Origin of the sequence: Amycolatopsis mediterranei (genome assembly GCF_026017845.1) — a bacterium.
Classification (GTDB): Bacteria; Actinomycetota; Actinomycetes; order Mycobacteriales; family Pseudonocardiaceae; genus Amycolatopsis; species Amycolatopsis mediterranei.
In genome coordinates this window covers 2,806,792-2,848,873 of sequence record NZ_CP100416.1, presented here as the reverse complement: position 1 = coordinate 2,848,873, position 42,082 = coordinate 2,806,792, and the positions used below count along the sequence as shown (strand labels likewise).

The window sequence follows — 42,082 nt, the reverse complement described above, 5'->3', positions numbered from 1 at the left end:
CGCCGATAAAATCTGTGCCCGGGCCTCTTCACCTCCTGAAGGGTCCCCTCCCGGTTGCGGTTTGCCCGGGGGCGGGCCGGGGGCCGCCGCGCGCGGGGGGGGGGCGCGCCCCGCCCCGGCTGTTCATGGGGTACTGCGCCGTTCGGTACCGATCCGACCACAGCCACGGCCGAATCGACCCGTAGCAACGGTTACGTTCCGCTCGGGCGGCGGCCTACTTTTGGCCGGATCGGTACCCGGGGGGCTCAGGAGATGCCGAGCGAGGTGCACTTGGCGGCGAGGTCGCCACCGCAGATCTCGGCCGCCTTCACGTAGCCCTGGGTCACGACGGTCTTGATGTCCTTCGCCAGGATCGTCGTCGGCGTGAGCAGCACCGACTTGATGTCGCGGTTGCCCTTCGGGTCGTGCAGCGTGCCCTTGGCGATGGCGTCGGCGCCGGCCTTGTCGCCCTTGGCCAGCGCGGCGGCCAGCTTCGCGGTCGCCTCGGCCTCTTCCTTGATCGGCTTGAACACGGTCATGTACTGGTCGCCGCGCATGACCGCCATCAGGCCGTCGGCGGTGGCGTCCTGGCCGGTGACCGGGACCTTGCCGTTGAGGCCGTTCTTCTTGAGGATGGTGATGACCGCGCCGGCCAGGCCGTCGTTCGCCGCGACGACGCCGTCGACCTTGCCGCCGTTGGCGGTGAAGATCTGCTCGAACGTCGTGCCGCCGAGCTGGTTGTCCCAGTCGTTGATCGGCTGCTTCTGGATCCGCTTCAGCGTGCCCGCCGAGAACAGCGGCTCGAGGACCGAGTCCTGGCCCTTGGTGAACAGCGTGGCGTTGTTGTCGGTCGGGGCGCCCTCGATCTGGACGACACCCGCTCCGGCCTTGTCCTTCAGCGCGTCGGCCATGGCCTGACCCTGGAGCTGGCCGACCTTCTCGTTGTCGAACGAGACGTAGTACTCGGCGCTGCCGCCGAGGCTCGGGCGGTCGTAGTCGATGACCGGGATGCCCGCGGCCTTCGCCTTGGACTCGACCGCGGCACCGACGGCCGGGTCGGACGGGGCGATGATCAGGGCCTTGACGCCGGAGCTGATGAAGCCGTCGGCCAGCGTGGTGAACTTCTGGGCGTCGCCCTGGGCGTTCTGGACGTCGGCGTCGAAGCCCTGCGCCGCGAGGGCGGCCTGCAGCATCGGCTTGTCGAAGGCCTCCCAGCGAGCCGAGCTGGCGGTCTCCGGCAGGATGACGCCGACCTTGCCGTTGGCGCCACCACCGGCGGCCGGGGCGGACGAGGAAGCGGAGTTGCTCCCCGTGCCCCCGCTGTTCGAACTGTTGGTGCCACAGGCGGTCAGCGCCAGGCCGGCGCTCACCGTCGCGGCGAGGAGGGTAAGGGTTCTGCTGCGCATCCTCGTTCCTTCCGGATCCAAGCATTGGTGACGAGTGGCCGTCGGCGTGTGCTTCGGGCCCGCGGGACGGTGATCCGGGGAGGCCCGGCGCACCATCGCGCATATGTTGTGGGCGACAACATATGCCGCTGAGCGGCTGCGGGGAAGATAGCTGGATCGATTAAATGACACCAATTGGACACGGTTCGGCAACACGGGCTGAACCTCGCCCGGAAAGAGTAGATCCGCTGACGATGTGATCGCCAGCACTCACGGTAAGTTACATCGATGTTTCATGAGGGCGCCGGGTTGCTCCGGTCGTGTGCACCGAGCGCAAGCCGTGGCCGATCCACCGCTCGCCGGCGCGATTGGTCGCCGACTTGCGAAATCGGGGCGATGAGGTGCCCGGGAGGCCCATCCGGCGGGGGACCGAGGGGCAGCCCGCTCGTGACAGCGGGATACACAGCGTCACAGTCCTGGCCGTGGAGTGATCCCGCCCCGCCGGAGACGGACGGTGATCACCGGAACTTCAGCCTGCCGGGCGACAGGGCACCGGAACCGGCCGACCTCACCAGGACCGCAGCGTGACGATCCGCTCTTCGAGCTGCTCGACGGTCGCCATGGCGGTCACCGGGCCGCCGCAGACCCGCCGCAGCTCGTTGTGGATCGCGCCGTGCGGCTTCTTCGTCCGGTGGTGGTACATCCCCACCAGCGCGTTCAGCTCCTTGCGCAACGCACCGAGCCGCTCGCTGACCGACTGCGGGCGGGCCGTCGGCGGCGGGGCTTCCTCCTTGGCCGGCTTGCGGCGCTTCTCGTCGGCGATCTGCTCTTCCTGCCGCTTCCGCAGCAGCGCCCGCACCTGGTCCGGCTCCAGCAGTCCCGGCAAGCCCAGGTACTCCTGCTCTTCGTCCGAGCCGGAGAACACCGCCGTGCCGAACGAGTTGCCGTCGTAGATGACCTGGTCGAGCTCGGCCGAGGCGCCCAGCGAGGTGAACGCCTTCTCCTCCTCGCCCGGCTCGTCCTCGGTGCGGTTGGCCTGGGCCAGGAGCTCGTCCTCCCAGCCTTCCTTCTCCCGGTGCGGCTTGCCGAGCACGTGGTCGCGCTGGGCCTCCAGCTCGCTGGCCAGCTCCAGCAGCACCGGCACCGACGGCAGGAACACGCTCGCCGTCTCGCCCTTCTTGCGCGCCCGCACGTACCGGCCGATCGCCTGGGCGAAGAACAACGGGGTCGACGCGCTCGTCGCGTACACGCCCACCGCCAGCCGCGGGACGTCGACGCCTTCGGAGACCATCCGGACCGCCACGATCCAGCGCTCGTTCGTCTCCGAGAACTCCTTGATCCGCCCCGAGGCCTTCGGGTCGTCCGACAGGACCAGCGTCGGCATCTCCCCGGAGAGGCGTTCCAGGATCTTCGCGTACGCCCGCGCCGACTCCTGGTCGGTCGCGATCACCAGGCCACCGGCGTCCGGGACGCTCTGGCGGACCTGCGACAGCCGCGTGTCGGCGGCCTGCAGCACCGCCGGGATCCACTCGCCCGCCGGGTCGAGCGCCGTGCGCCAGGCCCGGGCGTTCTGCTCCGCGGTCAGCGGCTCGCCGAGCCGGGCGGTGAACTCCTCCCCCGCGCTCGTGCGCCAGGAGGCCTCGCCCGAATACGCCAGGAAGACGACCGGCCGGACCACGCCGTCGGCCAGCGCGTCCGCGTAGCCGTACGAATGGTCGGCCTTGCTGCGCTGGAAGCCGCCCGCGTCCGGCTCGTACGTCACGAACGGGATGGCCGAGTCGTCGGACCGGAACGGGGTGCCGGTCAGCGACAGCCGCCGCACGGCCGGGGTGAACGCCTCGCGGATCGCGTCGCCCCAGGACTTCGCGTCGCCGCCGTGGTGGATCTCGTCGAGGATGACCAGCGTCTTGCGGTTCTCCGTGCGCACCCGGTGCAGCGTCGGGTGCGCCGCGACCTGCGCGTACGTCAGCGCGACGCCGTTGTAGTCGGACGAGGTGACGCCGGTGGTGTTGCGGAAGTTCGAGTCGATGGCGATGCCGGCCGCCGCGGCCGAGGCCGCCCACTGGTGCTTGAGGTGCTCGGTCGGGGTGACGATGGTGACCGCTTCGATCGTGCGGTCGCTGAGCAGCTCCGCGGCGATCCGCAGGCCGAACACCGTCTTGCCGGCCCCCGGCGTCGCCACCGCGAGGAAGTCCTTGGGCTTGCGCGTCAGGTACTTGGTGAGCGCCCGCCGCTGCCACGCCCGCAGCGGGCGCGCGGTCGAGTCCTTCTCCGCGGGAGGCGCCCCGAGCTGCGTCTCCGTCATCGCCGGTCCTCCCCCTCGCTCAACTGCCTCGACTGCCTCAAGTGCTGTGACGTGCGAAAACCCTCACTGTGGTACCGACTTCTGCGGCATTGACCGGTCGGCGACTGCGGTGAGGGCACTGGGGCGAGTCTACCGGCCGGGTCCGACAGTTCCCGGCACCGGCACGGGTGACGTTCGCCGACACGCCCGGCCGCAGGGGGTGTGACGAGCCAAATCAGCACGGATGGACCATGCTGGACACGTCATGGGTGAGGTGCAGCCGTCCGCAGCGACGAAGGTGGCCCGCAAGGGGCCGTGGCGGCTCGTCACGCGCACGTTCGCCAAGGCCTGGGAAGGCAACATCTTCTCCGAGGCCGCCGAGGCGGCCTTCTGGCAGACGCTGTCGCTGCCGCCGCTGCTGCTCGGCCTGCTGGGCAGCCTGGGCTTCGTCGGCGAGTGGTTCGGGCAGGACGTGGTCGCCGCGGTGCACGACCGGATCATCGGCTTCTGCCGGACGGTCTTCAGCGCCAACGCCGTGCACGACATCATCGAACCGACCGTGAACAGCATCCTCACCGTCGGCAAGGGCGAGATCGTGTCGGTCGGTTTCCTCATCTCGCTCTGGGCGGGTTCGTCGGCGATGTCGTCGTTCGTGGACGCGATCACCGTCGCCCACGACCAGTACGGCGTCCGCAACGACGTCTGGCAGCGGATCTTCGCGCTCCTGCTCTACCTGTGCGGCCTGGTGATCCTGGTGGTCGGGCTGCCGCTGCTGGCGATCGGCCCGGACCTGCTGCCGGAGTTCTTCCCGACCGCGTGGCGCCCGACCGTGACGTCGTGGGTGAGCGCGCTGTACTTCCCGGCCCTCGGGGCGATGATCACCCTCGCGCTGACCACGTTGTACAAGCTCGCGCTGCCGCGGAAGCTGCCGTGGCACCGCGGGCTGCCGGGCGCGGTGCTCGCCATGGTCGTGTTCCTGCTCTCCTCGGTCGGCCTGCGCGTCTACCTGAACTGGATCACCAAGACCGGCTACACCTACGGCGCGCTGGCCGCGCCGATCGCGTTCCTGCTGCTGATGTTCTTCATCGGGCTGGCCGTGGTCGGCGGCGCGTACTTCAACAGCGCGATCCAGGAACTGTGGCCGGCCAAGGCGACGCGGCGGCAGCGGCGCAAGTGGCGGCGGCTCGAGATGGAACGCGCCTCCGAGCGGCTGCGCACGGAGGAGGGCCGCAAGCTGTGGGACCGCTCGACCACGCCGCTGCGGCGCCCGCACGCCGAAGACGTCACCGACAACGGTCACGAGGCGTCCGAGGCGTCCGAAGAGGACGGCTCGTCACCGAGCGCGCCGGAACCGGCACCCAGCGCAGCTCGGGGTCGCGGGTCCACCGAAGGGACGACCCGGAATCCACCCTCAGACTGAGTCGTTCTCAGCAACGACGTGAAAGGCTCAGCGCGCCGTTGACGCCGGCGGGGGCCACTGTGCCTTCTACGTCATTCTCTAGGGGGTTTTCACGTCATGTCCGTGCTGGCCAGACTGAGCCTGCGCAACCGGAGCCTGATCGGCCTGCTCGCGCTGGTCATCGTCGGCTTCGGTGCCTTCGCGCTGCCGCAGCTCAAACAACAGCTGTTCCCGTCCCTGCAGTTCCCGCAGGCGCAGATCGTCACCGCGTACCCGGGGGCGTCGCCGGACGCGGTCGACCGGCAGGTCTCCGAGCCGCTGGAAGGCGGGCTCCAGGGGCTGAAGGGCCTCGAGCAGGTCACTTCGACGTCGTCGGACGGGGTTTCGCGGGTCGTCGCGCAGTTCGAGTTCGGCACGGACATCGACGCCGCCGTCTCGCAGATCCAGCAGGTGGTGAACCAGGTCCGGGCGCGGCTGCCGCAGAACAGCGAGCCCGCCGTGTCCGCGGGCAGCACCGACGACCTGCCGGTGGCGCTGGTCGCCGCGGGCACCACCGGGGACCCGCAGGCGCTCGCGCCCGCGCTGACCGACCAGGTCGCACCGGAGCTGCGGAAGATCGAGGGCGTCCGCACCGTCACCGTCACCGGCGTGCGCCAGCCGCGCGTCACCATCACGCTCGACTACGCGAAGCTCGCCGCGGCGGGTGTCGACCCGTCGTCGATCGCGACCACGCTGCAGACGGCGGGGGCCGCGGTACCGGCGGGGACGCTGACCGAAAACGGCAAGACGCTGTCGGTGCAGGTCGGCGGCGGCCAGACCACTGTGGACAGTCTGCGCAACCTCTACCTGACCCCGAGTGCCACCGCGCGGGCGGGCGCCCCGGCCCGGGGTCCGGTGAAGCTGGGTGACGTCGCCGACGTCCAGGCCGGGTTCGCGCCGCCGACGTCGATCACGCGCACCAACGGCAAGCCGAGCCTCGGCCTCTCGATCACCATGGTGGAGAACGGGAACGCCGTCGCGATCTCCCAGGCGGTCCGGGACAAGCTGCCGGATCTGGCGAAGAAGACCGGCGCCGAGATGAGCGTCGTGTTCGACCAGGGCACCCCGGTGAAGGACGCGATCAGCGGCCTGACCACCGAAGGCCTGCTGGGGCTGGCGTTCGCCGTGCTCGTCATCCTGCTGTTCCTGCTGTCGGTGCGCTCGACGCTGGTGACCGCGGTGTCGATCCCGCTGTCGGTGGTCGTCGCGCTGCTGGCGCTGTGGACCGGCGACCTGTCGCTCAACCTGCTCACCCTCGGCGCGCTGACCATCGCGATCGGCCGGGTGGTCGACGACTCGATCGTCGTGCTGGAGAACATCAAACGACATCTCGCTTACGGCGAGGAGAAGCAGCGCGCGGTGCTCGACGGCGTCCGCGAGGTGGCCGGCGCGGTCACTTCGTCCACGCTGACGACCGTCGCGGTGTTCCTGCCGATCGCGTTCGTCGGCGGGTTCGTCGGCGAGCTGTTCTCGCCCTTCGCGATCACCGTGACGGTGGCGCTGCTGGCCTCGCTGCTCGTGTCGCTGACCGTGGTTCCCGTACTCGCGTTCTGGTTCCTGAAGCCACCGGCCGTCCCGGCGGACGCCGTCGAGGCCGAGCGGGCGCGCGAAGCCGCCGTCGAGAAGGAGCGCCGCAGCCTCCTGCAGCGCGCCTACCTGCCGGTGATCCGGTTCGCGACGCGGCGGCGGCTGACGGTCGTGCTGCTGGCCCTGCTGATCTTCGCCGGCACGGTCGGGCTCGCGACGCGGCTCAACACCAACTTCCTCGACCAGTCCGGCGGCACCACGCTGAACATGACGCAGAAGCTGCCCGCGGGCACCAGCGTCGACGCCAAGGAGAAGGCGGCCACGGCGGTTGAGCAGGCTCTCGCGGCCGAGCCCGCGGTGCGGACCTACCAGGTCAGCATCGGCGGCGGCGGGACGTTCGGCTTCGGCGGCGGGACCAACACGGGCATCTCGGTCACCGTCGCGAAGGACACCGACCTCGACGCCCTGTCGGACCGGCTGCGGTCGAAGCTGACTTCGCGCCCGGAGCTGGGCGAGATCAAGATCGGCGCGGACGCGTCCGGGTTCAACTCCGACCAGGTCTCGGTGACGGTGACCGCGCCGTCGGAGGCCGCGCTGAAGCCGGCGTCCGACCAGGTGGCGCAGGCACTGCGCGGGGTGTCCGGGCTGACCGAGGTTTCGAGCGACCTGAGCGTCGGCTCGCCGCGGGTGCAGGTCGAGGTGGACGACGCCGCGGCCGCGGCGCGCGGGCTGTCGGCGAGCACCATCGGGCAGATCGCCAACCAGGCGATCGCCGGGCGCACCGTGACGCAGCTGCCGGTCGACGGGCAGCGCACGGACGTCGTGCTGCGCGCCGGAACGGCCCCGGTCACGGTCGACCAGGTGAAGGGCCTGCCGATCCCGGGCCCGGGCGGCGTCGTCCGGCTCGACGAGGTGGCCAAGGTGTCCACTGTGGACGGCCCGGCGTCGGTGCACCGCACCGGCGGCGACCTGAGCACCACGGTGACCGCGAAGAACACCGGTGCCGACCTGACCAAGACCACCGCGGACATCAAGTCCAAACTGGACGGTCTGACGTTCACCGGCGGGGCGGCCTACTCACTCGGCGGCGTCAGCCAGGATCAGCAGGACGCGTTCTCGAACCTGTTCCTGGCGCTGCTCGCGGCCATCGCGATCGTGTTCCTGATCATGGTGGCGACGTTCCGGAGCCTGATCCAGCCGCTGATCCTGCTCGTGTCGATCCCGTTCGCGGCGACCGGCGCGATCGGGCTGCTGCTGGCCACCGGCACCGCGCTCGGCCTGCCGTCGCTGATCGGCATGCTGATGCTGGTCGGCATCGTCGTGACCAACGCGATCGTGCTGATCGACCTGATCAACCAGTACCGCGCCGAGGGGATGAGCGTCGCCGACGCCGTCACCGAAGGCGGCCGGCGCCGGCTGCGGCCGATCCTGATGACCGCGGCGGCGACGATCTTCGCGCTGGTCCCGATGGCGCTGGGCATCACCGGCCAGGGCGGGTTCATCGGCCAGCCCCTGGCCATCGTGGTGATCGGCGGCCTGGTCAGCTCGACGCTGCTGACCCTGGTCCTGGTCCCGACCCTCTACACGATGGTCGAGACCCGCAAGGAACGCCGCAAGGCCCGCCGCGAAGCCCGCCGCACCCCGGCCCAGGCCCCGGAATCGGAGTCCCTGGACCCCGCCCCGACCGCCTGAACGGACGACACGCGTACCTGGGCGGACGACACGCGTACGCAGATGGACGACACGCCGGACCATCCCAGGTCCGGCGTGTCGTCCGTTCGGATACGCATGTTCGCCGTCTGGGTACGCGTGTTCGCCGTTACTGGCGGAAGCGGTAGGTCTTGCTGTCCCAGAGGATGCAGATGCTCGGGGCCATGACCACCACGCGGAGGGTGTTGTCGCGCTCGTCGAAGTCGAGGCCCTCGACCTCGAACGTTCCGCTGCAGCCGCTGCGGAGCGGGAGCTGGCCGAGTGAGGTGACGTGGGCGGTGACGTCCGAACCGGAGAGCGGGCCGGCCAGGTCGACCTGCAGCAGCGGCTTCGTGGTGCCGAAGAGGCTGCCGTCCGGGTCGTCGGACGCGCAGAGCAGGCGGGTCGCGGTCTGGAAGTCGCAGCCCTGGACGTCGCGGACCGGGTGGTCGAGGCGGATCGCCGCCGCGTACGGCAGGTTCTGCGCCGGGTTCGTCGCCACCACGCCGGGCATCGGGTGCACCAGGAGCCGGTCCATCGTGCCCCACTCCCCCGCCACCAGCCAGCGCGCGTCGGGCGACACCGCGGCGAAGGAGTTGTTGTTCGCTTCCCACGACTCGAGGTTGTGCTGGTAGTTCGCCCACGAGCCGTCCGGGGCCTGGACGCGGAAGAGCTTCGCGCCGCGGTCGTCACGCTGGTAGGGCTCGACGTACCAACCCTGGGCCGAGCCAGGGTCGCCGACGTGGTTCCAGCCCTGCGAGTTCAGGTCGGCCGGGATCGTGCCGACCCCGGTGTAGCGGATCGTGGTGCCCGAGGGGCGCACGATGGTGGCGAGGCCCTGGCTCTCGTCGAGGGCGCGGGCGTTGTCGGAGCCGACCTCCGTCCAGCCGGTGACCGCCTGGGCCAGCGCGGGCGAGACCACGGCGAGCAGGGCGACGAGGGTGAGCACAATCCCGGTTCTGCGCATGTGCGACTCCGGTGGGTGAGGGAACCTGGCACGGAGGATTTACCAGCACTCCCGCACCCGGCACACCCGCCGAATGAAGGTTTTTCACGTTTGTTCGGCTATCTGTCCGTTTCCGGCAGTGCCGAATCAAGACGCCAGAAAGCCCCGGCGGGCTCACCCGCCGGGGTTCAGGCCGGGCTCACTTACCCGGACGGAGACTGTCGTAGATCTCCTTGCAGGCCGGGCAGACCGGCGACCCGGGCTTCGGCGACTTCGTCACCGGGAAGACCTCGCCGCACAGCGCCACCACGTGAGTGCCCATGACCGCGCTCTCGGCGATCTTGTTCTTCTTCACGTAGTGGAACATCTTCGGGGTGTCGTCGTCGGTGGTGTCCGTGCCCTCGGGCGTGGTTTCCGGCTTCGTCAGCGTCTCGGTGCTCACCCGTCCCATTGTGCCCGAGTCCCGCCGAACCTCCCGCGATCGGCCCCCCGGCCTGGCAGGATCGGCCGCATGTTCCAGAAGGTGCTCGCCACGTTCGGCTCGGGCGGGGCGCGGATCGACGCCCGCCTGCTGGACTCCACCGCCGCCCCCGGCCGCCCGCTGCGCGGCGAGGTGCTGCTGCTCGGCGGCGAGGTCGACCAGGAGATCAAGGGGCTCGCCGTGACGCTGCTGGCCCGCGTCGGGGTGCCCGGCGACCGGACCGAAGACCTCCCGTTCGAGACCCGGCAGCTGGTCGGCGGCGAAGTCATCCGGGCCGGGCAGCAGATCCGGGTGCCGTTCGAGGTGCCGCTGCCCTGGGAGACGCCGGTGACCAGCGTCTACGCCAAGCCGCTGGCCGGCATGGCCGTCGGCGTCCGGGCCGAGCTCGACCTGGCCGCCGCGGTCAGCGACCCGTTCGACGCCGACGCCGTCGCGATCGAGCCGCTCCCGGCGCAGAAGCGGATCCTCGACGCGCTGAGCCGGCTCGGCTTCACCTTCCGCGAAGCGGTTCTCGAGCAGGGCCGGGTCGACGGCGCCCGCCAGCAGCTGCCGTTCTTCCAGGAGATCCGCTTCACGCCTTCACCGCGCTTCGCCGGCGTCTTCTCGCAGGTCGCGGTCACCTTCCTGACGTCGGCCGAGCGCACCGACGTCGTGCTGGAGGTCACCAAGCGGGTCCGCGTGAGCAAGACCGGCGGCTTCGGCGGCCGCGGCCAGGACTTCCTCGGGATGTTCACCGTGCAGCCGGACGTGCGGTGGGAGCAGCAGCTCGAGGACTGGCTCGACCAGGTGGCGCGCCCGCGCGGGATCTTCGACTGATGCAGTGGCCCGACGCGGTCGCCGCGCTCGGCGGCACGTCCGCTGCCTGGCCGCGGCTCGAAGCCCGGTACGCCGAGCCCCACCGCCGCTACCACACGCTCACCCACGCGGCCGCCGTCGCGCGCGACTCCGCCTGGCTGGCGGACGGCCTCGCGGAAACCGACCGCGCGATCCTCGCCATCGCGGCCTGGACGCACGACGTCGTCTACGACGCGAAGCCCGGCGAAGACGAACGCGCCAGCGCCGCCTGGGCCCGCAAAGCCCTCGACGGAGTGGCCGAAGCGCATGTCGAGCGCGTCGAAGGCCTGATCCTCGCCACGATCGGGCACGACGCACCGCCGGACGACCTGCTGGCCACCGCCCTCCTCGACGCCGATCTCGCCATCCTCGGAGCGTCCGAAGCGCAGTACGCGGTGTACGCCCGCGGAGTGCGCGAGGAGTACGCGAAGTACCCCGACGACGTCTGGCGCGAAGGGCGCATCGCCGTCCTCGAGCGCATGCTGTCCCGGCCGCTCTACCGCAGTGAAACCGCACGGACACGCTGGGCGAGCGCCGCCGAAAAGAACCTGACCGCCGAGCTGACCCACTGGCGCCGCGCGCGGGGCGATCACCGATGATGGTCTCTCGTGACTACCGCACTCTCGCTGCACGAAGAGGTCGCCTCGGCGCTGCGTGACGGGCACCCCGTCGTCGCGCTGGAGAGCACCATCCTGTCCCACGGCCTGCCGCCGGGCCGCAACCTCGACGTCGCCCGCCGTCTCGAAGGCGTGGTCCGCGACGGCGGCGCCGTCCCGGCCACGATCGCGGTGCTCGACGGGCGGGTCGTCGTCGGCCTCTCCCCCGCCGAGCTCGAGCGCGTCTGCGCCCCGGACGCCGGGCTGGACAAGCTTTCGCTGCGCGACCTCGGCCCGGCCGTCGGCCTCGGCCGCTCAGGCGCGACGACCGTGGCGAGCACGTCGGCGCTGGCCGCGGCGGCCGGGATCGGGATGTTCGCCACCGGCGGGCTCGGCGGCGTGCACGTCGGCGCCGCGCAGAGCTGGGACGTCTCGGCGGACCTCGGCGTGCTGGCGAAGGTGCCCACCGTGGTCGTCTGCTCCGGGGTGAAGTCGGTGCTCGACATCCCGGCCACCCTCGAGGTCCTCGAGACGAACTCGGTGCCGGTGCTGGGCTACCGCACCGACGACTTCCCGGCGTTCTACCTGCGCTCGTCGGGCCACCCGGTCGGCTGGCGGGTCGACGACCCGAAGCGGGCCGCCGCCGTGATCGACGCGCACCGCGCCTACGCGAAGTCCGGTGTCCTGCTGGCAAACCCGATCCCGGAAGCGTCCGAAATGGACAAAGAACTGCACGACCGGCTGCTCGCCGAGGGCCTCGCGCTCGTCGAAGAGCGGGACGTGCACGGCGCGGACGTCACGCCGGTGCTGCTGGAACACTTCCACACCGCGAGCGGCGGCGTGAGCATCGACGCGAACGAAGCGCTGGTGCTGAACAACGCCAAGCTGGCCGCCGAGGTCGCGGTGGCGCTGGTATGAGTGGGATCGTGGTGGTCGGCGACGCGGCCCTCGACGTGATCGCGCGGCACGACAAGCCGTTGCCGCACGGCGGCGACGCCCGCGCGAAGATCCGGTTCACCGGCGGCGGCGCCGGCGCCAACACGGCGCTGTGGCTGCGGCACCTCGGCGCGGAGACGACGCTGCTCGCCCGGATCGGCGACGACCCGGGTGGGCGGCTCATCCGGGCCGAACTGGAGGCGGCGGGCGTGCGGTGCGCGTTCTCCGTCGACCCCGAGGCGCCGACCTGCTGCGTCGTCGTCATGGTCGACGGGTCCGGGCAGCGCAGCATGCTGGCCGATCGCGGTGCGAACCAGCGCTTCGCGCCCGAGGACGTCACCCCGGAGGCGCTGTCCGGGGCGAGCCACCTGCACCTGTCCGGCTACGTGCTGCTCGACCCGCCGTCGCGCGCCGCCGGTCTCGCCGCACTGGCCGCGGCGAAGGAGGCGGGGTTGACGACGTCGGTCGACCCGCAAGCCGCCGCGCACATCACCGACCCGGCCGCGTTCTTGGCCGACGTCCGCGGGATCGACCTGCTGATGCCGAACACCGAAGAGCTGGTCGCGCTGACCGGTTCGGCCGACCCGGCGTCGGCGAAGGAACTGCTCGGCACGGTCGGCGCGGTGGTCGTCACCGCCGGGCTGGCGGGGGCCAGCTGGGTCGACGCGGGCGGCGTCACGAGCGTGCCCGCGGTCGAGGCGGACTGCGTCGACTCGACCGGCGCGGGCGACGCCTTCGACGCGGGCGTGCTCACCGGCTGGCTGGCCGGGGAGTCCACTGTGGACGTCCTGCGGCACGGGACGCGGCTGGGTGCGCTCGCCGTCGGGAAGGTGGGCCCCCAGCCGATCTGACGCAGCCGGGCTGAGCCTCAGCCGTCGATGACGCGGTGGGTGGTGCTTTCGATCGCCTTCGCCTCGGGCTGGTAGGTCGAGACGTGCTCGGACTTGCGGGGCGGGCGGTCGTTGGCGATCAGCACCGCGATCCACGGCAGCGGCACCGAGATCGCCAGGAAGCCCAGCGCCAGCCACCACACGTGGTAGGTCAGCCCGGCCGCGATCAGGCACGGGATGCGGCAGACCATCATGATCACGTACTTGCGTTTGCGCGTGGCGAGCTGCTGTTCGTACGACGGGGCCGCCCCGGTGATCAGCACCGGGTCCGAGTCGTTGGCGGGCATGGTCACTGCACCACCTCCGCTGTCCATCGTCCCACTTGCGCGGTTCATCCGACACCGGGGTTACGCATCTTGCCCGGAAGTCATTGGGGGGTCCAGGGGGGCTTGCCCCCCGGCTGGGGTTTGGGGCTCGGCCCCAAAGAGCTCAGAGCGGCCACGACGAGGGTTTCGATGCCGGTGCGCAGCGTCGGGTGCAGCACCGGGGCGAAGCGCGGCGAGTGGTTGGACGGGATGTCGCGCTCGAACCGGCCGTCGGTCATCGCGGTGATCACCGTCTGCGGGTCGTAGCCGCCGACCAGCCAGAACACCGAGGGCACGCCGGCCGCGCGGCCGAACTCGCTGAAGTCCTCGCTGCCGGTGACCAGCGGGGCGGGCAGCACGATGTCGGCGCCGAAGCGGGCCCGGAAGAGCTCGGTGAGCGCCTCGTTGGCGGCTTCGTCGTTTTCGGTGATCGGGTACGCGCCGGTCCGTTCGATGTCCGGCGGCTTCGGCGCCCCGGCCGTGGCCGCCTCGCCGTGGACGATCCGCTCGACCGCGGCCAGCACCCGCTCGCGCACGGCCTGGTCGAAGGACCGGACGTTGACCTCCAGCACGGCGTCGTCGGCGATCACGTTGCTCGCGGTGCCCACGTGCAGCGAACCGACCGTGACCACGGCCGATTCGGTGGCGGCGATCTCGCGCGACACGATCGTCTGCAGCTTGAGCACCACGGAAGCGGCCAGCACGGCCGGGTCGACGGTGGTCTCCGGGCGCGAGCCGTGCCCGCCGCGGCCGTGGAGGGTGACGCGCAGCGTGTCGGTGGCGGCCATGATCACGCCGGGCCGGGTGAGCACCCAGCCGGCCGGGCCGGGGACCAGGTGCTGCCCGAACACGACGTCGGGCTTGCCCGCGATGTCGAACAGGCCGTCGCGGACCATCGCCACGGCCCCGCCCGCGCCCTCCTCCCCCGGCTGGAACACCACCAGCAGCGTGCCGGCCCAGGTGTCGCGGCCCTTCGCGAGCAGCGCGGCGGCGCCGGCGAGCCAGGTGGCGTGCATGTCGTGCCCGCAGGCGTGCATGACGGGGACGTCGTTGCCGTGCTCGTCGGTGCCGCGGGCCGTGCTGGCGTAGGACAGCCCGGTCTTCTCCTCGACCGGCAGCGCGTCGATGTCGGCGCGCAGCAGCACGGTGGGCCCCTCGCCGTTGCGCAGCACGCCCAGCACGCCGGTGCCGGCGATGCCGGTGTGCACCTCGTAGCCGTCACCCTCCAGCCGCCGGGCCAGCTCCGCCGCCGTCCGGGTCTCGGCGAAGGACAGCTCCGGGTGCCGGTGGAGGTCGATGTACAGCGCTTCCAGTTCGGGCAGCGCCGCGTCGAGCGGGGCGAGGACGCGTTCAAGGGTCACGGGGGCCATCGTGGCAGCATTACCCACCGTGAGCACGCGAAGTGGATTGTCCGACCTGTCCGACGACGTCTGCGCGCGGCTGCGCGAGGCCTTCCGGCGCACCGCCTACGACGCCGACGGGGTGGTGGCCGCCCTCGGCGGGGCCGCGCACGCGGCGCTGGGCCGCGGCGAGCCGGTGCCCGCCGAACGCGCGAGCCGGGACGCGGGCGACCTCGGCACGCTGATCCGGCTGTTCCTGCTGGGCGGCACCGAGCCGGAGACCGCCGTCAAGGCCGCCTTCGCGCCGCTCGCGCCCGAGGACGCCGTCTCCGCCGGCGTGCTGTCGGCGGCCGACGGCGGCTACCGGGCCGCGCTGGACATCCGGCCGCACGGCGACGAAGAGGGTTCCTGGTGGGTCGTGTCCGACCTCGACGCCGACGTGCTCGGCACCACCGTGCCCGAGGACCACGTGCTCGGCGTCGGTCACGCGTCGCTGTCGCTGATCCGCGCGACGAGCCGCCGCCCGGTCGGCACGCTGCTCGACCTGGGCACCGGCAACGGCGTGCAGGCGCTGCACGCCACCCGGCACGCCGAGCGCGTCACCGCGACCGACGTCTCCGCGCGGGCCCTCGCCCTGGCCGCGGCGACCTTCCGGCTGAACGAGCTGGACGTCGAACTCGTCCGCGGGGAGTGGTTCGCACCGGTCGCGCGGCGGAAGTTCGACCAGGTCGTCTGCAATCCGCCGTTCGTGGTGGGCCCGGCCCGCGTCGACTACACCTACCGCGACTCCGGGCTGGCCGGCGACGACGCGAGCGCGCTGGTCGTGCGCCAGCTGCCGGGTTTCCTGAACGACGGCGGCACCGGGCACCTGCTCGCGTCCTGGCTGCACACCTCCCGCGAGGACTGGGCCGACCGGGTGAGCCGCTGGCTGCCCGCGGAGACCGACGCGTGGTTCGTCCAGCGGGACGTCGCCGATCCGGCGCTCTACGTCGGCACGTGGCTGCGGGACGCGGGTCTCGACCCGCGCTCGCCCGAGGGCCGGGCGAAGGCGGCGGCGTGGCTCGACTGGTTCGCCGCCAACGACGTCCGGGGCATCGGGTTCGGGTTCGTCACACTGCGGCGGGCGTCCGGGCGGACCCCCACCGTCGTCTGCGAGGACCTGCGGCAGGCCTACGACGACCCGCTGGGCCCGGAAGCGGCGGGCTGGCTGGACCGGGTGCACTGGCTGCGCGAATCGGGTGATTCGCTGCTCGATGTCCGGTTCGTGGTGCCCGACGCGGTTTTGCTCGAAAGCGTCGAGGAACCCGGTGACGAAGGCTGGGCGACGACCGTCCGGCGGCTGCACCGCACCGACGGGCCGGGCTGGCAGCACGAGGTCGACGAGCTGGCGACCCGGCTGCTCGCGGGCTGCCGCGGTGCGCTGCCGCTGGAGGACCTGATCGAGCTCCTCGCGGCCGCGCAAGGCCTGTCCTCGACGGAGCTGGCGGCCGCCGCGCTGCCCGTCGTCCGGGAGCTCGTCCGGCACGGCATGCTCGTCCCGGCGGACCGGTGAGGGCGGTCGCGGCCCGCGTCACGCGGGCGGACGTGACCGTCGACGGCGCGGTCGCCGGGGCGATCACCGAGCCGGGTTTGCTTGTGCTGCTGGGAATTCACGTCGGCGACGACGCCGCGAAGGCCGCCACGATGGCTCGCAAACTGCACGAACTGCGGGTGCTGCGCGACGAGGAATCATGCGCCACGGCGAATGCCCCGCTGCTCGTGGTGAGCCAGTTCACGCTCTACGGCGACACGAAGAAAGGGCGGCGGCCGTCGTGGACGCAGGCCGCCCGGCCGGAGGTCGCGGAGCCGTTGGTGGACGCCGTCGTGGCCGAGCTGCGCGGTCGCGGGGCCACGGTGGCGACGGGCCGTTTCGGGGCCATGATGGCGGTCTCCAGCGTGAACGACGGTCCGTTCACGGTTCTCGTAGAGGTCTAGACCATCCAGAAAAGACACTGCGGCGCGCAGCGCCTCCGTTGCGGGTGGCGGCGGGGGCATGGATGGACCGGTTCAGTTTCTGACCGGATTCATATGGAATTCTCAGGTTCCCCGGTCACGGAACGTTCTCAGCAAAAGCTCAGCATTGGTTCAGCAACCGGATCGCTCCCGCATCCGTCTTCTCCTATGACGAGCCGGGAACGTTTTGGGAACCCGGAGCGTTGTGCCAGATGTCCAGCCAAGCCGGCCGGACCGGCGTACCGGGATCCACAGGCCCCGATGCGCGGGTACGCACCCGGTGGACGACCGCAGCAGCACGTTCAGCCCGTGACCGGGGAGGCAGAATGTCAGTCCAGACTCTCGAACGCGAGTCGCGCGGGATTCGCGAGCGTATCCCGGCTCAGACGACCGAGGAGCCGTCGATGAGCCTGGGGGCGCTCACCGACGCCGACCTCGACGCCCAGAGCCCCGCCGCCGACCTCGTGCGTGTCTACCTCAACGGTATCGGCAAGACGGCCCTGCTGTCCGCGGCCGACGAGGTCGAGCTGGCCAAGCGCATCGAAGCCGGCGTGTTCGCCCAGCACATGCTGGACACCGGGGAGAACCTCACCACCAAGCGCCGCACCGAGCTGGCCGCGCTGGTCCGCGACGGCCACGTGGCCAAGAACCACCTGCTGGAGGCCAACCTCCGCCTCGTGGTCTCGCTCGCCAAGCGCTACACCGGCCGGGGCATGCCGCTGCTGGACCTGATCCAGGAGGGGAACCTGGGTCTGATCCGCGCGGTGGAGAAGTTCGACTACTCCAAGGGGTTCAAGTTCTCGACCTACGCCACCTGGTGGATCCGGCAGGCCATCACCCGGGGCATGGCCGACCAGGGCCGCACCATCCGGCTGCCTGTCCACCTGGTGGAACAGGTCAACAAGCTGGCCCGCATCAAGCGCGACCTGCACCAGCAGCTCGGCCGCGACGCGACGCACGAGGAGCTGGCGGCCGAGTCGGGCATCCCGGCGCACAAGATCTCGGACCTGCTCGACCACTCGCGTGACCCGGTAAGCCTGGACATGCCGGTCGGCACCGAGGAGGACGCCCCGCTGGGCGACTTCATCGAGGACTCCGAGGCCACCGACGCCGAGAGCGCCGTGATCTCGGGCCTGCTGCAGGACGACCTGCGCCGTGTCCTGGCGACGCTGGACGACCGCGAGCAGCACGTGATCCGCCTGCGCTACGGCCTCGACGACGGCCAGCCGCGCACGCTCGACCAGATCGGCAAGCACTTCGGGCTGTCCCGCGAGCGCGTCCGCCAGATCGAGCGCGAGGTCATGTCGAAGCTGCGCCAGGGCGAGCGCGCGGACCGGCTCCGCGCCTACGCGAGCTGATCGGTTTCTGGTGTTCGAGGGCGGGTGCGCTGCGCACCCGCCCTCGGTCATTTGCGCAACCCGGTGACCAGGCATTCGGCCAAGCGGGAAAATTTTCCACGAAAACCGGGTTTCACCCCGCGTAGGCCGGGGTAGCAACCCTCCGCCAGCACCCGTTCGGCGGCGTTGACTTATGACCTGCGTCACGACAGCCTCGAAGTGCCGGCGCAGGCCTCGCGACCGGGTGTGCACGCATCCGGGAGCTTTCCCCGGGAGGTCGGGTCCGTCGGGGTGGACCCGGCCTCCCGACCAGCTTCCCCCCAGCTGCAGTGAATGACTCATTCCTGGCGTCGGACGCCAGGAATGAGTCATTCACTGCGCGCTTGCGACCGATCGGCTCGCCGGCCGACCACCCAGACCTCCCCCCACCACCCAGACCTCCCCCACCACCGCGATCCGAAGCCAGAACGCGGACGGTGGCGTCGGGTCAAGGCACGCTTTCCCGCCTTGACGCGGCGCCACCGTCCGTCGTGACAATCCGGCTTCGGGGTGGTGGGACCACGGAAGCCGCGTGGGGTGGCCCACAGTGGCCGGGTGCTTCTGTTCGGTGGCTGCCCTGCCTGCGTAGGGTGGGCGGATCCCGGAGCTGGCAAAGGAGCCTGGCAGTGCCGTCCACCACGTTTCAGCACACCGAAGTCCTCCCGCTGGGCAAGGACACCACCACCGAATACCGGTTGGTCACCGACGAGGGCGTCGAGACCGTCGAGGCCGCCGGGCGGACGTTCCTGAAGATCGCCCCGGAAGCGCTCACCACCCTCGCGCGCACCGCCATCACCGACATCCAGCACCTGTTGCGCACGTCACACCTGCAGCAGCTGCGCGCCATCGTCGATGACCCCGAAGCGAGTGGCAACGACCGGTTCGTCGCCATGGACCTGCTGCGCAACGCCGCCATCTCCGCCGGTGGCGTCCTCCCCATGTGCCAGGACACCGGGACCGCCATCGTCATCGGCAAGCGCGGCGAAGGGGTGCTCACCGGCGGTGACGACGAGCGCGCCCTCTCGCGGGGCATCTTCGACGCCTACCAGCAGCTGAACCTGCGGTACTCGCAGATGGCGCCGGTCAACTTCTGGGACGAGCGCAACACCGGGACCAACCTGCCCGCGCAGATCGAGCTCTACCACAAAGACGGCCAAGCGGACCCGGCCTACGAGTTCCTCTTCATGGCCAAGGGCGGCGGCAGCGCCAACAAGACGTTCCTCTACCAGGAGACCAAGGCTGTCCTGAACCCGAAGCGGCTCGCGCGCTTCCTCGACGAGAAGCTGCGCAGCCTCGGCACCGCCGCCTGCCCGCCCTACCACCTCGCGATCGTCGTCGGCGGGATGTCCGCCGAGTTCAACCTGAAGGTCGCGAAGCTCGCCTCGGCGCGCTACCTCGACACCCTGCCGCAGGAGGGCTCCGACCTCGGCCACGCCTTCCGCGACCCGGACCTCGAGCAGCAGGTGCTGGAGATGACCCGGCAGTTCGGCATCGGCGCGCAGTTCGGCGGCAAGTACTTCTGCCACGACGTCCGCGTCATCCGGCTCCCCCGCCACGGTGCCAGTTGCCCGGTCGGCATCGCCGTCTCCTGCTCCGCCGATCGCCAGGCCAAGGCCAAGATCACCGCCGACGGGGTGTTCATCGAACAGCTCGAGCGCGACCCGGCACGCTTCCTGCCCGACGTCACCGAGGAAGACCTCTCCGACGACGTCGTCGCCGTCGACCTCAACCGGCCGATGGCCGAGATCCGCGCGCAGCTCTCGCAGCTGCCGGTCAAGACACGGCTTTCGCTCACCGGGCCGCTGGTCGTCGCGCGCGACATCGCGCACGCCAAGATCGCCGAGCGCCTCGACGCCGGTGAGGAGATGCCGGGCTACCTGAAGGACCACCCGGTCTACTACGCGGGCCCGGCGAAGACGCCCGAGGGCTACGCGTCCGGTTCGTTCGGCCCGACCACGGCCGGGCGGATGGACTCCTACGTCGAGCAGTTCCAGGCCGCCGGCGGCTCACTCGTCATGCTGGCCAAGGGAAACCGCTCGAAGCAGGTGACCTCCGCGTGCCAGGCGCACGGCGGGTTCTACCTCGGTTCGATCGGCGGCCCGGCGGCGCGGCTCGCGCAGGACTGCATCAAGAAGGTCGACGTCCTCGAGTACGCCGAGCTCGGCATGGAAGCCGTCTGGAAGATCGAGGTCGAGGACTTCCCGGCGTTCATCGTCATCGACGACAAGGGCAACGACTTCTTCGCCAGCACCGGCGATCCGGTGCTGCAGATCAGTTTCCGTTAGCACACAAGGGAAGGGGACACCGGCCCGCCGCCGGTGTCCCCTCCTCCCTCAGCCGACGCGCTCGATCCGCGCGCGCCGGATGAGGAACTTGCCGGGCTCCCGGACCTGTTCGAAGGCCGCGTTGTTGAGCAGCGTGCAGCTGCCCGACACCGAGGTCACCTCGACCGTCGTGGACTTCGAGTTGTCCAGGTTGGTCACCTTGAGCTTCGTCCCGGCCGGGAACTGGTTGCTCGACGCGGCCGGTGCGCCGGCCTCGCCCGAGAGCGTCACGGTCGAACCGGGGCACACGACCTGGCCGGTCGCCGCGCCCGCTCCGGCGGCCGGCTGCTCCTGCTTCTTCTGCTGCCCGGGCGCCTGTGCCTTGCCCGGCGCGTTGCCGGAGTTCCCCGGTGCCGCGGCGGCCTGGCCGTTGTTCGCCGCGACGTTCGCCGTGCAGCCCGCCACCTGCCGCCGCTGCTGGATCAGGTCCACCACGGCCTGCCGGTTGGTGATCCGCGCGGCCGACTGCGCGTCCGGGTTCGCCTGCTGGCCCGCGATGAAGTTCAGGTTGTTCTGCAGCGCGGTGTCGAGTCCAGCGCAGTTCTCCTTGGGCGCCTCGGCCGCGTTGCTCGCGGGACTGCTCAGTGCGATGGCGGTCGCGGTGACGCCGGCGACGCCCAGCAACGCGGCCAGTCCGACGGTCGCCTGCTTGCGGTGCCGGCCACTGCTCAACCGGGGCATGGGGCCCCTCCTCTCTGATCGCCACCTCACTCCGGGACACGGCCGGAGTCACGGCGGCGGTTCAGCGGGAGCCCTGACAATTTTCGACAACTTCGACGATGAGCGGACCACGCGCAGGAGGTGGTCCGGACCACCGGCGGGCGATCGTCCACTGCGGACAGCGCGTGGCTCCCGGGACGGTCTCCCGGGGGTCGCGGCACGGACTACTTGGGCGGCGTGGTCTTCAGCACCACCGTGCGCCGGTCCAGCGGCGCGGCCAGCGCGACCGAGATCACCGGGTACCGGATGTCCATCGTGCACATCCGATTGGTCTGGGCCTTCGTCTCGCTCAGGTTGACGACGACGTGGTCGCCCGTCTGTTCGGCCGCTTCGCCGAGCGCGTGACCGCAGCCGCCTTCCTGGGCGCGGATGTCGAGGACCGTGCCGCCGTTTGACGTCCACACCTCGCGCGGGAACCCGGCGGGCAGCGCGGTCGCGTCGATCTTGTCCGCCGGGACCGGGGTGCTGCCCTCGGGCACGGTCAGCCGGGGCTTGCCGGGCGGGTTGGGCTCGGCCGGCGCCGGGAGCACCGATCCGCTCGGCGACGGCTTCGGCGAAGCCGACACGCTGCCGGCGGGCGCCTCGGGCAGGTTGGTGGGCATGTCCTGGCCGGCGCAGGCCGTCACCATCAGCAGGAGCGCGCCGGTCCCGACCACCTTCGCTGAGTACCTCATGCCCCCAAGACGGAACGGGGGCGCCGCGGGGTTGCACCGGGAAATGGTCTGGGAGGGCGGCCCCGGGCATCCCGGGAACGCCCTCCCAGCGTCCGTGCCGAGTCAGCCCTGGCGGAGGACGACCGTGCGCGTCCCGAGCGGCGCCGCGAGGGCGAGGGGGACCTTGATCTCCTTGATGTAGTCCGGGCACATCTGGCCCTTGGGCGCCGACATCACGGCGACCAGCACGACCACCTGCTGCGCGGTCTGCTCGCCGACGCGCGCCGAGACGCGGCGGCAGCCGCCCTCCTCGGCCTGCAGGATCAGGGTCCGGCCGTCGAGGCTGCGGGTGAGGCTGCGCGGGTAGCCCTCGGGCAGCCCGCGGGCGTCGACCTGCGTCTCGGCGACGACGTCGTCACCGGGCGCGATGCCCTGCGTCGGCCGTCCGACCGTCGGGGACGGCGGCGGGCCGACCGGCGGGGACGATGGCGGGCCGAGCGTGGGCGTCACGGTCCCGGGCACGCTGGTGGACGTGGCAGGCGTCGTAGGTGTGCCGGTGCCCGCCGGGGCGCCGGCGCCGGAATTCGCGGCGCAGGCCGTCGCCGTGAGCAGCAGCAGGCCCGCGCCCAGCAGTTTCACCGTGGTAGGCATACCTGCCAGACGGAGCAGACCCGCGCCGGGTTGCATCGGGTCACCGATGGGCGGCGGCGCGGCCCAGGCGGGTCGTGAAGCTCAGCCGGTCGCCGCGGTAGAGCGACCGCACCCGTTCGAACGGCACTCCGTCCGAGCCCCACGAGATCCGGTGGGTCAGCAGCATCGGCAGCGCCGGGTTCGTCCCGATCAGCAACGCCTCGCGCGGCGTGGCGAGCACCGTTTCGACCCGCTCCTCCGCCCCCGCGGGCTCCACGCCGAGCTGCTCGCTCAACGGTTGCTCCGGGGTGAACACGTCGAGCAGGTCCGGGCACCGCGACGCCAGGAGATATGTCGACTCGAGCCCGACGCGCTCCTCGCCGGCCAGGAGGACCCGCTCGAGGTGGAACACCTCGGCGTCCGACGGCACCTGCAGGTCGGCGCCCAGTGCGCTGCCGGCCACGCGCCGCTCCAGGGTGATCGCGCGGCGGCCCGGCCGGATGTCCGGCCGCCGCCGGCTCTCCGTGGCCAGCGGCTGGACGAGCTTCGGGCCGGCGATGTACGTGCCGCTCCCCTGGCGGCGGCTGAGCCTGCCCTCGAGCACCAGCTCCCCGACCGCCTGCCGTACCGTCGCCCTCGACACTTCGAACCGTTCGCACAATTCCCGTTCCGTGGGCAGTACCGCACCTTCGCCGAGTTCCGCGATCACCGCCAGCAGTTCGACCTTGACCGCGTAGTAACGCGGGACGCGGCCGTGTTCGGGAATCCCGTCGAGGACGGGACCGTCGGCGGACAGGCGGGAATGGCGCGAAGGGGCAGGCACGGAATCGACCCTATTCGGTTCTTCGTCCGCCGTGGTTCGCTGTGGCGCGCAACACGGCCGACCGCTGGAGGATCACCCGGATGCCCCCGACTTCCCTCACCCGGCGGCTCGGCCTCGCCGACGCCGTTTTCCTCGGCCTGGGCTCGATGATCGGGGCCGGCGTGTTCGCCGCGTTCGCCCCCGCGGCGCGGGCGGCGGGGGCCGGATTGCTCATCGCATTGGTCCTCGCGGCGGTGGTCGCTTACTGCAATGCGATGTCGTCGGCGCGGCTCGCCGCGATTTACCCGGAATCCGGCGGCACCTACGTTTACGGCCGGGAAAGGCTCGGTGAATTCTGGGGCTACCTCGCCGGGTGGGGATTCATCACCGGGAAGACGGCCAGCTGCGCCGCGATGACGCTGACCGTCGTCGCCTACGCCGCGCCCGGGCTCGGGCAGCCGTGGCGAAGCCTGCTCGCCGTCGCGGTGGTCGCCGCGCTCACCGCCGTCAACTACTTCGGCGTGCACCGGTCGGCGCTCGCCACCCGGGTGATCGTGTCGTGCACCCTGCTCGTGCTCACGGCGTCGGGAGTGGCGATGGCCGCCGGGCCGTCCGGCGGCGGCCCGCTCGTCGCCTGGCCGGGTGGCGGGGGCGTGCTCGAAGCGGCCGGGCTGCTCTTCTTCGCCTTCGCCGGGTACGCGCGGCTCGCCACCCTCGGCGAGGAGGTCCGCGACCCGGCCCGCACCATCCCGCGCGCCATCCCGCTGGCCCTCGGCATCACCCTCGTGGTCTACGCCGCGCTGGCGGTGCTGCTGCTCGTCCGGCTCGGCCCCGCCGCGCTCGCCGCGAGCCCGGACCCGATCGCCGCGGCCGTCCCGGGGTGGCTCGCCCCGGTCGTCCGGGTGGGCGCGGCCGTCGCCGCGCTCGGCTCGCTGCTCGCGCTCATCCTCGGCGTCTCGCGCACGACGCTGGCGATGAGCCGCGACGGCCACCTCCCCCGCTTCCTCGCCGCCGTGCACCCGCGCTACCGGGTACCGCACCGGGCGGAGCTCGCCGTCGGGCTCGTCGTCGCCGTGCTCGCCGCGACGATCGACCTGCGCGCCGCGATCGGCTTCTCGTCCTTCGCCGTCCTGACGTACTACGCGATCGCCAACGCCGCCGCCCTCACGCTGCGCGGGAAGGCCCTGCCGGTCGCCGTCCTCGGCCTCGCCGGGTGCGTGGTGCTCGCCTTCAGCCTGCCGCTGCCGTCGGTGCTCGCGGGCTGCGCCGCGTTGGTGCTGGGCTGTGTGGCCTACGGCGTCCGGCGGATCCGCCGGTGAGAAATCACCCAACCGCCCGAAAGATCCGAAGAAAGTCGGTTGTCCCGGTCTTGACCACCTGGTGTAGTCATGGGGCCGCCGACGGCAACTGCTTCCACTGTGGACACTGGAAGGACTGATCCCCTTGGCTCCCAAGCGCTGGTTCACCCTGCTCAGAAACGCCACCGTAACACTGGCCGCGGTCGCCGCGGCCGCGTCGTTCGCCACCCCCGCGATCGCCACCGCCGCCCAGCCGCCGTCCACCGACGTCGTCGGCGGCACCCGGGCCGCCCAGGGCGAATTCCCGTTCATGGTCCGGCTTTCCATGGGCTGCGGCGGGGCGCTGTACACCAAGCAGATCGTCCTGACCGCGGCGCACTGCGTCAGCCGCACGGGCTCGAACACCTCGATCACCGCCACCGTCGGCGTGGTCGACCTGCAGAGCTCCAGCGCGCAGAAGATCCGCTCGACCTACGTCTACCAGTCCCCCACCTACGGCTCCTCGACCGGCGGTGACTGGGCGCTGATCAAGCTGGCCAGCCCGGTGAGCGGGCTGGCGACGATGCCGATCGCGACGACCAGCGCGTACAACACCGGCACGTTCACCGTCGCCGGCTGGGGTGCGGCCCGCGAAGGCGGCGCGCAGCAGCGGTACCTGCTCAAGGCGACGGTCCCGTTCGTCGACGACGCCACCTGCGCCGCCCAGGGCGGCAGCTACCCCGACCTCATCCCGAGCGCGGAGATCTGCGCGGGCAACCTCGCCTCCGGCGGCGTCGACACCTGCCAGGGCGACTCCGGCGGCCCGATGTTCCGCCGGGACAACAACAACGCCTGGATCCAGGTCGGCATCGTCAGCTGGGGTGACGGCTGCGCCCGGGCGCACGCCCCCGGCGTCTACACCGAGGTGAGCACGTTCGCGTCGAAGATCGCCGCGGCCGCCGCCACGCTGTAACCGCTTGCGCACGAGAAAAGGGGCCCCGCCGCGGGGCCCCTTTTCTCCGGTTCAGCGGGTCTTGTCCAAGCGGGACAACGCTTCTTCGTAGCCGCTCACCAGTTCCGCGACGACGTCGGCGACCGGCCGCACCGCGTTCATCCGCCCGACGATCTGCCCGACCGGCATCGACACCACGCTCGGGTCGTTCGCCGCGTGGATCCGGTTGTGGGCCGGGGAAACCAGCAGGTTCTGCAGCGGCATCGGCAGCGGCTCGGGCGCGTCCGGCGCGGCCCACGCCTCGGTCCACCGGGTCTTCAGCAGCCGGGCCGGCTTGCCGGTGTAGATCCGCGTCCGCACGGTGTCCGACGACGAAGCCGCGACGAGCGCCTGCTGCATCGCCACCGATTCGCCCATCGTCTGCAGGTACTCCTCGGTGGCCAGCCACATCGACCCCATCCAGACGCCGGACGCGCCGAGGGCGAGCGCCGCGGCCATCTGGCGGCCGGAACCGATTCCGCCCGCGGCGAGCACCGGCACGTCGACCGCGTCGACGATCTCCGGCACCAGCACCATGGACGCGATCTCGCCGGTGTGCCCGCCGGCTTCGTAGCCCTGCGCCACCACGAAGTCGACGCCGTTCTCGACGTGCCGCACGGCGTGCTCGGCCTTCCCGGCGAGCGCCGCGACCGGGACACCCTTGTCGTGGCACTGGCCGATCACGTCCACCGGCGGCGAGCCGAGCGCGTTGGCGATCAGCTTGATCGGGTGGTTCAGCGCGACCTCGACGTGCGAGCGGGCGACCGAGTGCAGCCAGCCGAGCACGCCCGCGCGCTCGTCGGTGTCGTCCGGCAGGGGCGGGACCGAGAGCTCCTTCAGGACGCGGTCGACGAACGCGCGGTGCCCGTCCGGGATGAGCTTCGCCAGGTCGACCTGGGTGCCCTCGGCGGGCACCTTGGCCGGCATGACGATGTCGACGCCGTACGGTTTCCCGCCGGTGTTCTCGTCCATCCAGGTGAGCACCCGGTCGAGCTCGGCGGCGTCGTTGAACCGCACGCAACCGAGCACGCCGAGCCCGCCGGCGCGGCTGAGGGCCGCGGCGACGTGCTCCGACGGGGTGAACCCGACGATCGGCAGGTCGATGCCGAGCCGGTCGCACAGGGGTGTCCGCACTGTGTTGTCCTCCTAGAAGACTGAGGGGTTGTCCTCCTCAGACGGGCTGGGCCGCGGCCGGTTCGTGCTCGGCGGCGTAGCGCTGGGCCCACGGGTAGTCCGGCTTGCCGCTGGGCGAGCGGCCGATCTCGCCGGCCAGCCAGACGGTCCGCGGCACCTTGTAGCCGGCGATCTCGCCGCGGACGTGCTCTTCGATGGCCGCGAGGTCCGGTTCGGCGCCCTCGCGGAGCTGGACCACGGCGGCGACGCGCTGGCCGAGCCGCTCGTCCGGGACGCCGATGACGAGCGCGTCGAAGACGTCGGGGTGGGACTTGAGCGCCCCTTCGACCTCTTCCGGGTAGACCTTCTCGCCGCCGGTGTTGACGCACTGGGAGCCGCGCCCCAGCAGCGTGACGGTGCCGTCCTCCTCGTAGCGGGCGTAGTCGCCCGGGACGACGTACCGGGCGCCGTCGACCTCGACGAAGATCTTCTTGCTCTTCTCGGGATCGCCGTAGTAGCCGAGCGGGACGTGTCCGCGGCGGCCGATCAGCCCGACCGCGCCGGGCTTCTTTTCGACGAGGTTGCCGTCGTCGTCGAGCAGGATCGCGTCCTTGCCGAAGTTCACCCGCGGGCCGGCGCTGTGGTCGGAGCCCTTGGCGACCATGCCGATCCCGGTGAAGCCGCTTTCCGACGAGCCGATGGCGTCGGTGATCACGGCGTGCGGGACGAGTTCGACGAACTCCTGCTTCACCGACTGCGAGAACAGCGCGGCGTGACTCGACACCGCGACGATCGACGACGCGTCGTAGTCGCCCTCGCGGAAGGCCTCGATGAGCGGCCGCGCCATCGCGTCGCCGACGATCGTGAGGACCTGGACCTTGTGCTCCTGCACGGCTTTCCAGATCTCGTGGGCGTCGAAGCGGGGCACGAAGACCACCGGGCTGCCGGTGAACAGCGCGCCGAACGCGGCCCACTGCGCGGCGCCGTGGATCAGCGGCGCGGCGGGCAGCCGGGTCAGGCTCCCGGCCTTGCCCTGCTCGGCGAGCGTCCACTCGTCGGGGATGTACTCGCCGGTGACGAAGTTGATCCCGCCGCCGAGCGCGCGCCAGACGTCCTCCTGCCGCCAGAGCACGCCCTTCGGGTAGCCCGTGGTGCCACCGGTGTAGAGGATGTACAGGTCGTCGCCGGAACGCTCTCCGAAATCGCGCTCGGGGCTCTGTGCTGCGAGGGCGGATTCGTAGTCGACGCCGCCGTAGCTCCCGTAGTCGCCGCCGCTGCCGTCATCGATCACGACAACGTGTTTCAGTTTCGGCGCCTCCGGCAGCACCGCGGCGACCTTGTCGGCGTAGCTGCGTTCGTGCACGAGCGCGACGATCTCGGCGTCGTTGAAGAGGTAGACGAGTTCGCCGTGCACGTAGCGGTAGTTGACGTTGACGGCGATCGCGCGCAGCTTGTACGCCGCGATCATCGCCTCCAAGGCCTCGATCGAATTGCGGGAATAGACCCCGATGTGGGACCCGCGTCCCACGCCGTGCGCGGCGAGGTGGTGGGCGAGCCGGTTGGCCCGCGCCTCCAGTTCGGCGAAGGTGACCCGCCGGTCGCCGCACACGACCGCGACGCGCTCCGGCACGGCGTCGACGGCGTGCTCCAGAAGATCCGCGATGTTGAGTGCCACGCCCTCAAAGTAGAACATGTTATCGTTCCGGGCAATGGCACTGCTCCTTCAGGAGGTCTTCCGTGGGTGAACCGCACGCGCTGGTGACGCAAGAGGGGGCGACCCTGATCGTCACGATGAACCGGCCCGAGGCGCGCAACGCGATCACCGGCGAGATGATGTCGATCATGGTCGAGGCCTGGGACCGGGTCGATTCCGACGACGCGATCCGCAGCTGCATCCTGACCGGCGCGGGCGGCGCGTTCTGCGCGGGCGCCGATCTGAAGTCGATGTCGCGCAACTCCCCCTCGGAGTCGTTCGCCTCGGGCAAGTTCGACCCATCGCGCATCCCGGGACTGCTGAAGGGCCGCCGCTTGACGAAGCCCCTGATCGCGGCGGTCGAGGGCCCGGCGATCGCGGGCGGCACCGAGATCCTCCAGGGCACCGATATCCGGGTGGCCGGCTCGTCGGCGCGCTTCGGGGTGTCGGAGGCCCGGTGGGGACTGTTCCCGATGGGCGGGTCGGCGGTGCGGCTGCCCCGCCAGATCCCGTACACGGTGGCCGCGGACATCCTGCTGACCGGCCGTCACCTGACCGCGACGGAGGCGCTGGCCATCGGCTTGATCGGGCACGTGGTTCCGGACGGTTCCGCGCTCTCTCGCGCGTTGGAGCTGGCTTCGCTGGTGAACGCGAACGGTCCGCTGGCGGTGCGGGCGATCCTGCGGACGATCCGGGACACCGAGGGGCTGCACGAGGAAGAGGCGTTCAAGCTGGACTCGCAGTACGGCATCGAGGTGTTCGCGTCGGAGGATGCCAAGGAGGGGCCGCGGGCGTTCTCGGAGAAGCGGAAGCCGGACTTCAATGGCCGCTGACCGATAACGCGTTCTATCCATCTTGAGCTGCTCCACGGAGGAACCTTGTCGGCAGAACGAGAACGTGTTTCACTCAACGGTGTGACCGAGACACCACTGGCGGCACCGCTGAACGTCGGCTTCGACTACACCCGCTCGACCGGGCCCGTCCTCGGGCGGTTCGTGAACGCGCTGCGTGACCGCCGGATCGAAGGCATCCGCGGCAGCGACGGCCGGGTGCACGTCCCGCCGGTCGAGTACGACCCCGTGACCGCCGAACAGCTCAGCGAGTTCGTGCCGGTCGCCGAAGAGGGCACCGTCGTCTCCTGGTCGTGGTGCCCGCGGCCGCTGGACGGGCAGCCGCTCAACCGCCCCTTCGCCTGGGCGCTCGTCAAGCTCGACGGGGCCGACACGCCGATGCTGCACGCCGTCGACGCGGGCGAGCCCGGCAACATCCACAGTGGACAGCGGGTGCGCGTGCGCTGGGCCGACGAGGTCGTCGGGCACATCCGCGACATCGCCTATTTCTTGCCCGTGGACGCCGAAGACACCACGCCCACCCAGCCCGCGCCCCCGGTCGCCGACCGGGAAGAGGGCGCGCCGGTCAGCGTCGTCATCACGCCGGTGCACCTGAAGTACCTGCACTCCGCCTCGCCCGAAGAGAGCACCTACCTGCGCGGGCTCGCCGAGGGGAAGCTGATCGGCCAGCGGTGCCCCGCCTGCGGCAAGGTCTACATCCCGCCGCGCGGGGCCTGCCCGACCGACGGCGTACCGACCACCGAAGAGGTCGAACTGCCCGACACCGGCATCGTCACCACCTTCTGCATCGTCAACGTCCCGTTCCTGGGCCAGCGGATCAAGCCGCCGTACGTCGCCGCGTACATCCTGCTCGACGGCGCCGACATCGCCTTCCTGCACCTCGTCCTCGGCTGCGCCGCCGAAGACGTCAAGATGGGCATGCGGGTGCGCGCCGCGTGGAAGCCGCGTGACGAGTGGTGGACGTCGCTGGAGAACATCAGCCACTTCGAGCCGACCGGTGAGCCGGACGCGGCTTACGAAACCTTCGCCCACCACCTGTGAGGTCCTGATGCCAGACGTCGCGATCGCGGGCTTCGCGAAGGCCCCCAACGTCCGGGAAACCGAGGGCACCACCAACGGCGTGGAGATGCTCGTCCCGATCTTCGCCGAGGTCTTCGCGCAGACCGGCCTGTCCAAACAGGACATCGACTTCTGGTGCTCCGGCTCGTCGGACTACCTGGCCGGCCGCGCGTTCTCCTTCATCGCCGCCGTCGACGCGATCGGCGCGTTCCCGCCGATCCACGAGTCCCACGTCGAGATGGACGCCGCCTGGGCGCTGTACGAAGCGTGGCTGAAGATCAAGATGGGCGAGGTCGAGACCGCGCTCGTCTACGGCTTCGGCAAGTCCAGCGCCGGGCAGCTGCGCCGGGTGCTCGCCCTGCAGCTCGACCCGTACGTCGTCACGCCGTTGTGGCCGGACTCGGTCTCGATCGCCGGGATCCAAGCGCGGCTCGGCCTGGAGGCCGGGCTCTGGTCCGAAAAGGACCTGGCCGAGGTCGCCGCCCGCGGGACCACCCAGGACGTCGCTGAGCTGCTCGACACGCCGTACTACGCCGATCCGTTGCGCAAGCACGACATCGCCCCGATCACCGACGGTGCCGCCGTGATCGTCCTGTCCACTGTGGAACGGGCGCGCGAGATCGTCGAACGCCCCGCGGTGATCACCGGCATCGAGCACCGCGTCGACTCCCCCGTGCTCGGCGCCCGCGACCTGACGCGGAGCCCGTCCACCGAGGCGGCGGGCAAAGCCCTCGACCTCGACGGCGTCGACCTCGCCGAGCTGCACGCCCCCTTCACCCACCAGGAGCTCATCCTGCGCAGCGCGCTCGGGCTCGGCGACGGCGTGAAGATCAACCCGTCCGGCGGGGCGCTGGCCGCGAACCCGATGTTCTCCGCCGGGCTCGCCCGGATCGGCGAAGCGGCGATCCGGATCCACAGCGGCGAATCCCGCAAGGCCGTGGCGCACGCGACGAGCGGCCCGGCCCTGCAACAGAACCTGGTGACCGTGCTGGAGGCCCGATGACCAAGCAGCTCACCGCCGTGCTCGGCACCGGCCAGACGCACCACCGCGCCAAGCGCCAGGACGTCTCGATGCCCGGCCTGCTGCGCGAGGCGATCGACCGCGCGATGACCGACGCCCAGGTGGAGTGGGCCGACATCGACGCCGTCGTGCTCGGCAAGGCCCCGGACCTGTTCGAGGGCGTGATGATGCCCGAGCTGTTCCTCGCCGACTCGCTCGGCGCGACCGGGAAGCCGCTGCTGCGCGTGCACACCGCGGGCTCGGTGGGTGGCTCGACCGCGCTGGTGGCGGCGTCGCTCATCCAGGCGGGCGTGCACCACCGGGTGCTGACCGTCGCGTACGAAAAGCAGTCCGAGTCGAACGCGATGTGGGGGCTGTCGATCCTGCCGCCGTTCCAGATGCCGGTCGGCGCCGGCGCGGGCGGCTACTTCGCGCCGCACGTGCGCTCCTACATCCGCCGTTCGGGTGCGCCCGAGCACGTCGGGGCCATCGTCGCGGCGAAGGACCGGCGCAACGGCGCGCTCAACCCGTACGCGCACCTGCGGCAGCCGGACATCACCGTCGAGTCGGTGCGGGCGTCGCAGATGCTCTGGGACCCGATCCGCTACGACGAAACTTGCCCGTCTTCCGACGGCGCGTGCGCAATGGTGCTCGGCGACGAGGCCGCCGGGGACGCCGTCGAAGGCGGTGCGGCGTGGATCCACGCGACGGCGATGCGCACCGAGCCGACCACGTTCGCCGGCCGCGACCAGGTGAACCCGCGGGCTGGGCGCGAGGCCGCGGCCGCGCTGTGGGCCGAGGCGGGCATCACCGACCCGATGTCCGAAGTGGACGTCGCCGAAATCTACGTGCCGTTCTCGTGGTTCGAGCCGATGTGGCTGGAGAACCTCGGTTTCGCCCCCGAAGGCGAGGGCTGGAAGGTCACCGAGAAGGGCGAGACGGCGATCGGCGGCCGGCTGCCGTGCAACCCGTCCGGCGGAGTGCTCTCGTCCAACCCGATCGGCGCGTCCGGCATGCTGCGGTTCTCCGAAGCGGCGAAGCAGGTCATGGGCCGGGCCGGCGACTACCAGGTGGACGGCGCGCGCCGCGCGCTCGGGCACGCCTACGGCGGCGGGTCGCAGTACTTCTCGATGTGGCTGGTGGGGTCGGAGAAGCCGAGCTGATCACCGGCGGGAGCGGCGCCACCGCAGGGCGAGCAGGGTGCCGAGCACCCCGGTGACCACCCCGACGGTGGCGGGCACCGCCATCGGCGGGTCCACCACGACGACCGGCTCCAGCACCACCGGCGCCGGCGGCTCGACCGCCTTCGGGGGTGCGTCCGAGCCGGTCGCGGTCCACGCCGTGACGAACACGAGCAGCCGCGCGACCAGCGAGATGAAGAAGATGAGACCGATGATCGAACCGAACGCGATCCCGGTCGGCGAGTCGCCGATGAGCCGGAGGTAGAACCCGCCGGCCAGCTTGAGCACCTCGAACCCGACGGCCAGGGCGACCGCGCCGCGGATCGCGCTGCGCACGCCGACCTTCTGCCGCGGCAGCCGGGTGAGCACCCAGAGGAACACCAGCCAGTCGGCGGCCAGCGACAGCGGTACCGAAGACGCCGACACGAGCTGGTGCCCCCAGCTCGTGTCGTCGAGGCCGGCGAGCCGGAGCAGGTAGCTGCCGAGTGCGGTGCCGGAGATGGTGAGCGTGAACGACACCAGCAGCGCCGCGGTCAGGCCGAGCAGCGCGAGCAGGTCGACGGCGATGAGCCGCGGCAGCGACTGGTCCGACCGGTTCTGCCCCCACAGCGCCGTCAGCGAGTCCCGCAGCGCGTTCATCCAGTTCCAGCCGGAGTAGAGCCCGATGCCCAGGCCGACCACGCCGACGCTGGTCCGCTGCTCGACGAAGCCGGTGAGCAGCTCGGTGGCCTTGTCGCCGAGGCCGCCGGGCAGCGTGCTGACGATCGCGTGCACCAGCGTGTCGAGCAGGTGCGGCTGGGTGGCCAGCACGAACCCGCCGACCGACGACGCGACCATCAGCAGCGGCACCAGCGACAGCAGGCTGAAGTAGGTGATCGAGGCGACGTAGTGGTACCCGCCGGCGTCGATGTAGCGGTTGGTCGCGCGGGCGATGTGGTCCAGCCACCGGTACCGGACGCGCGCCCGGGCCCACGGGCTCGGCGCCTTCGGGGAACTCTTCACCAAGACTGTCTACCCAGCCGGAGCCGTCTTTGCGCAGGCAACACGCGGATCAGCCGAGAACGACCAGCCCGGATCCGTCGTCGACGGGCAGCGGGGCGTCCGTCGTCGCGAAGATGGTGCTGCCCAGGAAGTCGAGCTCGCCGCCGAGCGTGGCGAGGAAGGCGGTGTCGGCGGCGTCGCGGCCGGTGGAGATCCGGAGCATGGTCTGGCGCGGCGCGAGCCGGGTGGCGTCGAAGACGTACCAGTGCCCGTCGACCGCGGCTTCGAAGACGGCGTGGAAGTCCATCGGCGCGAGCCCGGGCGCGTAGACGCCGACATAGCGCGCGGGGATGTCGAGGAACCGGCACAGGGTGATGCAGACGTGCGCGAAGTCCCGGCAGACGCCTTCGCCGGCGAGCAGGGTATCGATCGCGTCGTCACTGGGCCGGCTCGAACCGACCACATAGGACAGTCGCTCGTGGACGTGCCGGACGACGGCTTCGACCTGTTTCCCGGGGTTTTCGAGCCCGAGCAGCTCCGGCGGCACGAGCCCGGCGACGCGATCGGACGGGCAGTACCGGCTCGGCCGGGTGAACACGACGAGGTCGGCGAGCGTGACGGGCTCGGGTTCGGCGTCGGTGAGCACGCGCTCGGCGTGGTAGGTGACCTGGTGCTCGCCGGTGGGCAGGTCGAAGACCTCGGCCCGGGTCCCGTGCGGGAACTCGACGGACCGGCTGTCCCCGTGCCAGGACACGCGGAGTTCCTCGGTGTCGGCGTGCGCCGCGGAGACCGAGATCGCCGCGGGCCCGGGCTGGGTGACGTGGATGGCGAACTCGACGTCCACGGTCGCTCGCGAAGGCATCGTCCCATCATGGCATCCCCTGGCAGAATCGCCGGGTGAGCGACATCGTGGTGTTCCACTCGGTGCTGGGACTACGGCCCGTCGAGCTCGGTTTCGCCGACCGGCTGCGGGCGGCCGGACACCGCGTCGCCACCCCGGACCTCTACGACGGCCGGACGGCGTCGACCCTCGACGAGGGCTTCGCGTTGAAGGACGCCGTCGGCTGGGAGGCCGTCGCCCGGCGAGCCCGCGATGCCGTGCACAGCCTGCCCGCGGAAACCGTGCTCGTGGGCGTGTCGATGGGGGCGGGTGTCGTCGAGACCGTGCTGCCGCACCGGCCCGGCACCGCCGGTGTCGTGCTGCTGCACGCGGTGGGGGCGCTGCCGGCCGGGCTCCGCGCGGGCCTGCCGGTGCAGGCCCACGTCGCCGATCCCGACCCGATCGCACCCCCGGCGCAGGTCGCGGCCTGGCGGGCAGCCGCGGCGCGGTCGGGCGCCGATGCCCGGGTGTACACCTACCCGGGCATCGGCCACTTCTACACCGACGCGGACGGCCCCGAATACGACGCGCCCGCGGCCGAACTGACCTGGGAGCGCGTCGCCGAGTTCCTCAGCCGTAGTTCACCGGGTAGTGCTTGATGCCGTTCAGCCAGCTCGACCGCAGCCGCACCGGGGGTGCCGCCTCGGTGATGTTCGGCATCACGTCGGCGATCGCGTTGAAGATCAGGTCGATCTGCAGCCGGGCCAGGTTCGCGCCGATGCAGTAGTGCGACCCGGTGCCGCCGAACCCGACGTGCGGGTTGTCCTCGCGCAGGACGTCGAACTTCTCCGGCTCGTCGAAGACCTCGTGGTCGAAGTTGGCCGAGCTGTAGAACATGCCGACGCGGTCGCCCTTGCGGATGTGCGCGCCGCCGAGCTCGGTGTCCCGGGTGGCGGTGCGCTGGAAGGCGATCACCGGAGTGGCCCATCGGACGATCTCGTCGGGCGCGGTCTTCGGCCGCTGGTCCTTGAAGATCTTCCACTGCTCGGGGTGGTCCAGGAGGGCCTTCATGCCGTGGGTGATGGAGTTGCGCGTGGTCTCGTTGCCGGCGACGGCGAGCAGGATCACGAAGAAGCCGAACTCGTCGGAGCCGAGCTCCTCACCGTCGACGTCGGCCTGGATCAGCTTCGTGACGATGTCGTCCATCGGGCACTTGCGGCGGTCCTCGGCCATGTTCCAGGCGTAGCCGATGAGCTGGGTGGACGCCTCCAGGGGCGCGACCTCGTACTCGGGGTCGTCGTAGGCGACCATCTGGTTGGACCAGTCGAAGATCTTCAGCCGGTCCTCCTGCGGGATGCCGATCAGCTCGGCGATCGCCTGCAGCGGCAGCTCGCACGCGACGTCGGTGACGAAGTCGCCCGTCCCCTTCTTCTTCGCCTCGGAAACGATCCGTTCGGCGCGGTCCCGCAGGGTGTCCTCGAGCTTCGAGATGGAGCGCGGGGTGAAGCCCTTCGACACGATCCGCCGCAGCTTCGTGTGCTGCGGGGCGTCCATGTTGAGCAGGACAAGGCGGTTCGCTTCGAGGTTGTCCTCGGTCATGTTCTCGTCGAAGCGGATGATGGCGGTCTTTTCCCGCGACGAGTAGAGCGTGCTGTCGCGCGAGACCTCCTTGACGTCCGCGTGCCGCGAAACGACCCAGTAGCCGTCGTCGCGGAAGCCCGCGGTGTTGTGCTTCTGGGGGTTCCACCACACCGGGGCGGTCCGCCGGAGTTCGGCGAATTCGGCGACGGGAAGTCGCTCCGCCAGGAGGTCCGGATCGGTGAAGTCGAAGCCGGCGGGGATGAGCGGAGCGGCCACGTTGCCTCCCACGGTTCGTCTTGGAACACGTTCTAGCTTGGATTGAAGCATACGGCGTTAACCAACGGAAGACCGTAAGTGAAACCCGTTTACTTAACCGATGATGCCAGGTGAGCGTACGCTCACCGAGCGAAGATCAAGAAGGGGTTGAGCCTGCGCGGACTTGCCAGAAACGATAACTTGTTCTAGTTTTTCAGGCAGTGAACAGTGTTTCCCGACGAAAGGGACGACATGGGCGTGCCGGTCATCGTCGAAGCCGTGCGGACCCCGATCGGCAAGCGGAACGGGCTGCTGGCCGGCCTGCACGCGGCCGAGCTGCTGGGCGCCGCGCAGCTCGCCCTGCTGGACCGCGCCGGGATCGACCCGGCCCTCGTCGAGCAGCTCATCGGCGGCTGCGTCACGCAGGCCGGCGAGCAGTCGAACAACGTCACGCGCACGGCGTGGCTGCACGCGGGCCTGCCCGAGACGGCGGGCGCGACGACGATCGACGCCCAGTGCGGCTCGGCGCAGCAGGCCACCCACCTCATCGCCGGCCTGATCGCGGCGGACGCCATCGAAGCCGGCGTCGCGTGCGGGGTCGAGGCGATGAGCCGGGTGCCGCTGGGCACGAACCGGGCCGGCGCTTCACCGCGGCCGTCGTCGTGGTCGATCGACCTGCCCAACCAGTACGGCGCGGCGGAGCGGATCGCGGTCCGGCGCGGGCTGACGCGGGAGGACGTCGACGCGTTCGGCGCGGCGTCCCAGCAGAAGGCGGCGGCCGCCTGGGAGGCGGGCCACTTCGACCGCGAGGTGGTGCCGGTGAAGGCGCCGGTCCTCTCCGCTTCGGGCGATCCGACGGGGGAAACCCGCTTGGTCGCGCGCGACCAGGGCCTGCGCGAGACGACGGTCGGAGGCCTCGCCCGGCTCAAGCCGGTGGTCGAGGACGGCATCCACACGGCGGGCACGTCGTCCCAGATCTCCGACGGCGCGGCGGCCTTGCTCCTGATGGACGCCGACCGGGCCGCGGCGCTGGGTCTGCGTCCCCGGGCGCGGATCGTGGCGCAGGCGCTGGTCGGCGCGGAGCCGTACTACCACCTGGACGGCCCGATCCGCGCGACGGAACGGGTGCTGTCCCGGGCCGGGATGACCGTGGGTGACGTGGACCTGTTCGAGGTGAACGAGGCGTTCGCTTCGGTCGCGTTGTCCTGGCAGCAGGTGGTTTCGCCGGATCCGTCGCGGGTGAACGTCAACGGCGGCGCGATCGCCCTCGGCCACCCGGTGGGCAGCACGGGAGCCCGGTTGCTGACGACGGCGTTGCACGAGCTGGAGCGCCGGGACGCGTCGACGGCACTGGTGACGATGTGCGCGGGCGGCGCGCTGGCCACGGCGTCGATCATCGAGCGGCTCTAGCACGGGATCGACCACCACGCCGTCCGGCGAACGACTTGTGCTTCACTTCGGGGCATGATCTCGGAAAGCCGTTGCCCGGTGGAGGACGGTGAGCTCCTCGTCCGCCGCGGCGGCGAGGGCCCGGCACTGCTGCTGATCGCGGGCGGCACCGGATCGGGCGACGCCTACCGCGCGCTGGCGAAGCAGCTGTACGCGGAGTACACCGTGATCACCTACGACCGCCGCGGCCACTTCGGCAGCACGGACACGACGACGGGCCCGGTCCCGGTTTCCCTGCAGGCGGACGACGCACTGGCCGTCCTCGACCACGCGGCCGGCGGCCCGGCGCAGGTGTTCGGCTCCAGCGCGGGCGCCCTGATCGGCCTCGACCTCGTCGCCCGGCACCCGGACCGCGTGACGACGCTGGTCGCGCACGAACCCCCGGCGGTGCACCTGATGCCGGATGCGGGCGGCTGGCTCGAAGCGGCGGCGGAACAGGTCCGGCTGGCCCGTTCGGGTGAGCTGATGGCGGCGGTGACGCGCTTCGCGGACGCGATCGCGGGCGCGGCCCTGCCGAACCTGCCGAACCTGCGCCTCCCCCACGAAGCCGAGTGGATCCGGCTGTTCGACCGCGAGCTGACGGAGTTCTTCGACTACCTGCCGGATCTGCGGGCGCTGCGGAAGGCGCCCACGGAGATCTTCCCGGTGGCGGGCGAGGGCAGCCGGGGCCGGTACCACTACCAGCCGGCGAAGATCCTGGCGCTGGAGCTGGGTTTGCCGTTCACCGAGCTGCCGGGGTCGCACCTGGCGCCGCAGCGGAACCCGGCGAAGTTCGCCGCGGCGCTGAAGGACCTGCTGAACCCGGAGCTCTGACGGACGACACGCGTACTCAGCCGGACGACACGCGTACCTGAACGGACGACACGCGTGCTTGCGGGGACGACACAGCGTCAGACGACCCGGATGCCGTCCTTCCAGACCTCGCGGATGTTCGACGCCAGCGCCGGGAAGTCGTACGGGTCCCCGGCCACCACCACTACGTCGGCCCGCAGCCCCGGCGCGAGCCGGCCCAGCTCGCCGTCCAGGCCCATCAACCGGGCCGCCGACGACGTCGTCGCCTCCAGGACGTCGCCCGGCGTCATCCCGCACGCCGCCATCAGGGCCAGCTCCTCGAGGTTCGTCCCGTGCGGCCCCACGCCGCTGTCCGTGCCCATCGCGATCCGGACGCCCGCCGCATACGCGCGGCGGAGCGAGTCTCGGTGCGCCTCCACCACTTCACGCGCCTTCGCCACCACCGCCGCCGGGAGGTCGACGCCCGCGTCGGCCGCGCGGACCACGTTGACCGGGGCGATCAGCGTCGGTACCAGCCAGGTTCCGTGGCCGAGCATCAGCTCGATCGCTTCGTCGTCCAGGTAGATCCCGTGCTCGATCGAACGCGCGCCCGCGCGGACCGCGTTCTTGATGCCCGCCGCACCCTGGGCGTGCGCCATCACCGGGCGGCCCTGCATCGCCGCCTCCGTCACCAGGACGTCCAGCTCCTCCGGCGTGAACTGCGCGTGCCGCGGGTCGTCGCGCGGGGACAGCACGCCGCCGGTCGTGCACACCTTGAGCACGTCCGCGCCCGCGCGCAGCAGCGTCCTGGCCACCCGGCGCATCTCGTCGGGACCGTCGACCGTGGTCTCGGGCCGGCCCGGGTGCGGGACCATCAGCGGCACGCACAGCCCCGAGGGGTTCCACGCGTCGCCGTGGCCGCCGGTCGGGCTGATCAGGCCGATCGAGATCTGCAGCCGCGGGCCGGGGATCAGCCCGTCGTCCACCGCCTGCTTGATGCCGAGGTCCGCGCCCGCCGCGTCGCGGACCGTCGTGATCCCGAGCCCGAGGGTCGCCCACAGGTTCCGCGCGGCTTCGTAGAACTGGTAGGAGAACGGCTTCTGCACCCGGGACAGCAGGCCGATGTCCGAGATCGTCACGTGCACGTGGCAGTCGAACAGCCCGGGCAGCAGCACCGTGCCGGCGCAGTCGACACGCTCGTCGCCGTCCAGGCCGGTCCCGACGTCGATGATCCGGCCGTGCTCGACGACGACGTCGGCCGGTGCCGGGTCCGCGCCGGTGCCGTCGAAGACCGAGCCGCCGGTGAACACCGTGCGCGTCACGCCGCCTCCCGTGCAGGTTCCGGAACCGCCCGGCGCCCGGCCGGGTGGGTGTCCAGGTGAGTGTCCACAAAGGTCGGCCGGCGGGCCACGACCCGGCCGTCGACCGGCCCGGCCGGGACCGGCCCGGCCGGCCTCGAACAGGTGAGCAACAGCCGGGTGGCCGGCAGATCCGGCCGGACGATGCCGAGCACGATGGCCAGCCTACTCGCGACCACAACCGTGCCCTGATTACTCCACTGTGGACGTTCAGGACAGCCGCGCACCGGCGTCACCCGGCCAGGAGTGCGAGCCGGCGGACGGCGAGCTCGGCCAGCAGCGCGGCGCCGTCACCGAGCACGCTGTCGTCGAAACGGGCGCGCGGCGAGTGGTTGTCCGGCGCGCTCGCCGGGTCGGCCGGGCACGCGCCGAGGAAGAGGTACGCGCCGGGAACCCGTTCGAGGACCCGGGAGAAATCCTCCGAACCGGTGATCGGATCGGCCATCTCGGTGAAGCGTTCCTCGCCGAAGACGTCGCGGATCGTGGCGGCCACGAAGTCGTAGGCGCCGGCGTCGTTGACCGTCGCCGGGTACTCGGGTTCGTAGGCGACTTCGATGTCGAGGCCGTGGGCCTGGGCGATCCCGCGGCAGACCTGCTCCGCCCGCTCGCCCACCCGCGCCGCGACTTCCGGCGAGAACGACCGCAGCGTCGCCTCGAACACCGCGTCGTCCGGGATGATGTTGCGCCGGGTGCCGGCGTGGAACGAGCCGACGGTGACCACGACCGGGTCGAAGACGTCGAAGGTGCGCGTGACCATCGTCTGCAGGGCGGTCACCATCTCGCAGGCCGCCGGGATGGGGTCGCGGGCGTCGTGCGGGGACGAGCCGTGGCCGCCGTCGCCCCGCACCCGGACCGCGAGGGCGCCCGAGGCGGCCATCAGCGTGCCCGGCCGGGTGGTGAAGTGGCCCTTCGCGTAGCTCGCGGCCGAAACGTGCAGGCCGTACGCGGCGTCGACGTGCCTGCCGGACGCCGTCAGCACGCCTTCGTCGATCATGTGGCCGGCGCCGTCCCAGCCCTCTTCGCCGGGCTGGAACATGAAGACGACGTCGCCGGGGAGGTCGTGCCGGCGGGCGGCGAGCAGGCGGGCCGCGCCGACCAGGCCCGCCGTGTGGAGGTCGTGGCCGCAGGCGTGCATGGCGCCGTCGAGGGTCGAGGTGAACTCTTCGCCGCTGGCCTCGGTGACCGGGAGCGCGTCCATGTCGCCGCGCAGGAGGACGGTGCCGGTCTTGCCTGGCCGTCCTCCGCGGAGAACGGCGGTGATCGACGACAGGTTCTTGCCGAGGGTGATTTCGAGCGGCAGACCGTCGAGGGCGGTGAGGACCCGCTCCTGGGTGCGCGGCAGGTGGAGGCCGATCTCGGGGATGCGGTGCAGGTCGCGGCGCAGGGCCTGCAGGTCGTCGAGCACGGCGGCGGCGTCGGAGCGCAGGGTCATCTGCCGATCATGCGATTGTCGAGCACAATGGCCGGGGAAAATCGCCGAAACCACCGTTTCGAGGGCTGATGAGCGAAGAATCCGCCATGCTGGCCGAGCAAGACCTCAAACTGGCCGACGCCCTCCAGGCCGCACCGCGGGCGTCGTGGTCGACGCTCGGGGACGCGCTCGGCCTGGGCGCGGTGACGGTGTCCCGCCACTGGGACACGCTGGTGGAGCGCGGGCACGCCTGGCTCACCGCCTACGCGGGCGGCGAGCTGATCGAGCGGCTGGCGCCGGCGTTCGTCGCGATCGACTGCGAGCCCGGGGCGGTATTTCCGGTAGCCGCTGCGTTGGCGGCGGACGTCCACGTGGCCACGGTCGAGTACGTGGCCGGGCCGTGCGATCTGCTCGCCCACGTCGTCGCGCCGTCCTTGCGGGAGCTGGGGGCGCACGTGGCGGGCCGGGTGGCGGCGGTCCCCGGCGTGGCGCGGGTGCGGACGACGCTGTCCCCGCGGGTGTTCACCGAGGGCAGCCGGTGGCGGGTGCGGGCGATCTCACCGGGTCAGCGTGAGGCGTTGTCGGCGAAGCCGGCTCGCCGGCGGGCACCGCTGCGGTTCGACGCGGCGGACCGGGCCCTGATCCTGGCGCTGGGCGCGGACGCCCGGGCGTCGGCGGCGGCGCTGGCGGCCTCGCTCGGCGTCGGGGCGACGACGGTGCGCCGCCGGCTGGACGGGCTGCTCGGCCGGGGCGCGATCCGCATCCGCTGCGAGATCGCGCGGTCGGTGTCGCCGGCGCCGGTCACGGTGACGCTGTGGCTGCGGGTGCCGCCGGACAAGCTGGAGACGACGGCCCGGTCGCTGGCGATGCTGCCGGAGGTCCGCATGTGCGCGGCGTTGACCGGGGCGGCGAACCTGATGTTGGTGCTGTGGCTGCCGTCGTCACCCGACGTGCTTTCCGTGGAGGCGCACCTGGCGGCGAAGCTGCCGTGGCTGGAGATCACCGGCCGGGCGGTGACGCTGAGGACCGTCAAGCTGATGGGCCGGTTGCTCGACTCCGGGGGCCGGGCAACCGGCCGGGTGCCGCTGGACTTCTGGGCCGCGGTCCCCGTGCCGGAGCACGGGGACCGCAGCGTTCACCGGTCCGGGGGATGAGGGGGGTGAG

Annotated in this window: 38 protein-coding genes; 20 read left to right on the top strand and 18 right to left on the bottom strand. The window is 71.4% G+C overall.

Features of this window, described 5'->3' with window-relative positions; translation table 11 throughout:
* Nucleotides 1-245: 245 nt before the first annotated feature.
* Both ISP_RS13645 and ISP_RS13640 read right to left on the bottom strand, forming a co-directional pair.
* Nucleotides 246-1,385, bottom strand: coding sequence for a sugar ABC transporter substrate-binding protein (locus ISP_RS13645; protein WP_013224453.1), 1,140 nt, complete (start codon nt 1,383-1,385; stop codon nt 246-248).
* A 547-nt stretch (nt 1,386-1,932) separates the two neighbouring features.
* Nucleotides 1,933-3,669, bottom strand: a complete 1,737-nt coding sequence (locus tag ISP_RS13640; protein WP_013224452.1) for a DEAD/DEAH box helicase — start codon at nt 3,667-3,669, stop codon at nt 1,933-1,935.
* A 244-nt stretch (nt 3,670-3,913) separates the two neighbouring features.
* Between ISP_RS13640 and ISP_RS13635 the strand changes: the two genes are divergently transcribed.
* Together ISP_RS13635 and ISP_RS13630 are read left to right on the top strand one after the other, a co-directional pair.
* Complete coding sequence (locus ISP_RS13635; RefSeq protein ID WP_013224451.1) at nt 3,914-5,068, top strand: YihY/virulence factor BrkB family protein; 1,155 nt, start codon at nt 3,914-3,916, stop codon at nt 5,066-5,068.
* A 96-nt stretch (nt 5,069-5,164) separates the two neighbouring features.
* Nucleotides 5,165-8,305, top strand: a complete 3,141-nt coding sequence (locus ISP_RS13630) for an efflux RND transporter permease subunit (RefSeq protein WP_013224450.1) — start codon at nt 5,165-5,167, stop codon at nt 8,303-8,305.
* Between the two features lie 127 nt (nt 8,306-8,432).
* Here ISP_RS13630 and ISP_RS13625 read toward each other — a convergent pair whose 3' ends face one another.
* The gene (locus ISP_RS13625) at nt 8,433-9,269 is read right to left on the bottom strand and encodes a hypothetical protein (RefSeq protein ID WP_014466844.1); all 837 of its coding nucleotides are present in this window, start codon (nt 9,267-9,269) and stop codon (nt 8,433-8,435) included.
* 178 nt (nt 9,270-9,447) lie between these two features.
* On the bottom strand, nt 9,448-9,690 hold the full coding sequence (locus ISP_RS13620; protein WP_034284335.1) for a DUF3039 domain-containing protein: 243 nt from the start codon (nt 9,688-9,690) through the stop codon (nt 9,448-9,450).
* A gap of 69 nt (nt 9,691-9,759) precedes the next feature.
* On the opposite strand from ISP_RS13620, the gene ISP_RS13615 reads away from it, so the two are divergent.
* The 4 genes from ISP_RS13615 to ISP_RS13600 are packed head-to-tail and all read left to right on the top strand — an operon-like array spanning nt 9,760 to nt 12,946.
* Nucleotides 9,760-10,545 (top strand): sporulation protein, encoded by a 786-nt coding sequence (locus ISP_RS13615; RefSeq protein WP_013224447.1) that lies wholly within the window; start codon nt 9,760-9,762, stop codon nt 10,543-10,545.
* Nucleotides 10,545-11,162, top strand: coding sequence for an HD domain-containing protein (locus ISP_RS13610; protein ID WP_013224446.1), 618 nt, complete (start codon nt 10,545-10,547; stop codon nt 11,160-11,162). Before ISP_RS13615 ends, ISP_RS13610 begins: the two co-directional genes overlap by 1 nt.
* A gap of 9 nt (nt 11,163-11,171) precedes the next feature.
* On the top strand, nt 11,172-12,077 hold the full coding sequence (locus tag ISP_RS13605) for a pseudouridine-5'-phosphate glycosidase (RefSeq protein WP_013224445.1): 906 nt from the start codon (nt 11,172-11,174) through the stop codon (nt 12,075-12,077).
* A complete protein-coding gene (locus tag ISP_RS13600) occupies nt 12,074-12,946 on the top strand; it encodes a carbohydrate kinase family protein (protein ID WP_014466843.1) in 873 nt (290 codons plus the stop codon). The genes ISP_RS13605 and ISP_RS13600 overlap by 4 nt, the downstream gene beginning before the upstream one ends.
* A gap of 17 nt (nt 12,947-12,963) precedes the next feature.
* Here ISP_RS13600 and ISP_RS13595 read toward each other — a convergent pair whose 3' ends face one another.
* Nucleotides 12,964-13,278: a DUF3099 domain-containing protein gene (locus ISP_RS13595; RefSeq protein WP_013224443.1), complete on the bottom strand. Its 315-nt coding sequence runs from the start codon at nt 13,276-13,278 to the stop codon at nt 12,964-12,966.
* Nucleotides 13,279-13,352: 74 nt separating this feature from the next.
* The gene (locus tag ISP_RS13590; RefSeq protein WP_013224442.1) at nt 13,353-14,651 is read right to left on the bottom strand and encodes an amidohydrolase; all 1,299 of its coding nucleotides are present in this window, start codon (nt 14,649-14,651) and stop codon (nt 13,353-13,355) included.
* A gap of 28 nt (nt 14,652-14,679) precedes the next feature.
* Between ISP_RS13590 and ISP_RS13585 the strand changes: the two genes are divergently transcribed.
* From ISP_RS13585 to ISP_RS13570, 4 genes are all read left to right on the top strand, one after another.
* A complete protein-coding gene (locus ISP_RS13585; protein WP_176742165.1) occupies nt 14,680-16,182 on the top strand; it encodes a DUF7782 domain-containing protein in 1,503 nt (500 codons plus the stop codon).
* On the top strand, nt 16,179-16,604 hold the full coding sequence (gene dtd / locus ISP_RS13580) for a D-aminoacyl-tRNA deacylase (protein ID WP_013224440.1): 426 nt from the start codon (nt 16,179-16,181) through the stop codon (nt 16,602-16,604). Before ISP_RS13585 ends, dtd begins: the two co-directional genes overlap by 4 nt.
* A 344-nt stretch (nt 16,605-16,948) precedes the next feature.
* A complete protein-coding gene (locus ISP_RS13575; RefSeq protein WP_013224439.1) occupies nt 16,949-17,980 on the top strand; it encodes a sigma-70 family RNA polymerase sigma factor in 1,032 nt (343 codons plus the stop codon).
* Nucleotides 17,981-18,624: 644 nt separating this feature from the next.
* A complete protein-coding gene (locus ISP_RS13570; protein WP_013224438.1) occupies nt 18,625-20,283 on the top strand; it encodes a fumarate hydratase in 1,659 nt (552 codons plus the stop codon).
* Between the two features lie 48 nt (nt 20,284-20,331).
* Here ISP_RS13570 and ISP_RS13565 read toward each other — a convergent pair whose 3' ends face one another.
* The 4 genes from ISP_RS13565 to ISP_RS13550 form a co-directional block, all read right to left on the bottom strand.
* Nucleotides 20,332-21,003 carry an RlpA-like double-psi beta-barrel domain-containing protein gene (locus ISP_RS13565; protein WP_013224437.1) on the bottom strand — a complete coding sequence of 224 codons (672 nt, stop codon included), beginning with the start codon at nt 21,001-21,003 and terminating at the stop codon, nt 20,332-20,334.
* A 203-nt stretch (nt 21,004-21,206) separates the two neighbouring features.
* The gene (locus tag ISP_RS13560; protein WP_013224436.1) at nt 21,207-21,698 is read right to left on the bottom strand and encodes a hypothetical protein; all 492 of its coding nucleotides are present in this window, start codon (nt 21,696-21,698) and stop codon (nt 21,207-21,209) included.
* Between the two features lie 120 nt (nt 21,699-21,818).
* Nucleotides 21,819-22,346 (bottom strand): hypothetical protein, encoded by a 528-nt coding sequence (locus ISP_RS13555; RefSeq protein WP_230468776.1) that lies wholly within the window; start codon nt 22,344-22,346, stop codon nt 21,819-21,821.
* Nucleotides 22,347-22,386: 40 nt separating this feature from the next.
* The gene (locus ISP_RS13550; protein WP_013224434.1) at nt 22,387-23,148 is read right to left on the bottom strand and encodes a GntR family transcriptional regulator; all 762 of its coding nucleotides are present in this window, start codon (nt 23,146-23,148) and stop codon (nt 22,387-22,389) included.
* Between the two features lie 80 nt (nt 23,149-23,228).
* On the opposite strand from ISP_RS13550, the gene ISP_RS13545 reads away from it, so the two are divergent.
* Entirely contained in the window at nt 23,229-24,446 is a 1,218-nt protein-coding gene (locus tag ISP_RS13545; protein WP_176742164.1) for an APC family permease, read from the top strand.
* A gap of 124 nt (nt 24,447-24,570) precedes the next feature.
* Nucleotides 24,571-25,377 (top strand): S1 family peptidase, encoded by an 807-nt coding sequence (locus tag ISP_RS13540; protein WP_013224432.1) that lies wholly within the window; start codon nt 24,571-24,573, stop codon nt 25,375-25,377.
* A 51-nt stretch (nt 25,378-25,428) separates the two neighbouring features.
* Here ISP_RS13540 and ISP_RS13535 read toward each other — a convergent pair whose 3' ends face one another.
* Both ISP_RS13535 and ISP_RS13530 read right to left on the bottom strand, forming a co-directional pair.
* Complete coding sequence (locus ISP_RS13535) at nt 25,429-26,529, bottom strand: NAD(P)H-dependent flavin oxidoreductase (RefSeq protein ID WP_013224431.1); 1,101 nt, start codon at nt 26,527-26,529, stop codon at nt 25,429-25,431.
* Nucleotides 26,530-26,566: 37 nt separating this feature from the next.
* Nucleotides 26,567-28,183 (bottom strand): acyl-CoA synthetase, encoded by a 1,617-nt coding sequence (locus tag ISP_RS13530; RefSeq protein ID WP_176742163.1) that lies wholly within the window; start codon nt 28,181-28,183, stop codon nt 26,567-26,569.
* Between the two features lie 62 nt (nt 28,184-28,245).
* Between ISP_RS13530 and ISP_RS13525 the strand changes: the two genes are divergently transcribed.
* The 4 genes from ISP_RS13525 (at nt 28,246) to ISP_RS13510 (ending at nt 32,274) form a co-directional block, all read left to right on the top strand.
* On the top strand, nt 28,246-29,034 hold the full coding sequence (locus tag ISP_RS13525) for a crotonase/enoyl-CoA hydratase family protein (RefSeq protein WP_013224429.1): 789 nt from the start codon (nt 28,246-28,248) through the stop codon (nt 29,032-29,034).
* A gap of 81 nt (nt 29,035-29,115) precedes the next feature.
* Nucleotides 29,116-30,093 (top strand): Zn-ribbon domain-containing OB-fold protein, encoded by a 978-nt coding sequence (locus tag ISP_RS13520; RefSeq protein WP_013224428.1) that lies wholly within the window; start codon nt 29,116-29,118, stop codon nt 30,091-30,093.
* A 7-nt stretch (nt 30,094-30,100) separates the two neighbouring features.
* The gene (locus tag ISP_RS13515; protein ID WP_013224427.1) at nt 30,101-31,114 is read left to right on the top strand and encodes a thiolase domain-containing protein; all 1,014 of its coding nucleotides are present in this window, start codon (nt 30,101-30,103) and stop codon (nt 31,112-31,114) included.
* Nucleotides 31,111-32,274, top strand: coding sequence for a thiolase domain-containing protein (locus ISP_RS13510; RefSeq protein ID WP_013224426.1), 1,164 nt, complete (start codon nt 31,111-31,113; stop codon nt 32,272-32,274). The genes ISP_RS13515 and ISP_RS13510 overlap by 4 nt, the downstream gene beginning before the upstream one ends.
* On the opposite strand, the gene ISP_RS13505 is transcribed toward ISP_RS13510, so the two are convergent.
* Complete coding sequence (locus ISP_RS13505; RefSeq protein ID WP_013224425.1) at nt 32,275-33,297, bottom strand: YhjD/YihY/BrkB family envelope integrity protein; 1,023 nt, start codon at nt 33,295-33,297, stop codon at nt 32,275-32,277.
* Nucleotides 33,298-33,343: 46 nt separating this feature from the next.
* Nucleotides 33,344-34,135 (bottom strand): transglutaminase-like domain-containing protein, encoded by a 792-nt coding sequence (locus tag ISP_RS13500; RefSeq protein ID WP_013224424.1) that lies wholly within the window; start codon nt 34,133-34,135, stop codon nt 33,344-33,346.
* A 35-nt stretch (nt 34,136-34,170) separates the two neighbouring features.
* Here ISP_RS13500 and ISP_RS13495 point away from each other — a divergent pair, with 35 nt between their 5' ends.
* On the top strand, nt 34,171-34,752 hold the full coding sequence (locus ISP_RS13495; RefSeq protein WP_013224423.1) for a dienelactone hydrolase family protein: 582 nt from the start codon (nt 34,171-34,173) through the stop codon (nt 34,750-34,752).
* Here ISP_RS13495 and ISP_RS13490 read toward each other — a convergent pair.
* Nucleotides 34,724-35,950, bottom strand: a complete 1,227-nt coding sequence (locus ISP_RS13490) for a cytochrome P450 (RefSeq protein ID WP_014466839.1) — start codon at nt 35,948-35,950, stop codon at nt 34,724-34,726. The two genes, ISP_RS13495 and ISP_RS13490, sit on opposite strands and share 29 nt — an antisense overlap.
* Nucleotides 35,951-36,181: 231 nt before the next feature.
* On the opposite strand from ISP_RS13490, the gene ISP_RS13485 reads away from it, so the two are divergent.
* Nucleotides 36,182-37,339 carry a steroid 3-ketoacyl-CoA thiolase gene (locus ISP_RS13485; RefSeq protein ID WP_013224421.1) on the top strand — a complete coding sequence of 386 codons (1,158 nt, stop codon included), beginning with the start codon at nt 36,182-36,184 and terminating at the stop codon, nt 37,337-37,339.
* Nucleotides 37,340-37,393: 54 nt separating this feature from the next.
* Complete coding sequence (locus tag ISP_RS13480; RefSeq protein WP_034284332.1) at nt 37,394-38,191, top strand: alpha/beta fold hydrolase; 798 nt, start codon at nt 37,394-37,396, stop codon at nt 38,189-38,191.
* A 77-nt stretch (nt 38,192-38,268) separates the two neighbouring features.
* Here the strand turns inward: ISP_RS13480 and ISP_RS13475 are convergent, their stop codons facing one another.
* From ISP_RS13475 to ISP_RS13465, 3 genes are all read right to left on the bottom strand, one after another.
* Nucleotides 38,269-39,471: a metal-dependent hydrolase family protein gene (locus ISP_RS13475; RefSeq protein ID WP_013224419.1), complete on the bottom strand. Its 1,203-nt coding sequence runs from the start codon at nt 39,469-39,471 to the stop codon at nt 38,269-38,271.
* Nucleotides 39,468-39,662, bottom strand: coding sequence for a hypothetical protein (locus ISP_RS13470; protein WP_230468774.1), 195 nt, complete (start codon nt 39,660-39,662; stop codon nt 39,468-39,470). The genes ISP_RS13475 and ISP_RS13470 overlap by 4 nt, the downstream gene beginning before the upstream one ends.
* Before the next feature lie 77 nt (nt 39,663-39,739).
* Nucleotides 39,740-40,939, bottom strand: coding sequence for a M20 metallopeptidase family protein (locus ISP_RS13465; RefSeq protein ID WP_013224417.1), 1,200 nt, complete (start codon nt 40,937-40,939; stop codon nt 39,740-39,742).
* 68 nt (nt 40,940-41,007) lie between these two features.
* Between ISP_RS13465 and ISP_RS13460 the strand changes: the two genes are divergently transcribed.
* A complete protein-coding gene (locus ISP_RS13460; protein ID WP_014466838.1) occupies nt 41,008-42,072 on the top strand; it encodes an Lrp/AsnC family transcriptional regulator in 1,065 nt (354 codons plus the stop codon).
* The last annotated feature ends 10 nt before the right edge of the window (nt 42,073-42,082 follow it).

Bases quoted from the DNA above. Each gene is read 5' to 3' on its own strand.
- ISP_RS13640 (WP_013224452.1), bottom strand. From the start codon at position 3,669: ATGACGGAGACGCAGCTCGGGGCGCCTCCCGCGGAGAAGGACTCGACC.
- ISP_RS13635 (WP_013224451.1), top strand. From the start codon at position 3,914: ATGGGTGAGGTGCAGCCGTCCGCAGCGACGAAGGTGGCCCGCAAGGGG.
- ISP_RS13610 (WP_013224446.1), top strand. From the start codon at position 10,545: ATGCAGTGGCCCGACGCGGTCGCCGCGCTCGGCGGCACGTCCGCTGCC.
- ISP_RS13600 (WP_014466843.1), top strand. From the start codon at position 12,074: ATGAGTGGGATCGTGGTGGTCGGCGACGCGGCCCTCGACGTGATCGCG.
- ISP_RS13575 (WP_013224439.1), top strand. From the start codon at position 16,949: ATGTCAGTCCAGACTCTCGAACGCGAGTCGCGCGGGATTCGCGAGCGT.
- ISP_RS13555 (WP_230468776.1), bottom strand. From the start codon at position 22,346: ATGCCTACCACGGTGAAACTGCTGGGCGCGGGCCTGCTGCTGCTCACG.
- ISP_RS13565 (WP_013224437.1), bottom strand. From the start codon at position 21,003: ATGCCCCGGTTGAGCAGTGGCCGGCACCGCAAGCAGGCGACCGTCGGA.
- ISP_RS13515 (WP_013224427.1), top strand. From the start codon at position 30,101: ATGCCAGACGTCGCGATCGCGGGCTTCGCGAAGGCCCCCAACGTCCGG.
- ISP_RS13625 (WP_014466844.1), bottom strand. From the start codon at position 9,269: ATGCGCAGAACCGGGATTGTGCTCACCCTCGTCGCCCTGCTCGCCGTG.
- ISP_RS13460 (WP_014466838.1), top strand. From the start codon at position 41,008: ATGAGCGAAGAATCCGCCATGCTGGCCGAGCAAGACCTCAAACTGGCC.
- ISP_RS13480 (WP_034284332.1), top strand. From the start codon at position 37,394: ATGATCTCGGAAAGCCGTTGCCCGGTGGAGGACGGTGAGCTCCTCGTC.
- ISP_RS13510 (WP_013224426.1), top strand. From the start codon at position 31,111: ATGACCAAGCAGCTCACCGCCGTGCTCGGCACCGGCCAGACGCACCAC.
- ISP_RS13645 (WP_013224453.1), bottom strand. From the start codon at position 1,385: ATGCGCAGCAGAACCCTTACCCTCCTCGCCGCGACGGTGAGCGCCGGC.
- ISP_RS13615 (WP_013224447.1), top strand. From the start codon at position 9,760: ATGTTCCAGAAGGTGCTCGCCACGTTCGGCTCGGGCGGGGCGCGGATC.
- ISP_RS13630 (WP_013224450.1), top strand. From the start codon at position 5,165: ATGTCCGTGCTGGCCAGACTGAGCCTGCGCAACCGGAGCCTGATCGGC.
- ISP_RS13465 (WP_013224417.1), bottom strand. From the start codon at position 40,939: ATGACCCTGCGCTCCGACGCCGCCGCCGTGCTCGACGACCTGCAGGCC.
- ISP_RS13545 (WP_176742164.1), top strand. From the start codon at position 23,229: ATGCCCCCGACTTCCCTCACCCGGCGGCTCGGCCTCGCCGACGCCGTT.
- ISP_RS13485 (WP_013224421.1), top strand. From the start codon at position 36,182: ATGGGCGTGCCGGTCATCGTCGAAGCCGTGCGGACCCCGATCGGCAAG.
- ISP_RS13500 (WP_013224424.1), bottom strand. From the start codon at position 34,135: ATGCCTTCGCGAGCGACCGTGGACGTCGAGTTCGCCATCCACGTCACC.